At 73.6% G+C, this 41,964-nt stretch carries 37 protein-coding genes and 1 pseudogene (1 of these 38 running past the window's edge); 35 read left to right on the top strand and 3 right to left on the bottom strand.

Features of this window, described 5'->3' with window-relative positions:
- The 5 genes from ACPC54_RS32330 to ftsY form a co-directional block, all read left to right on the top strand.
- Nucleotides 1-101, top strand: the final stretch of a protein-coding gene (locus tag ACPC54_RS32330) for a winged helix-turn-helix transcriptional regulator (RefSeq protein ID WP_498969951.1). 403 nt of this gene lie to the left of the window's left edge; the window shows 101 of its 504 coding nt (coding positions 404-504); its start codon lies beyond the left edge, outside the window; its stop codon occupies nt 99-101.
- 37 nt (nt 102-138) lie between these two features.
- On the top strand, nt 139-438 hold the full coding sequence (locus ACPC54_RS32335; RefSeq protein ID WP_498969952.1) for an acylphosphatase: 300 nt from the start codon (nt 139-141) through the stop codon (nt 436-438).
- Between the two features lie 454 nt (nt 439-892).
- Nucleotides 893-1,096: a hypothetical protein gene (locus tag ACPC54_RS32340; RefSeq protein ID WP_360262049.1), complete on the top strand. Its 204-nt coding sequence runs from the start codon at nt 893-895 to the stop codon at nt 1,094-1,096.
- Between the two features lie 176 nt (nt 1,097-1,272).
- A complete protein-coding gene (gene smc / locus ACPC54_RS32345) occupies nt 1,273-4,857 on the top strand; it encodes a chromosome segregation protein SMC (RefSeq protein ID WP_498969954.1) in 3,585 nt (1,194 codons plus the stop codon).
- A gap of 48 nt (nt 4,858-4,905) precedes the next feature.
- Nucleotides 4,906-6,123: a signal recognition particle-docking protein FtsY gene (gene ftsY, locus ACPC54_RS32350; RefSeq protein WP_498969955.1), complete on the top strand. Its 1,218-nt coding sequence runs from the start codon at nt 4,906-4,908 to the stop codon at nt 6,121-6,123.
- A 100-nt stretch (nt 6,124-6,223) separates the two neighbouring features.
- Here ftsY and ACPC54_RS32355 read toward each other — a convergent pair whose 3' ends face one another.
- A complete protein-coding gene (locus ACPC54_RS32355) occupies nt 6,224-6,901 on the bottom strand; it encodes a bifunctional DNA primase/polymerase (protein ID WP_498969957.1) in 678 nt (225 codons plus the stop codon).
- Nucleotides 6,902-7,513: 612 nt separating this feature from the next.
- On the opposite strand from ACPC54_RS32355, the gene nsdA reads away from it, so the two are divergent.
- The 7 genes from nsdA (at nt 7,514) to ftsH (ending at nt 17,794) form a co-directional block, all read left to right on the top strand.
- Nucleotides 7,514-8,968: a transcriptional repressor NsdA gene (gene nsdA, locus ACPC54_RS32360; protein ID WP_498969958.1), complete on the top strand. Its 1,455-nt coding sequence runs from the start codon at nt 7,514-7,516 to the stop codon at nt 8,966-8,968.
- A gap of 277 nt (nt 8,969-9,245) precedes the next feature.
- Nucleotides 9,246-10,589: an ammonium transporter gene (locus ACPC54_RS32365; RefSeq protein ID WP_498969960.1), complete on the top strand. Its 1,344-nt coding sequence runs from the start codon at nt 9,246-9,248 to the stop codon at nt 10,587-10,589.
- A complete protein-coding gene (locus ACPC54_RS32370) occupies nt 10,589-10,927 on the top strand; it encodes a P-II family nitrogen regulator (protein WP_097236101.1) in 339 nt (112 codons plus the stop codon). The genes ACPC54_RS32365 and ACPC54_RS32370 overlap by 1 nt, the downstream gene beginning before the upstream one ends.
- A gap of 111 nt (nt 10,928-11,038) precedes the next feature.
- Nucleotides 11,039-13,522 (top strand): [protein-PII] uridylyltransferase, encoded by a 2,484-nt coding sequence (locus ACPC54_RS32375; protein ID WP_498969961.1) that lies wholly within the window; start codon nt 11,039-11,041, stop codon nt 13,520-13,522.
- 112 nt (nt 13,523-13,634) lie between these two features.
- Nucleotides 13,635-15,200, top strand: coding sequence for a signal recognition particle protein (gene ffh / locus ACPC54_RS32380; RefSeq protein WP_498970003.1), 1,566 nt, complete (start codon nt 13,635-13,637; stop codon nt 15,198-15,200).
- Between the two features lie 59 nt (nt 15,201-15,259).
- Nucleotides 15,260-15,802 (top strand): GNAT family N-acetyltransferase, encoded by a 543-nt coding sequence (locus ACPC54_RS32385; RefSeq protein WP_498969963.1) that lies wholly within the window; start codon nt 15,260-15,262, stop codon nt 15,800-15,802.
- Between the two features lie 72 nt (nt 15,803-15,874).
- Nucleotides 15,875-17,794: an ATP-dependent zinc metalloprotease FtsH gene (gene ftsH, locus ACPC54_RS32390; protein ID WP_498969965.1), complete on the top strand. Its 1,920-nt coding sequence runs from the start codon at nt 15,875-15,877 to the stop codon at nt 17,792-17,794.
- 81 nt (nt 17,795-17,875) lie between these two features.
- Here ftsH and ACPC54_RS32395 read toward each other — a convergent pair whose 3' ends face one another.
- A complete protein-coding gene (locus ACPC54_RS32395; RefSeq protein WP_498969966.1) occupies nt 17,876-18,763 on the bottom strand; it encodes a class I SAM-dependent methyltransferase in 888 nt (295 codons plus the stop codon).
- A 210-nt stretch (nt 18,764-18,973) separates the two neighbouring features.
- Here ACPC54_RS32395 and proS point away from each other — a divergent pair, with 210 nt between their 5' ends.
- From proS to ACPC54_RS32485, 18 genes are all read left to right on the top strand, one after another.
- A complete protein-coding gene (gene proS / locus ACPC54_RS32400) occupies nt 18,974-20,386 on the top strand; it encodes a proline--tRNA ligase (protein ID WP_498969967.1) in 1,413 nt (470 codons plus the stop codon).
- A 461-nt stretch (nt 20,387-20,847) separates the two neighbouring features.
- Nucleotides 20,848-21,426 (top strand): hypothetical protein, encoded by a 579-nt coding sequence (locus ACPC54_RS32405; RefSeq protein ID WP_498969969.1) that lies wholly within the window; start codon nt 20,848-20,850, stop codon nt 21,424-21,426.
- A 347-nt stretch (nt 21,427-21,773) separates the two neighbouring features.
- On the top strand, nt 21,774-22,202 hold the full coding sequence (gene rpsP / locus ACPC54_RS32410) for a 30S ribosomal protein S16 (protein ID WP_380453371.1): 429 nt from the start codon (nt 21,774-21,776) through the stop codon (nt 22,200-22,202).
- Nucleotides 22,203-22,204: 2 nt separating this feature from the next.
- Nucleotides 22,205-22,444 (top strand): RNA-binding protein, encoded by a 240-nt coding sequence (locus tag ACPC54_RS32415; protein ID WP_030056773.1) that lies wholly within the window; start codon nt 22,205-22,207, stop codon nt 22,442-22,444.
- Nucleotides 22,445-22,583: 139 nt separating this feature from the next.
- Complete coding sequence (gene rimM, locus ACPC54_RS32420) at nt 22,584-23,213, top strand: ribosome maturation factor RimM (protein ID WP_498969970.1); 630 nt, start codon at nt 22,584-22,586, stop codon at nt 23,211-23,213.
- Nucleotides 23,214-23,272: 59 nt separating this feature from the next.
- A complete protein-coding gene (gene trmD / locus ACPC54_RS32425; RefSeq protein WP_498970005.1) occupies nt 23,273-24,091 on the top strand; it encodes a tRNA (guanosine(37)-N1)-methyltransferase TrmD in 819 nt (272 codons plus the stop codon).
- 154 nt (nt 24,092-24,245) lie between these two features.
- On the top strand, nt 24,246-24,596 hold the full coding sequence (gene rplS / locus ACPC54_RS32430; RefSeq protein ID WP_498969971.1) for a 50S ribosomal protein L19: 351 nt from the start codon (nt 24,246-24,248) through the stop codon (nt 24,594-24,596).
- Between the two features lie 75 nt (nt 24,597-24,671).
- Nucleotides 24,672-25,601 carry a signal peptidase I gene (lepB, locus tag ACPC54_RS32435; protein WP_498969972.1) on the top strand — a complete coding sequence of 310 codons (930 nt, stop codon included), beginning with the start codon at nt 24,672-24,674 and terminating at the stop codon, nt 25,599-25,601.
- Nucleotides 25,585-26,559: a signal peptidase I gene (gene lepB, locus ACPC54_RS32440; RefSeq protein WP_498969974.1), complete on the top strand. Its 975-nt coding sequence runs from the start codon at nt 25,585-25,587 to the stop codon at nt 26,557-26,559. The genes lepB (ACPC54_RS32435) and lepB (ACPC54_RS32440) overlap by 17 nt, the downstream gene beginning before the upstream one ends.
- Nucleotides 26,560-26,799: 240 nt before the next feature.
- Nucleotides 26,800-27,843, top strand: a complete 1,044-nt coding sequence (gene lepB / locus ACPC54_RS32445) for a signal peptidase I (protein ID WP_498969976.1) — start codon at nt 26,800-26,802, stop codon at nt 27,841-27,843.
- Nucleotides 27,844-27,988: 145 nt separating this feature from the next.
- Nucleotides 27,989-28,750: a signal peptidase I gene (gene lepB, locus ACPC54_RS32450; protein ID WP_498969977.1), complete on the top strand. Its 762-nt coding sequence runs from the start codon at nt 27,989-27,991 to the stop codon at nt 28,748-28,750.
- 112 nt (nt 28,751-28,862) lie between these two features.
- Entirely contained in the window at nt 28,863-29,336 is a 474-nt protein-coding gene (locus ACPC54_RS32455) for an NUDIX hydrolase (protein ID WP_498969978.1), read from the top strand.
- A gap of 55 nt (nt 29,337-29,391) precedes the next feature.
- Nucleotides 29,392-29,718: a DUF2469 domain-containing protein gene (locus ACPC54_RS32460; protein ID WP_030056781.1), complete on the top strand. Its 327-nt coding sequence runs from the start codon at nt 29,392-29,394 to the stop codon at nt 29,716-29,718.
- 183 nt (nt 29,719-29,901) lie between these two features.
- Complete coding sequence (locus ACPC54_RS32465) at nt 29,902-30,444, top strand: YraN family protein (protein ID WP_498970006.1); 543 nt, start codon at nt 29,902-29,904, stop codon at nt 30,442-30,444.
- Nucleotide 30,445: 1 nt separating this feature from the next.
- Complete coding sequence (locus tag ACPC54_RS32470) at nt 30,446-32,161, top strand: YifB family Mg chelatase-like AAA ATPase (RefSeq protein ID WP_498969979.1); 1,716 nt, start codon at nt 30,446-30,448, stop codon at nt 32,159-32,161.
- Nucleotides 32,158-33,336, top strand: a complete 1,179-nt coding sequence (gene dprA / locus ACPC54_RS32475; RefSeq protein ID WP_498969980.1) for a DNA-processing protein DprA — start codon at nt 32,158-32,160, stop codon at nt 33,334-33,336. The genes ACPC54_RS32470 and dprA overlap by 4 nt, the downstream gene beginning before the upstream one ends.
- Before the next feature lie 724 nt (nt 33,337-34,060).
- Nucleotides 34,061-34,897 carry an RNA polymerase sigma factor WhiG gene (gene whiG, locus ACPC54_RS32480; RefSeq protein WP_498970007.1) on the top strand — a complete coding sequence of 279 codons (837 nt, stop codon included), beginning with the start codon at nt 34,061-34,063 and terminating at the stop codon, nt 34,895-34,897.
- A gap of 178 nt (nt 34,898-35,075) precedes the next feature.
- Nucleotides 35,076-35,660 (top strand): TetR/AcrR family transcriptional regulator, encoded by a 585-nt coding sequence (locus tag ACPC54_RS32485; RefSeq protein WP_498970009.1) that lies wholly within the window; start codon nt 35,076-35,078, stop codon nt 35,658-35,660.
- A gap of 168 nt (nt 35,661-35,828) precedes the next feature.
- Here the strand turns inward: ACPC54_RS32485 and ACPC54_RS32490 are convergent.
- Nucleotides 35,829-36,458, bottom strand: a pseudogene (locus ACPC54_RS32490) (peptidoglycan DD-metalloendopeptidase family protein); the annotation flags it as partial.
- A 421-nt stretch (nt 36,459-36,879) separates the two neighbouring features.
- Here ACPC54_RS32490 and rpsB point away from each other — a divergent pair.
- The 5 genes from rpsB to ACPC54_RS32515 all read left to right on the top strand — a co-directional run bounded on the left by rpsB (nt 36,880) and on the right by ACPC54_RS32515 (nt 41,830).
- Nucleotides 36,880-37,737: a 30S ribosomal protein S2 gene (gene rpsB / locus ACPC54_RS32495; RefSeq protein WP_363575374.1), complete on the top strand. Its 858-nt coding sequence runs from the start codon at nt 36,880-36,882 to the stop codon at nt 37,735-37,737.
- Nucleotides 37,738-37,866: 129 nt separating this feature from the next.
- Nucleotides 37,867-38,706: a translation elongation factor Ts gene (gene tsf, locus ACPC54_RS32500; RefSeq protein WP_498969982.1), complete on the top strand. Its 840-nt coding sequence runs from the start codon at nt 37,867-37,869 to the stop codon at nt 38,704-38,706.
- A 261-nt stretch (nt 38,707-38,967) separates the two neighbouring features.
- On the top strand, nt 38,968-39,732 hold the full coding sequence (pyrH, locus tag ACPC54_RS32505; RefSeq protein WP_030056790.1) for a UMP kinase: 765 nt from the start codon (nt 38,968-38,970) through the stop codon (nt 39,730-39,732).
- 98 nt (nt 39,733-39,830) lie between these two features.
- Complete coding sequence (gene frr, locus ACPC54_RS32510) at nt 39,831-40,388, top strand: ribosome recycling factor (RefSeq protein ID WP_498969983.1); 558 nt, start codon at nt 39,831-39,833, stop codon at nt 40,386-40,388.
- Nucleotides 40,388-41,830, top strand: coding sequence for a phosphatidate cytidylyltransferase (locus tag ACPC54_RS32515; protein ID WP_498969985.1), 1,443 nt, complete (start codon nt 40,388-40,390; stop codon nt 41,828-41,830). The genes frr and ACPC54_RS32515 overlap by 1 nt, the downstream gene beginning before the upstream one ends.
- Nucleotides 41,831-41,964: the final 134 nt, after the last annotated feature.

The raw sequence follows: 41,964 nt of genomic DNA on the forward strand, positions 1-41,964 counted from the left end.
TCTTCGTCTGCCGCACCTGCGGGCAGCGGGCCCGGCGCGGCGAACTGCACACCGAGGTCCACACCCCGGGCTGGGCGGTCGAGGGGCCGGTCGAGCCCTGACCGGGTCGCCGGGCCCGGGCCGGGTTAGGGTCGGGCCATGCACGGTCGCGAAGCCCACAGTGAGGAACCGGTCCGGGTCACCGCCTGGGTCCGGGGGAAGGTCCAGCAGGTCGGCTTCCGCTGGTGGACCAGGGCGCGGGCGCTGGAGATCGGCCTGACCGGTTACGCGAGCAACCTCGGCGACGGCCGGGTGCAGGTGGTGGCCGAGGGACAGGCCGCCGACTGCGAGCAACTGCTGGCGCTGCTGCGCGGCCCGGGCACCCCCGGGAACGTCAGCGGCGTGACGGAGATCTGGACGGCGGTCGGCGACGGCTACCCCGGCTTCGAGATCCGCTGACCGGCCCGGGGCCGGCCCGCCCGACCGGCCGCTGACCTGCGGGGGAGCGGTGCGGGGGCGGCCCGGGAGGGGCGCCGGTCGAATCCGTCCACAACTGCCGGTGTCATGAGGTTGCCATCCGGGCAGACTCGTGGTTGACTCCGCATCGACGATGATCCACGAGCACGAAGTGGACCGGCCCGAGACCGCCAGGCGTGACCACACCGCCAGGCAGGTGACAGGGGCGCGGTAGCGTGCGGTGATCGTGTTGACCCGTACCGTCTTTGGTGAGACGCTGGAAGCCCGCGCACACGACCGCGTTGTCCCGGTCGGCGCACGCCCCCGTGAGCCCAGCTCACGGTGGTTGCGCCGGGTGCCCAGACGGCACTTCCGGTGGCGGATCGCGCGTGCGTCCCCCTTCCCCCTAGACCTGTACCGTTCCGGTTCGGTCACTCAGCGTGGAGGACCATTCATCATGGCAAAGGCGCTTCTCGGGTACGTCGGCGGCCCCGACCCGCGAATGCTCTCCGAGATGCGACGGCTTCAGCAGCGCGTCCAGGACCTGGAGGCCGAGCTCCTTCGGATTCAGGCCGAGAACGACGCTCTCACCGCTGTCGCTGACGAGCACTCGCTGCTCAACAGCATCGATCTGGACCAGCGGGAGCCGGCTCTCACCTGAGCCCCGCCCCGGTCCACGCAGGTCGACGCCGCTGTGCACTGAGCCGCCCCGAAAGGGACGCAGCTTTGCAAGGGACGCCCGGATACGGCGTCCCTTCGTCGTGTCCGGGGGACGGGCGGGCCTCCCGCCGGGGATACAGTCGGTCCCTGTCGTGAGCGAACGAGGAGACCGGCCGCGTGCACCTGAAGAGTCTGACGCTGCGCGGGTTCAAGTCCTTCGCCTCCAGCACCACCCTGCGCTTCGAGCCGGGCATCACCTGCGTGGTCGGCCCGAACGGCTCCGGCAAGTCGAACGTCGTGGACGCGCTGTCCTGGGTGATGGGTGAGCAGGGCGCCAAGTCCCTGCGCGGCGGCAAGATGGAGGACGTCATCTTCGCCGGCACGAGCGGGCGCCCCCCGCTCGGCCGCGCCGAGGTCAGCCTCACCATCGACAACACCGACGGCGCCCTGCCGATCGAGTACGCCGAGGTGACCATCACCCGGACGATGTTCCGCAACGGCGGCAGCGAGTACGCGCTCAACGGCGAGACCTGTCGCCTGCTGGACATCCAGGAACTGCTCTCCGACTCCGGCATCGGCCGCGAGATGCACGTCATCGTCGGCCAGGGCCAGCTCGACTCCGTCCTGCACGCCGACCCGATGGGCCGGCGCGCCTTCATCGAGGAGGCCGCCGGCGTCCTCAAGCACCGCAGGCGCAAGGAGAAGGCGCTGCGGAAACTGGACGCGATGCAGGCCAACCTCAACCGGGTCCAGGACCTCGTCGGCGAACTGCGCCGCCAGCTCGGACCGCTCGGCCGGCAGGCCCGGATCGCCCGCCGGGCCGCCGGCATCCAGGCCGACCTGCGCGACGCCCGCCTGCGGCTGCTCGCCGACGACCTGCTGACCCTGCGCCGGGCCGTCGAGGCGGAGGTCGCCGACGAGCTGGCGCTGCGGCTGCGCCGCACCACCGTCGAACAGGAGCTGGCCCGCGCGGTGCAGCGGGAGTCGGTGCTGGAGGCGCAGGTCCAGCGGCTCGGCCCGAGCCTGGAGAGCGCCCGGCAGACCTGGTACCGGCTCTCCGCGCTCGCCGAACGCACCCGCGGCACCATCGGGCTGGCCGAGGCCCGGGCCCGGCACGCCGCCGCCGGAGGCGGGGCCGAGGAGCGGCGCGGCCGCGACCCCGAGGAACTGGAACGGGAGGCCGCCCGGGTCCGCGAGGAGGAGGCCGCGCTCGCCGAGGCACTGGAGGAGGCGCAGTACGCGCTGGCCGAGGCGGTCGAGCGCAGGAGCGAGCTGGAACGCGAACTGGCCGCCGAGGACCGCCGGTTGCGGGACGCCGCCCGGGCCATCGCGGACCGCCGCGAGGGCCTGGCCCGGCTCCAGGGGCAGGCCGCCGCCGCCCGGTCCAAGGCCGCCGCCGCCGAGGCCGAGATCGGCCGGCTCGCCGAGGCCCGGGACGAGGCGCTGCAGCGCGCCGAGGCCGCCCGGAACGAGTACGAGGAGCTGGACGCGCGGGTCGACGCCGGCTCCGGTACGAGCCTGGCCGAGACCGAGGCCGAGCATCGGACGGCCCGCGAACGGCTGGCCGGGCTGGAACGCGAACTGGCCGCCGCCCGCGAGGCGGCCGGCGCCGCCGAACGGGACCGGGCCGGGCTGACCGCCCGGCACGAGGCGCTGTCGCTCGGCCTGCGCCGCAAGGACGGCACCGGCGCCCTGCTGGACGCCGGGGAGCGGCTGACCGGCCTGCTCGGGCCGGCCGCCGCGCTGCTGCGGATCGAGGCCGGGCACGAGGTGCCGGTCGCCGCGGCGCTCGGCGCGGCCGCCGACGCGGTGGCCGTCGCCTCGCCCGCCGCGGCCGCCGAGGCGCTGCGGCTGCTGCGCGCCGAGGACGCCGGCCGGGCCGCGCTGCTGGTCGCCGGGGGACCGCCGGGCGGGGAGCTGCCGGGCGGGGAGCTGCCGGACGGGGCCCGGTGGGCGGCCGAACTGGTCGACGGGCCGGTCGAGTTGACCGCCGCGCTGCGGGGCCTGCTGGCCGGCGTCGCCGTCGTCGGCACGCTGGACGAGGCGCTGGCACTGGTCACCGGACACCCCGGGCTCGCCGCCGTCACCGCGGACGGCGACCGGCTGGGCGCCGGCTTCGCGCACGGTGGCTCCGGCGGCGCGCCGAGCCTGCTGGAGACCCGGGCGGCGGTGGACGAGGCGGCCCGGGCGATCGACGAACTCGCCGTCCGCTGCGCCGAGTCGGCCGACCGGCTGGCCGAACTCACCGAACGGCGAAGGGAGTCGGCCGCCGAGGTGGAGCGGCTCGCCGAACAGCGACGGCAGGCCGAGCGGGCGCGCGCCGAGTCCGCGGGCGCGCTCGGCCGGCTCGGCGGGCAGGCCCGCGCCGCCGCCGGCGAGGCCGAGCGGCTGTCCGCCGCCGCCGCGCGCGCCGAACAGGGCCTCGCCGAACTGCTCGCCACCGCCGAGGAACTGGCCGAACGGCTGGCCGTCGCCGAGGAGTCGGCCGAGGCGGGCGAGGACGAGCCGGACCGGGCCGAGCAGCAGCGCCTCGCCGAGGCCGCGAGCGCCGCCCGGCAGGCCGAGCTGGAAGCCCGGCTCGCCGTCCGCACCCACGAGGAGCGGGTCCGCGCGCTGGCCGGCCGGGCCGACCAGCTGGACCGGGCCGCCCGCGCCGAGCGCGAGGCCCGCGCCCGGGCGGCCGAGCGCCGCCGGCGGGCCGAGCACGACGCCGCGGTGGCGCACGCCGTCGCGGCCGGCGCCCGGCAGCTGCTGGCCTGCCTGGAGGTGTCGCTGTCCCGCGCGGACGCCGGGCGCGCGGCCGTCGAACAGGCCCGCACCGAGCGCGAGCAGGAGCTCAGGGAGCACCGCGAGCACGGGCGCGGCCTGAAGGAGGAGCTGGACAAGCTGGTTGACGCCGGGCACCGGGACGAGGTGCTGCGGGCCGAGAAGCGGTTGCGGATCGAGCAGCTGGAGGCCCGCGCGCTGGAGGAGTTCGGCATCGACGGCGGCGAGCTGCTGGCCTCGTACGGGCCGGAGCAGCCCGTGCCGCCCTCGACCCCGGGGGAGGGGGAGGGGCCCGGGGAGCCGTACCCGTACGTCCGGGCCGAGCAGGAGAAGCGGCTCAGGGCCGCCGAGAAGGCGTACCAGCAGCTCGGCAAGGTGAACCCGCTGGCGCTGGAGGAGTTCGCCGCGCTGGAGGAACGCCACAAGTTCCTCGCCGAGCAGCTGGACGACCTCAAGCGCAGCCGGCGCGACCTGTTGGACATCGTCCGGGACGTGGACGTGCGGGTCGAGCAGCTGTTCACCTCGGCCTACCACGACACCGCCGCCCAGTTCGAGGGCGTGTTCGCCCGGCTGTTCCCGGGCGGGGAGGGCCGGCTGGTGCTCACCGACCCGGACAACATGCTCACCACCGGGGTCGAGGTGGAGGCCCGGCCGCCGGGCAAGAAGGTCAAGCGGCTGTCGCTGCTCTCCGGCGGCGAGCGCTCGCTGACCGCGGTGGCGCTGCTGGTGGCGATCTTCAAGGCCCGGCCCAGCCCGTTCTACGTGATGGACGAGGTGGAGGCGGCGCTGGACGAGACCAACCTGCGCCGGCTGGTCGGGATCATGGAGGAGCTGCGGGAGAGCTCCCAGCTGATCGTGATCACCCACCAGAAGCTGACCATGGAGTCCGCCGACGCGCTGTACGGCGTGACCATGAAGGGCGACGGTATCTCGCAGGTGATCAGCCAGCGGCTTCGGGACGGGCGCCGGGAGCGGCCCCGAACGGTATCGGTGTAGAGCGGCGGCGGTCCATCCGGCGCTCGGTCACGGATACTGGTTGGCGTTATGGAATACGTGATCCTTGCCGTAGTCATCGCCGTGGTCGCCATCGGTGCGATCGCCGGCCTCGTCGTTTCCGGCAGACGACGCCAGCAACTGCCCCCGAAGTCGCAGGCGCCGGTCATCACGGCGCCCGGGACCACCCCGGCCGAGACCCGGGAGCCGCAGGTCGGCGAGGAGGCCGCGCCGCCGCGCGAGGAGCCCCGCCGCACCGTCGAGGAGGTCGAGCTCCCGGCGCCCGAGGCCGTCGAGGTCGAGGCCCCCGAGGAGGCCGAGGCCGCTCCCGCCGTCGAGGTCCCCGAGCCCACCGCCGGCCGGCTCGTCCGGCTGCGCTCCCGGCTCTCCCGTTCGCAGAACTCGCTCGGCAAGGGCCTGCTCTCGCTGCTCTCCCGCGAGCACCTCGACGAGGACACCTGGGAGGAGATCGAGGAGACCCTGCTCACCGCCGACGTCGGCGTCGCCCCGACCCAGGAGCTGGTCGAGCGGCTGCGCACCCGGGTCAAGGTGCTCGGCACCCGGACGCCGGACGGGCTGCGCGGCCTGCTGCGCGAGGAGCTGGTCGCGCTGGTCGGCACGGACGCCGACCGCACCGTCCACTCCACCAAGCACGAGGAGGGCCCGGCGGTGGTCCTGGTCGTCGGCGTCAACGGCGTCGGCAAGACCACCACCACCGGCAAGCTGGCCCGCGTCCTGGTCGCGGACGGCCGCACGGTGGTGCTCGGCGCGGCCGACACCTTCCGTGCCGCCGCCGCCGACCAGCTGCAGACCTGGGGCGAGCGGGTCGGCGCCCGGACCGTCCGAGGTCCGGAGGGCGGCGACCCGGCGTCGATCGCGTTCGACGCGGTCAAGGAGGGCATCGCCGAGGGCGCGGACACCGTGCTGATCGACACCGCCGGCCGACTGCACACCAAGACCGGCCTGATGGACGAGCTGGGCAAGGTCAAGCGGGTCGTCGAGAAGCACGGACCGGTGGACGAGGTGCTGCTGGTGCTGGACGCCACCACCGGCCAGAACGGGCTGATCCAGGCCCGGGTGTTCGCCGAGGTGGTCGACATCACCGGCATCGTGCTGACCAAGCTGGACGGCACCGCCAAGGGCGGCATCGTGATCGCGGTCCAGCGCGAGCTGGGCGTGCCGGTCAAGCTGGTCGGCCTGGGCGAGGGCGCGGACGACCTGGCGCCGTTCGAGCCGGGTGCGTTCGTGGACGCGCTGATCGGGGACTGAGGCTCCCCGTCGCTCGAAGGGTCCGCTCCCCGGGGGGCGGGCCCTTCGGCGTTTCAGGACACTGCCGCGCCGGAGGCGAGCGGGCGGGTCGCGAGGCTGGTCACGAGGCGATCCAGGCCGGCTCGGCGGTGCGCTCGCGGCTGCGGTGGCAGGCGTAGGCGAGGGTGCCCAGCAGCAGCCGGGCCTCGGGCGGGCAGCCGGCGTTGTCCCGGGTGGGGCGGCGCAGCCAGCGGACCGGGCCGAGGCCGCCGAGGACGGTGGGCGGGGCGGCGACGTAGCTGCCCTCGCCGTGGCAGGTGAGGTCGAGGGCGGCGTCGTCCCAGCCCATCCGGTACAGCAGGTCGGGCAGCCGGCGGGCGGTGCCGGCGGCGACCAGGAACTGCAGCCGGCCGGCGGGGGAGGCCAGCACCGGGCCGACCTGGGTGCCCATCCGCTCCAGCCGGACCAGCGCCTGCAGGCCGGCCTGCTCGGGGACGTCGAGGACGTCGAAGGCGCGGCCGGTGGGGAACAGCACCGAGCACTCGGCGCCGGTGGTGCGGGCCCGGCCCTCGGTGCCCGGGACGGGGTGCAGGCCGGGGGCGGCGCAGCGGGCGGCGCCGCAGGGACAGCGGGTCGGGGCGGTGGCGCCCGCGGCCGGCTCGCCGGTGGCGACGGCCCAGCCCCAGCGGCCGGTGTACTCCGCGGCGGCCTGGGACGCGGTGACCTTGGTGCGGCGGCGCACGCCCAGCGGTGCCAGGCGCAGGTGCCCCAGCCGAAGTTCGCCGAACAGGTTGTCCATGCCTCCCCCAACAGGTTCTCGTTGCCGGTGGTTACGGGATGGTGACTGTGTGTTGATTGTCCGTTGCGTGGTGCGTGGTGCGGCGGCGGCGCGCGCCACGCGGCGTGCGCCTGTTGCGGTGGTGTGCCTCGGGCGCCGCCTTGTGGGGGCGGCGCGGATGCCGGATCGTCGGGTGCGCGAGTCGGTCGCCGACCCGAGTGGTCGGTGAACTCGCCTGTGGCTGCGGTGGATTGCCGGGTCTGATCGGAGCTGCCGGGGTGCACCGGAGGACTTGGCGGCCCGCATATGCCGGACCGCTCGGAACTCCCAGTCAAGCGTGTGCCCCTTCGCTTCGGTTCACTCCCGGGGGTGGCGAAAGGTGGCGTTTCGCCAGGGCCGCTCCCGTCGGTGCCGCGCCGGGCGTTACGTTCAGCGTGCGGGTGTTCTCTCAGCGTCGACTCCGGCCCCACGGGGCACGGGAGTTGGGGTTCTGACGGACCGTCCGCGAGGATGGCACACCAGTGCGAAGAAGCGCTATCCACCACAGGCACGGCACGTCTGGCAAGAGCCCGCAACCGTCGGGCGGTCACGATCGGGGGCCCCGCAGGGGCCGGGCGGGATGGGGACGTTCCCATGGCAGAGAAGCAACCCAACGAGAAGCTGACCACGTGGTTCGCCCGCAGCGGTTGGTCCAAGGGGGAGTTGGCCCGCCAGGTCAACCGCCGGGCCCGGCAGATCGGCGCCCACCACGTGTCCACCGACACCTCCCGGGTGCGCCGCTGGCTGGACGGCGAGCAGCCGCGCGAGCCGATCCCGAAGATCATGTCGGAGCTGTTCTCGGAGCGCTTCGGCTCGGTCGTCTCGATCGAGGACCTCGGGCTGCGCGCCGCGATCCCGGTGTCCACCGTGGGCGGCGGCGTCGACCTGCCGTGGAGCGGTCCGCAGACCGTCCAGCTGATCAGCGACTACTCCCGCAGCGACCTGATGCTCAACCGCCGCGGCTTCCTCGGCACCTCGCTCGCGCTGACCGCCGGCGCCGCCCTGATCGAGCCGATGCAGCGCTGGCTGGCCCCCGGCCCGACCGGCGTCCCCACCCCGATCCTCACCGCGGCCAACGGCGGCGAGCCGTTCACCGGCCGGCTCTCCGAGCCCGAGCTGGAACTGCTGGAGCAGACCACGGTCATGTTCCGCCAGTGGGACGCGCAGAACGGCGGCGGCCTGCGCCGCAAGGCCGTCGTCGGCCAGCTGCACGAGGTCACCGACCTGCTCCAGGAGACGTACCCGGAGCTGACCACCAAGCGGCTGTTCCGGCTCACCGCCGAGCTCGCCCACCTGGCCGGGTGGATGTCCTACGACGTCGGCATGCACCCCAGCGCGCAGAAGTACTACGTGCTCGCCCTGCACGCGGCCAAGGAGGCCGGCGACCGCCCGTTCGGCGCGCTGATCCTCACCGACATGAGCCGCCAGATGATCCACCTCAACCGGGGCGAGGACGCCCTGGAGCTGATCCACCTGGCCCAGTACGGCAGCCGCGACACCGCCACCCCGCGCCAGCAGTCCCTGCTGTACGCGATGGAGGCGCGCGCCTACGCCACCATCGGCGAGGTGAACCGCTGCGCCCGGGCGATCCGGCTGTCCGAGGACACCTTCACCGACATCCGGGAGGGGGACGGGGAGCCGGACTGGCTGAAGTTCTTCTCGCCGGCCGAGCTGAACGCGGAGAACGCGCACTCCTTCCGCGACCTCGCGTACCACTCGGACAACTCCGAGCTGTACGCCTCGCTGTCCGCGCCGGTGATGGAGCGTGCCGTCGACCTGTTCCGGCAGGACGACGACCACGTGCGCTCGTACGCCTTCAACCTGATCGGCATGGCCAGCGTGCACCTGCTGCAGAAGGAGGCCGAGCAGGCCGTGGTGATGGCCGAGCAGGCCGTCGAGATCGCCACCAAGGTGCGCTCGGAGCGGCTGAACTCGCGGGTCCGCAAGACCACCGAGGCCGCGGCCGACCGGTTCAGGGGCGTGGACGCGGTGTCGCGGCTCAAGGAGCGCGTCGTCCAGGACATCCCCGAGTACGTCTCCGTGGTCTGAGCCCGGCCCCACCGTCGGGAAGGCCACCGGCCGCCGTCACGGTCGGTGGCCTTCCGTGCGCCCGCCGGGCGGTGCGGCCGAACAGTAGCCGCTCCGGCCGGGCGCCACGTCCGCGTTCACGCGGCCGTAACCCGTGCGTCGCACGCTTCACGGCCGCGAAACAACCGGCCGCACCAGCCGAAACCAGCCTTCGGCACGCTCCTCCTCATCGCCGACACCCCGGGTAGCACGGGACAGGACCCGGGTGTGGATCGGTTTTCACGCAGAGGAGACGCCGATGCCGGACGGCTTCAGCGCGGGCGACACCGCCTTCGTGCTCATCAGTGCGGCCCTGGTCATGGTGATGACCCCGGGCCTGGCCTTCTTCTACGGGGGCATGGTCAGGGCCAAGAGCACCTTGAACATGCTGGCGATGAGCTTCCTCTCGCTCGGCATCGTCACCGTGCTCTGGGTCCTCTACGGGTACTCGCTCAGCTTCGGGCCCGACTCATTCGCCGGCCTGATCGGCAACCTGGACTTCCTCGGGATGCGCGGCATCGGGCTGAACGACCTCAACGGGACCATCCCGGTCACCGCCTTCGCGATGTTCCAGCTGATGTTCGCGATCATCACCCCGGCGCTGATCAGCGGCGCCATCGCGGACCGGGCCAAGTTCGCCGCCTGGGGCCTGTTCATCGCGCTCTGGGTGAGCATCGTCTACTTCCCCGTCGCGCACTGGGTGTTCTTCACCGACAACGGCAACGGCGGCTGGCTGGGCGACCGCAACGGCGTGATCGACTTCGCCGGCGGGACGGCCGTGCACATCAACGCCGGCGTCGCGGGCCTCGCGCTCTGCCTGGTGCTGGGCAAGCGGGTCGGTTTCAAGAAGGACCCGATGCGCCCGCACAGCCTGCCGCTGGTGATGCTCGGCTCCGGCCTGCTGTGGTTCGGCTGGTTCGGCTTCAACGCCGGCTCGGCGCTGGCCGCCAACGGCGTCGCCGCGATGGCCTTCGTCAACACCCAGGTCGCCACCGGCGCGGCCCTGATCGGCTGGCTGGCCTTCGAGAAGCTCAAGCACGGCTCGTTCACCACGCTGGGCGCCGCCTCCGGCGCGGTCGCCGGCCTGGTCGCGATCACCCCGGCCTGCGGCTCGGTCAGCCCGCTCGGCGCGGTGGCGATCGGCCTGATCGCGGGCGCCGTCTGCGCCGCCGCCGTCTCGCTCAAGTACCGCTGGGGCTTCGACGACTCGCTCGACGTGGTCGGCGTGCACGCGGTCGGCGGTGCGATCGGCTCGCTGCTGATCGGCCTGTTCGCCACCGGCGGGGTCGGCCAGACCGCCAAGGGCCTGTTCTACGGCGGCGGGCTCGGCCAGCTCGGCAAGCAGGCGATGGGCGTGGCCGTGGTCGCCGCGTACTCCTTCGTCGTCTCCTGGCTGCTGGCCAAGGCGGTCGACAAGACGGTCGGCTTCCGGGTCTCCGAGGAGGTCGAGGTGGCCGGCATCGACCAGGCCGAACACGCCGAATCCGCCTACGATTTCAGCGCCGTGGGTGCCGGACTGGCCCGGGCCGTGACCGGCCTGACCGGTGCCGCCGCCGAGAGGACCGCCGTGAAGCCCGCCGAGAAGACCGAGGTCGACGCCTGATGAAGCTCATCACCGCCGTGATCAAGCCCTACCGCCTGGACGAGGTGAAGGCCGCCCTGCAGGCTTTCGGAGTCCACGGCCTGACCGTCACCGAGGCCAGCGGCTACGGCCGCCAGCGCGGCCACACCGAGGTCTACCGGGGCGCCGAGTACACCGTCGACCTCGTCCCGAAGGTCCGGATCGAGGTCCTGGTCGAGGACGAGGACGCCGACGACCTGATCGAGGTCCTGGTCAAGGCCGCCAGGACCGGCAAGATCGGCGACGGCAAGGTCTGGAGCATCCCGGTCGACACCGCCGTCCGGGTCCGCACCGGCGAACGCGGTCCCGACGCGCTCTAGTCGCAAGGCCCGGGCGGGCCCGTCACCCCTTCGGGGGAGCGGGCCCGCCGGTGGCGTTTCCCCCTCGGGCTTGCCCCACAAGCCCCGGCACGACGGACGGGACCCACGCGCATGACCACCCCCAGCAGTCCTTCCGCCCCGCACGGCTACCCCGCCGCCCGGACCGCGCTGCTCGACGGCCCCGGCCCGGCGGGACGCCCGCGCCGCACCGCGCTCGCCGGGCTCACCGACGACTGGCTGGCCGGACTGCTCGCCGCCGCCGGCCCCCCCGCCTCCGGCGTCGCCCTGGTCGCGGTCGGCGGCTACGGGCGCGGCGAACTGTCCCCGCGCAGCGACCTCGACGTCCTGCTGCTGCACGACGGCCCGATCGCCCGCGAGCTGCCCGAGCGGATCTGGTACCCGGTCTGGGACTCCGGCGCCAAGCTCGACCACTCGGTGCGCACCGTCGCCGAGGCCCGTGCCGTCGCCGCCGCCGACCTCAAGGCCCAGCTCGGCCTGCTGGACGCCCGCCACCTCGCCGGGGACCGGTCGCTCACCGCCGCGCTGCGCTCCACCGTCCTCACCGACTGGCGCGCGAGCGCCCCCGCCCGCCTGCCCGAGCTGCGCGAGCTGGGCCGGGAGCGGGCCGAGCGGCACGGCGAGCTGTCCTTCCTGCTGGAGCCCGACCTCAAGGAGGCCCGCGGCGGCCTGCGCGACCTGGTCGCGCTCGACGCGATCGCCGCCACCTGGCTCGCCGACGCGCCCCGGGACGGCCTGGACGCCGCCGCGCTGCGCCTGGCCGACGTCCGGGACGCGCTGCACCTGGCCACCGGCCGGGCCACCGACCGGCTCAGCCTCCAGGACCAGGACCAGGTCGCCGAGCGGCTCGGCGTGCTGGACGCCGACACCCTGCTGCGCCAGGTCTACGAGGCCGCCCGCACCGTCGCCTACGCGAGCGACGTCACCTGGCGGGCCGTCGACCGGATACTGGCCGCCCGCTCCGGCCGGGGCCGCCGGGTGGGCCGGCTGGCCATCCCGTTCACCGGCGCCGGCCGCGGCACCGGCGCGGTGGCCCGCGGCGCCGTCCAGCGCAGACCGCTCGCCGAGGGCGTGGTCGAGCAGGACGGCGAGGCGGTGCTCGCCCAGGGCGCCCGCCCGGCCGCCGACCCGGTGCTGCCGCTGCGCGCCGCGGCGGCGGCCGCCCAGAACGGGCTGACCGTCTCGGACGCGACGGTGCGCCGGCTGGCCGCCGAGTGCCGCCCGCTGCCGGTGCCCTGGCCGGACGAGGCGCGCGAGCAGCTGGTCACCCTGCTCGGCGCGGGAGAGGCGGCCGTCCCGGTGTGGGAGGCGCTGGAGGCGGAGGGGCTGGTCACCCGGCTGCTGCCGGACTGGGAGCGGGTCCGCTGCCGCCCGCAGCGCAACGCGGTGCACCGCTGGACGGTGGACCGGCACCTGGTCGAGACGGCGGCGCGGGCCGCCGCGATGACCCGCCGGGTGGCCCGGCCCGACCTGCTGCTGGTCGCCGCGCTGCTGCACGACATCGGCAAGGGCTGGCCCGGCGACCACAGCGAGGCCGGCGAGGTGATCGTCCGCGACCTCGCCGCCCGGATGGGCTTCCCGCCGGAGGACGTGCAGACCCTGGCGGTGCTGGTCCGCCGGCACCTGACCCTGGTCGACACCGCGACCCGGCGCGACCCGGACGACCCGGCCACCGTGGAGGCGATCACCAAGGTGATCGGCACGCTGCCCGAACTGGAGCTGCTGCACGCGCTCACCGAGGCCGACGCGCTGGCCACCGGCCCGGCCGCGTGGAGCGGCTGGCGGGCCTCGCTGGTCGACGGCCTGGTGGCCCGGGTCGCCGACCGGCTGGCCGGGGCCGGCAGCCCGGTCGTCGAGGCCGCGCCCACCGCCGAGCAGGAGCGGCTGGCCGTCGAGGCCGCCCGCACCGGCGGGCCGGCGCTCGCGCTGCGGGCCCAGGCGCCGCGGGCGCCGGAGCTCCGGGCCGGGGCCGAGGGCACCGAGCCGTCGGGTGCCGGACCGATGGGCGTCGAGCCGATGGGCGTCGAGCTGAGCCTGGCCGTCCCGGACCGGCCGGGGCTGCTCGGCACCGTCGCCGGGGTGCTCGCGCTGCACCGGCTGACCGTCCGCTCGGCGAGCCTGCGCGAGCTGGACCCGATCGGCGCCGGACCGGTGCTGCTGCTCGCCTGGCGGGTGGCCGCCGAGTTCGGCGAGCTGCCGGAGGCCGCCCGGCTGCGGGCCGACCTGCGCCGGGCGCTGGACGGCTCGCTGGACGTCGCCCGGCGCCTCGCCGAGCGGGACGCCGCCGCCCCGCGCCGCAAGGGCATCCCCACCCCGCCGCCGCTGGTCGTGGTGGCGCCCGCGATGGCCTCGGCGACCGCGACCGTGCTGGAGGTGCGCGCGCACGACGCCCCCGGGCTGCTGCACCGGATCGGCCGGGCGCTCGACGGAGCGGGCGTGCGGGTGCGCACCGCGCACGTCTCCACGCTCGGCGCGGAGGCCGTCGACTCCTTCTACCTGACCGACCCGGCGGGCCGCCCGCTCGCCGCCCAGCGGGCCGGGGAGGTGGCGGCGGCGGTCCGGGCGGCGCTGGGCTGAACGGCCGCGTCCGGCCGGGTTGCGCAGGGGTGGAGACCGTTGCCGGGGCGGCCGGATACCCTTGTGGGCGACGACCGTACCGATACCGATGCCGCAGAGGACCCGCGCCGACGTGTTCGACACCCTTTCCGATCGCCTCGCAGCGACGTTCAAGAACCTCCGGGGCAAGGGCCGCCTGAGCGAGGCGGACATCGACGCCACCGCCCGCGAGATCCGCATCGCGCTGCTGGAGGCGGACGTCGCGCTGCCGGTGGTCCGGGCCTTCATCAAGCAGGTCAAGGAGCGGGCGCTCGGCGTCGAGGTCTCGGGCGCGCTGAACCCCGCGCAGCAGATCATCAAGATCGTCAACGAGGAGCTCATCGCGATCCTCGGCGGCGAGACCCGCCGGGTGCGGTTCGCCAAGAACGGCCCGACGGTCATCATGCTCGCCGGTCTGCAGGGTGCCGGTAAGACCACCCTCGCGGGCAAGCTCGGCCACTGGCTGAAGAACCAGAAGCACACCCCGCTGCTGGTCGCCTGCGACCTCCAGCGCCCGAACGCCGTCACCCAGCTGCAGGTGATGGCCGAGCGGTCCGGCGTGGCGTTCTACGGCCCGCAGCCGGGCAACGGCGTCGGCGACCCGGTGCAGGTCGCCCGGGACTCGATCGAGTACGCCAAGCAGAAGCAGTACGACGTCGTCATCGTCGACACCGCCGGCCGCCTCGGCATCGACGCCGAACTGATGCAGCAGGCCGCGGACATCCGCGCCGCCGTCAACCCGGACGAGGTCCTGTTCGTCGTCGACGCGATGGTCGGCCAGGACGCGGTCACCACCGCGCAGGCCTTCCTCGACGGCGTCGACTTCACCGGTGTCGTGCTCTCCAAGCTCGACGGCGACGCCCGCGGCGGTGCCGCCCTGTCGGTCGCGCACGTCACCGGCCGGCAGATCATGTTCGCCTCCAACGGCGAGAAGGTCGACGACTTCGACGCCTTCCACCCGGACCGGATGGCCTCGCGCATCCTCGGCATGGGTGACGTCCTCTCGCTGATCGAGAAGGCCGAGCAGACCTTCTCGCAGGCCGAGGCCGAGAAGATCGCCGCCAAGCTGCGCGGCGGCCCGAAGCAGTTCACGCTGGACGACTTCCTGTCGCAGCTGGAGCAGGTCCAGAAGATGGGCTCGATCTCCAAGCTGCTCGGCATGCTGCCCGGCATGGGCCAGATCCGCGAGCAGATCAACAACATCGACGACAAGGACGTCAACCGGGTCGGCGCGATCATCAAGTCGATGACCCCCGCCGAGCGCGCCGAGCCGGAGCTGGTCAACGGCTCCCGCCGGGCCCGCATCGCCAAGGGCTCGGGCGTCCAGGTCGGCGAGGTGAAGAACCTGATCGAGCGGTTCTTCGAGGCCCGCAAGATGATGTCCGCGATGGCCTCCGGCAAGGGCATCCCCGGCATGCCGGGCATCCCGGGCATGGGCGGCGGCGCGAAGAAGTCCGGCAAGAAGGCCCCGCAGGCCAAGGGCAAGCGCAAGAGCGGCAACCCGCTGAAGCGCGCGCAGGAGGAGGCCGCGGCCGCCGAGCGCCGGGCGCTCGGCCCGGGCGCCGGCCAGGCCCCGGCCGACGGCGGCGCGTTCGGGCTCGGCGCGGGCAAGGGCCCGGCCGACTTCGAGCTGCCCAAGGAGTTCAAGGACCTGCTGTAGTCCTCGCCCCCGCGATCGCGCGGCCCGTTGCCCGGTATTCCGGGCGGCGGGCCGCGCGCATGTCCGATGATGTTGCCGTGCGAGTGATGATCAGGGCCCCGAGGCCCGAGGACAGGGTGCCGTACGCCGATGCGGTCCGCCGCTCCGCCGACCACATCGGGCGGTGGAACCCGGTCGAGCCGGACGGCCTGCCGGACCTGCTGAAGCGCCAGGGGCCGGGCCTGCGGACCTTCCTGATCTTCGACCGGGAGTCCGGCGGGATGGTCGGCAAGGTGAACGTCGCCAACATCGTGATGGGCCGTTTCTGCAACGCCACGCTCGGCTACGACGCCTACCTGCCGTTCGCCGGCACCGGGCGGATGACCGAGGGCCTGCGGCTGGTCCTGGACCGCTGCTTCGCCTCGGCCGCGGCCGGCGGGCTGGGCCTGCACCGGCTGGAGATCAACGTGCAGCCGGAGAACGAGCGTTCGATCGCGATGGCCAAGCGGCTGGGCTTCCGGCACGAGGGCTTCACCCCGCGGATGCTCTACCTGCAGGACGACTGGCGCGACCACGAGCGCTTCGCGCTGACCGCCGAGGAGTGGCCGGGCTCCGCCGGCTAGCCGTCGTCGGCGAGGTCAGGGGCGCGGCGTTGCGGTTGGCTCGTCCGAGCACCTGTCCGTATCGTCCGGTGGGTGACCGAACCAGTGCCGCCGCGCCAGACCCCCGACCAGCCCTGGCGGTCCGAGGGTGCCCCGCCCCCGCCGCCGCCCCGCCGCCGGATGCCCGGCGGCTGGACGGGTCTCGTCCTCACCGCCCTCGTGGTGTTCCTGATCTCCGACCTGCTGCTGTCGTTCTTCGGCAACGAGGGCGCCACCACGATCTCCTACACCGAGTTCAACAACCAGTTGAACAAGGGCAACATCACGAAGATCTACGCCAAGGGCGACGCGATCGAGGGCACGCTGAAGAGCGCCCAGCCCAAACCGGACGGCGGCAAGGGGGAGTACACCGAGTTCGACACCCAGCGGCCCTCCTTCGCGGGCGACAACCTGTGGGGCACCCTGCAGCAGCAGGGCGTCGAGGTGACCGCGACCTCGCCGGTCCAGCAGCGCAGCTTCCTCACCAACCTGCTGCTCTCGCTCGCCCCGATGCTGCTGCTGGTCTTCATCTGGGTGCTGCTCGCCCGCCGGATGGCCGGCGGACTGGGCGGCGGACCGCTCGGCCGCAAGGCCCCGCCCAAGCCGGTCACCGCCGAGCAGGGCAAGCGCACCACCTTCGCCGACGTGGCCGGCATCGACGAGGTCGAGGCCGAACTCACCGAGGTCGTCGACTACTTGAAGAACCCCGACCGGTACCGCAAGCTCGGCGCCAAGATGCCGCGCGGCGTGCTGCTGAGCGGCCCGCCCGGCACCGGCAAGACGCTGCTCGCCCGGGCCGTGGCCGGCGAGGCGGACGTGCCGTTCTTCTCCGCCTCCGCCTCCGAGTTCATCGAGATGATCGTCGGCGTCGGCGCCAGCCGGGTCCGCGAACTGTTCGCCGAGGCCCGCAAGGTCGCCCCGGCGATCATCTTCATCGACGAGATCGACACCATCGGCCGCCAGCGCGGCGCCGGCGGCGGCATGGGCGGGCACGACGAGCGCGAGCAGACGCTCAACCAGATCCTCACCGAGATGGACGGCTTCAGCGGCTCCGAGGGCGTCATCGTGATCGCCGCCACCAACCGCGCCGACGTGCTCGACCCGGCGCTGCTGCGCCCCGGCCGCTTCGACCGGCGGATCACCGTCAGCCCGCCCGACCGGGACGGCCGCGCCGCGATCCTGCGCATCCACACCCGGACCGTCCCGCTGGCCGGCGACACCGACCTCACCCAGCTGGCCAAGGTCACCCCCGGGATGACCGGCGCCGAACTCGCCAACCTGGTCAACGAGGCCGCCCTGCTGGCCGTCAAGCGGCAGCAGGACGCGGTCAACGAGCGGGACCTCTCGGACGCCCTGGAGAAGGTCCAACTCGGCGCCGTCCGGCCGCTGGTGATGCCGCAGGAGGAGCGCGAGCGGACGGCGTACCACGAGAGCGGGCACGCCCTGCTGGGCATGCTCCAGCCCGGCGCCGACCCGGTCCGCAAGATCACCATCGTGCCGCGCGGCCGCGCCCTCGGCGTCACCCTCTCGACCCCGGAGAACGACCGCTACTCGTACACCGAGCCCTACCTGCGCGGCCGGATCATCGGCGCGCTCGGCGGGATGGCGGCCGAGCAGGTGGTCTACGGCGTGATCACCACCGGCGCCGAGAGCGACCTGGAGCAGGTCACCAACATCGCCCGCGGGATGGCCGGGCGTTGGGGGATGAGCGAGCGGGTCGGCCGGCTCACCGCCGTGCCCAGCGACCCGCAGGGCGCGTACGGGCTGTCGGCCGCGCCGACCACGCTGGACGCGGTGGACGAGGAGGCCCGCCGGATCGTCGCCGAGTGCTACGACGAGGCGGTGCGGCTGCTGACCGAGCAGCGGCACCGGCTGGACGCGCTCGCGGCGGCGCTGCTGGAGGCGGAGACGCTGGACGAGGCACAGGCCTACCGGGCGGCCGGGGTCCCCCGGGAGGGCGCCGAGGAGGCGTGAGCCGCCGGGCCCGTCCGGGGACGGGCCAGGGGCCGGGGGGGCCCGCCGCCGCGGCGGGCACCCCCGGCCCCTCGTTCCCGCTCAGCGCGGGCGCTCGGCGACCAGGTAGCGGAACACGTTCTCCATCCGCACCGAGCCGTCTGGGCACAGGTACGGCTGCAGCGCCTCCTCCAGCTCCTTGGCGACCAGCGAGGCGCCGGAGAACTCCTCGGCCGCCTCGAACAGCCCGGTGGAGAGCAGGCCGCGCACCGCGCTGTCGACGTCCGGGTAGGCGAACGGGCAGCTCACCCGTCCGCTGCCGTCCGGGCGCAGGCCGGCCGGCGCGAGCAGGTCCTCCAGCGCGCCGGGCACGCTCAGCTCGAACGGGTCGCGCGCGGTGGTCCGGCCCGCCAGCCGGCGCGCCACGTCCAGCACCGGCGCGCTCTCGCAGCGCTCCGGCGGGCCCCAGACGGCCAGCACCACGTGCCCGCCCGGCAGCGTCAGCCCGGCCGCCTCGGCGACCACCGCGCCGGGATCGGCCGAGCCCGGCAGCTGCTCGAAAACCGTCACCAGCGAATGGGCCGAGCGGGGGACGGCGGCGGTCGGACGGGACCCGGCGCACACCCGCAGCCGGCGGCCGCGGGCCAGCTCGCGCAGCTCGTCCAGCGGCTCCTGCCCGGCCACCTGGGCGCCGCGCCCGGCCGCCAGCAGCAGCGCCAGCCCGGAGCGGCAGCCCAGCCCCAGCACGCTGGTCGCCGGGCCGACCTCCAGACGGTCGTGGACGGCCTCGTAGAGCGGCACCAGCATGCGCTCCTGGATCTCCGCCCAGTCGCGCGCCCGCGCGGGCCCTGCGGCCCCCGGCAGCGGGTGGTGCGGGCGTGCGTCCGCCGAGCGCGCGTCCGCTGGTCGTGCGCCCGTCTGGCGGGCGCCTGTCGGTCGTACGGCCGTGCCGCTCGTGCCGGTCCTGCCGGTCGCCCGAGCTGAAGCCATCGCGGCCTCCCATCCGGTCCTTCGGTGTGCTGCTACGGCTCCCCCAAAGTCCCGCCCCACTCCAGCGAACAGCGGGTCGGGCCCGGCGTCCAGAGGGGTGCGGGGTGGTGCGCGCGCGTCGCGGTCGTGCGCCCCCTGCGGGCGGTGATCCGCAGCCGCGGGTGTGAACCGATTCGAAGTCGGGCGGCCGCCCCCCGTACCATTCCGCCCATGGCTAAGGCACCCGTTCTCACCCCCCAGGCGGAAGACTTCCCGCGCTGGTACCAGGACCTCATCAACAAGGCCGAGCTGGCCGACAACGGTCCGGTGCGCGGCACCATGGTCATCCGACCGTACGGCTACGGCCTGTGGGAGCGGATGCAGCAGGAGATGGACGCGCGGATCAAGAAGGCCGGCGCGCAGAACGCCTACTTCCCGATGTTCATCCCGCAGTCCTACCTGACCAAGGAAGCCGAGCACGTCGAGGGCTTCGCGCCCGAGCTCGCGGTGGTCACCCACGGCGGCGGCAAGCAGCTGGAGGAGCCGGTCGTCGTCCGGCCCACCTCCGAGACGATCATCAACGAGTACTTCTCCAAGTGGGTGCAGAGCCACCGCGACCTGCCGCTGCTGATCAACCAGTGGGCCAACGTGGTCCGCTGGGAGCTGCGCCCGCGCGTCTTCCTGCGCACCACCGAGTTCCTCTGGCAGGAGGGCCACACCGCCCACGCCACCTACGAGGACGCCCGCGCGTACGCGTCGATGATCCACACCGACGTCTACGGCGACTTCATGACCAACGTGCTCGGCATCGACGTCGTGCTCGGCCGCAAGACCGCCAAGGAGCGCTTCGCCGGCGCCATCAACACCCTCACGCTCGAAGGCATGATGGGCGACGGCAAGGCGCTGCAGCTGGGCACCAGCCACGAGCTGGGCCAGAACTTCGCCAAGGCGTTCAACACCACCTACCAGCTGCAGGGCGCCGAGCGCGAGCACGTCTGGCAGACCTCCTGGGGCGTCTCGACCCGTATGGTCGGCGGCCTGATCATGTCCCACGGCGACGACAACGGCCTGCGGGTGCCCCCGCGTCTGGCCGCCGTCCAGGCCGTCGTACTCGCGATCAAGGGCGACGATGCCGTCATCGCCAAGGTCCGCGAGATCGGCGCCCAGCTGGAGGCCGCCGGCGTCCGGGTCGTGGTCGACGACCGCACCGACACCCCGTTCGGCCGCCGCGCCGTCGACTGGGAGCTCAAGGGCGTTCCGCTGCGCATCGAGGTCGGCCCGCGCGACCTGGAGAACGGCACCGCGATGCTGGCTCGCCGCATCCCGGGCGGCAAGGAGCCGGTCGCCATCGACGCGCTGGCCGCGCTGCTGCCGGGCGTCCTGGAGGAGGACCAGGCGCTGCTGCTGCGCCAGTCCCGCGAGCGCCGCGAGGCCCGTACGGTGGACGTCAAGACCCTCGACGAGGCCGTCGAGGCCGCCGCCACCGGCTGGGGCCGGATCGCCTGGGCCGACCTCGGCGCGGAGGGCGAGGCCAAGCTGGCCGAGCAGGGCGTCACGGTGCGCTGCATCGTCGCGGCGGACGGCTCGGTGCCGGCGTCCGACGACCAGGACGGCAACGTCGCGATCGTCGCGCGCGCGTACTGATCGCGCACGGCCGGCCGCACCGAACGGGTGGGCCGATCGGGCGTACGGGATCGTGTTCCGCGGCCGATCGGGTGAGGTTGTCGACCGGCTCGGGCGACATTTGCCCGGAATTGCGTTCGGGTAAGAAATCGGTAACTCTTCCCGACCGCACCGGCGGCCCGGATTGCTACTGGCCGGTCAACTCCCGGCATTAACGGAATAGCGGTACGGTGTACGGCCCGTGGCCCTGTCAACTCGGCGGGGCTCACGGGTCGTACGTCCTGTCGGCGACAGCCCGCCCCAGGACGGAATTCACCAGGCACGTCGACCTCGCGACGCGCCGAAACCGGCAGGGGGTTGGTCTTGCGTCAGATCCGGAACGCGCAATTCGCGCGCGGCCTTGCATTCCTGGGAGTTCCCTGGGAATTCCCGGAGAACGGGAACATGCGGAACATCGGCTCGCACTCCATCGTTGGTCTAGCGTGAGCACGACACAGCCCCTCGTTCTCGCGGCCGAACTGGCCGCCGCCTGGAGTGACATCCAGGCCTACCACCAGGACCTCCCCGACCTGGCCTCGCCCGAGGCCCTGATCGGCGAGTCCTCCTCGGCCTGTGGCACGCGGCTCGGTTTCGAGCGGCTCCTCCACGAGGCTGCCCACGGTCTGGCCGCGGCCCGGGACATCCGGGACACCTCGCGGGCCGGCCGCTACCACAACCGGCGCTTCCTGATGCTCGCCTCCGAGCTCGGCCTGGCGCACCCGGTCGAACCGCACGCCAGCAGCGGCTTCTCCCAGGTGACCATGCTCAAGGAGACCCAGGAGCGGTACGCGGAGACCATCGAACGCCTGGACCGCGCCCTCGGCGCGCACCAGGAGGCGGTGGCCGGCGAGGGCGGGACGCGGGCCTTCCGCGGTCCGGCCGCCCGGCACGGCTCCTCCGGGGGCGGCGTCCGGGTCAAGGCGGTGTGCGGCTGCGGGCGCAACGTCCGCGTCGTGCCGTCGGTGCTCGCGCAGGCGTCCATCGTCTGCGGTGCGTGCCAGCAGCCGTTCAAGATCGCGTAACCGGGCCGGGACCGCTCGAAACCGGGGGGAACCGGAGAACGGTCGACGACTGTGCGGGCAGTCGGCGGGCCGAGCGGTCGGACGGTGGGTCTCCAAGGGCTGGACCGGGAGCGGGGGCTCCCGGTCGAGCCCCGGACGGCCGGCAGCACAGGGGTCCGCACGCCGGAGGCGTGACGGCCGGGTGAAGGCGGTTCGCGCCGGTATGGCAGAATGGACAGCTGAGTACTCGGCAGCCGAGCAGGACCCCTCTCTCCTACGGCTGGCGTGTCCCTTGAACGCCCCGCCCCGCAACCCCACGCGGATGGCGCGGTCGCTCACCCACGTCAACACCAGGAGAATCCACTCCCGTGGCAGTCAAGATCAAGCTCAAGCGTCTCGGCAAGATTCGCTCCCCGCACTACCGCATCGTCGTCGCCGACGCCCGCACCAAGCGTGACGGTCGCGCGATCGAGGAGATCGGCATCTACCAGCCGACCTACAACCCCTCGAAGATCGAGGTCGACAGCGACCGCGCCCAGTACTGGCTGTCCGTCGGCGCCCAGCCGACCGAGCCGGTGCTCGCCATCCTCAAGCTGACCGGTGACTGGCAGAAGTTCAAGGGCCTGCCGGCTCCGGCCCCGCTGCTCGTCGCCGAGCCCAAGGTCGAGGACTTCTCGCACCTGTTCGCGAAGGCCGTCGCCGGCTTCGAGGACGCCACCACCGGTGTCGCCATCACCCCGAAGGCCAAGAAGTCGGACAAGGCCGAGGCCGAGGCCGACGCCGCCGTCGAGGCCTGATCGTGATCGAGGACGCCCTCGACCACCTGGTGAAGGGCATCGTCGAGCACCCCGACGAGGTGCAGGTGCGCTCGCGCAACCTGCGTCGGGGCAACACCATCGAGGTGCGGGTGCACCCCGATGACCTCGGCAAGGTGATCGGCCGGGGCGGCCGCACGGCGCGCGCTCTGCGCACCGTGGTCGGCGCCCTCGGCGGTCGCAACGTCCGGGTCGACCTGGTCGACGTGGACAACATTCGCTGACGTAGCTGCTCGTGCAGCCGTCAGGGGCTTGAGGCCGACCGGGACGCATGTCGTCCCGGTCGGCCTTTTTCGCATCCCGGTGCGTCGGGCGCCGGCGCGCTTTCCGAATCGGTACAGGAACTCCAGGAGAACGATCACCGTGCAGCTCGTCGTCGGCAGGATCGGCCGTGCCCACGGCATCAGGGGGGACGTCAGCGTCGAGGTCCGCACCGACGAGCCGGAGCTCCGGCTCGGCCCGGGCGCCGTCGTGCTGACCGACCCGGCGTCCGTCGGACCGCTGACCGTCGAGTCCGGTCGGGTGCACAGCGGCCGGCTGCTGCTGCGCTTCGCCGGCGTCAAGGACCGCAACGCGGCGGAGGCGCTGCGCGGCACCCTGCTCATCTCGGAGGTCGACCCCGACGAGAGCCCCGAGGACCCGGAGGAGTACTACGACCACCAGCTGATCGGGCTGGACGTGGTGCTGCTCGACGGCACCCCGGTCGGCGAGCTGACCGAGGTCGTCCATCTGCCGTACCAGGACCTGCTCACCGTGAAGAAGGCGGACGGGACGGAGGTGCTGGTGCCCTTCGTCAGCCAGATCGTGCCGACCATCGACCTGGAGAACCAGCGCGCCGTGATCACCCCGCCGGCCGGGCTGATCGACCCGGAGCGGGCCGAGGTCGCCGGCTCGCGCGACGAGGCCGGCGCGGACTCGGGCGCGGACTCGGGTGCGGATTCGGACGTCGACGCGGCTGCGGGCCCCGACGCGGGTGCGGAGGAGTCGGAGTGACCGCCGAGCAGTCCTCCCCGGAAGCGCCGCAGGCGGCCGCCCCGGCCGTCCAGAGTGGGATGCGGATCGACGTCGTCACGATCTTCCCGGAGTACCTGGAACCGCTGGACATCTCGCTGGTCGGCAAGGCCCGCGCCCGCGGCCAGCTGGACGTGCACGTCCACGACCTGCGCGCGTGGACGCACGACGTGCACCGCACGGTGGACGACAGCCCGTACGGCGGCGGCCCCGGCATGGTGATGAAGCCCGAGCCGTGGGGCGAGGCGCTGGACGCGGTGGTCGCCGCCGGCCCGGAGGGCGAGCTGCCCACCCTGGTCGTGCCCACCCCGAGCGGGCGCCCGTTCACCCAGGAGCTGGCCCAGGAACTGGCCGGGCGCCCCTGGCTCGCGTTCACCCCCGCCCGGTACGAGGGCATCGACCGGCGGGTGATCGAGGAGGCGGCCACCCGGATGCCGGTGGTCGAGGCCTCGATCGGCGACTACGTGCTGGCCGGCGGCGAGGTCGCGGTGCTGGTCATGGTCGAGGCGATCGCCCGGCTGCTGCCCGGCGTGCTCGGCAACGCCGAGTCCCACCGGGACGACTCCTTCGCGCCCGGCGCCATGGCCGACCTGCTGGAGGGCCCGGTCTACACCAAGCCCGCCGAGTGGCGCGGCCGCGAGGTGCCGGAGGTGCTGCTCAGCGGCAACCACGGCAAGATCGCCCGCTGGCGGCGCGAGCAGGCCTTCGCCCGCACCCTGGCCAACCGGCCCGACCTGGTCGCGCGCTGGCAGCACGGCGACTTCGACAAGAAGGAGCGCGAGGCGCTCAGCACCCTCGGTCTGGCCTGGGACGAGCGGCTCGGCCGATTTCGGTCCGTGGCCGGTGATGTGGAAGAATAGGCCGCTGCTGTCTGTCGCTGGGCTCCTTCCGTAGGAGTTACGTGGACCGGCGCCCCCGCCACGGGGGGATCGCCGCCAGCCGATGCGGCCCGCAGCAGACCCCATTGCGACGAACTTCCGTGGGCGGCCCGTGGCGCCTGCGATGGAGAGCATCATGAGCAACAAGCTCGCTGCTGTCGACGCGGCCTCGCTGCGCACCGACATCCCGGCCTTCCGCGCCGGTGACACCCTGAAGGTCCACGTCCGGGTCATCGAGGGCAACCGCTCCCGTGTCCAGGTCTTCCAGGGCGTCGTCATCCGCCGCCACGGCGCCGGTATCGGTGAGACCTTCACCGTCCGCAAGGTCAGCTTCAACGTCGGCGTGGAGCGCACCTTCCCGGTGCACACCCCGGTCGTCGAGAAGATCGAGGTCGTCACCCGCGGTGCCGTTCGCCGCGCCAAGCTGTACTACCTCCGTGACCTCCGCGGCAAGGCCGCGAAGATCAAGGAGAAGCGCGACAACTGAGCTTCGACCCCCGGCCCGGCCGGGGACCGGAGCGCTCAGGGGGCGGGGCCGACCACAAGGTAAGCTCAGCCCCCGATGAGCACGCACGAGCCACCCGCGGACCGCGACGGCAGTCCCGCACCCACCGGTGCGGAGCCGCTGTCGCGGTCCGCGGTCGTTTCCCGCGACGGCACCGGGGGCGCGGAACCCGAGGGTGCCGGAGCCGCCGGGGGCTTCGAGGGCTCCGAGGGCGCTGAGGGCTTCGAGGGCAGTGAGGATGCCGAAGCCGCCGGGGGCGGCGAGAGCACCGAAGGCGGCGAGGAGGCCGAGAAGGCCGAGGAGGAGCAGGGCCGGTCGCGGTCGTGGGACCTGCTGATGCTCGCGGGGATCTGCCTGCTCACCCTGCTGCTGGTGAACGCCTTCGTCGCGCGCCCGTACGCGGTGCCCTCCGGGTCGATGGAGGACAGCCTCCGCCCCGGCGACCGGCTGATCGCGAACCAGCTCGCCTACGCCTTCGGCGGCCACCCCCAGCGGGGCGACGTCGTGGTCTTCGACGGTACGGGCTCCTTCCTGCGGGAATCCGAGCAGCCGCCCGGGATCGGGGACGAGCTGCGCTCGGTGGGCCGGGACCTCGGACTCGTCCCGGCGGGGGACACGGTCTTCGTGAAGCGCGTCATCGGCGTCGGCGGGGACCGGGTGACCAGCACCGGCCCGGGCCGCCCGCTGACCGTCAACGGCGTGCCGCTGGACGAGACCTCCTACCTGGCCCCGGGCGACGACCCGTCGAGCGTGGCCTTCGACGTGGTCGTGCCCCCCGGTGAACTGTGGGTGATGGGCGACCACCGCAGCGCCTCCCGCGACTCGCGCGACCACCTCGGAGAGCCCGGCGGCGGCTTCGTGCCCGAGGACAAGGTGATCGGCCGGGCCGACTGGGTGGTCTACCCGTTCTCCCGCTGGACCAGCCTGGACCGCCCGGCCGCCTTCGCCGCCATCGCGGGGACGGGTGGTCATGGGGACCAGAGGTAGAGGACGGGTCGCCGACCGTCCGGCCGGGGAACCGGCCGAGCACCGCCCCGGAGGTGCCGGGCCCGAGGACGCCGGAACGGATGCGGGGCCCGGAGCCGGCGGCCCCGACACCGCCCCGCCGGCCCGGGGCCGGGCCGAGCGCCGCCGCAGCGCCCGGCGCGCCGCACGTCGGCGCAGGCGCTCGCTGCTGCGCGAGTTCCCGCTGATCATCCTGGTCGCCCTGGTGGTGGCGCTGGTGCTGAAGACCTGCCTGATCCAGGTGTTCGTGATCCCCTCGGGCTCGATGGAGCAGACCATCCAGGTCGGGGACCGGGTGCTCGTGGACAAGTTGACCCCCTGGTTCGGCAGTGAGCCGCAGCGCGGCGACGTGGTGGTGTTCAAGGACCCGGGCGGCTGGCTGGAGCAGGACCACAAGGCCTCGGACGACGGCCCGGTGCTGGGGGCGGCCAAGCAGGTCCTCACCTTCGTCGGGCTGCTGCCGTCCAATGACGAGCAGGATCTGATCAAGCGGGTCATCGGTGTCGGCGGGGACACCGTCGAGTGCTGCGACGCCCAGGGCCGGTTGAGCGTCAACGGCCGGCCGGTGAGCGAGCCCTACCTGGCGGCGGGCAACCCGCCGTCCCGGCAGCCGTTCAAGGTGAAGGTGCCGCCGGGGCGGCTCTGGGTCATGGGCGACCACCGGGACGTCTCCGCCGACTCCCGTTTCCACATGGGGAATCCGGGCCAGGGGACCATCCCGCTCAGCGGCGTGGTCGGCCGCGCGTTCGCGATCACCTGGCCGCTGGACCGCATGCATCAACTCGATGAGCCGAGTTCACTCTCCTCTCTCGCGCGGGCTGACGGAACTGCGCCGGATTCGGTGGCGGTTGGGCCGCTTCCCGTAGAACCCCCGCTCGTTATGGGTGTGTTGGGCATCCTTCCGCTCGCCGTTCGCCGGCGGAGGTGGCTCCCGGAGTGAGCCGCGTCCGCGGTCGACCGGCCGGGCCGCGCGTGTGGGATCGCGAGCCGGATGCCTCGGAGTGATAGAGAAGTGCAGGTGCGGCCGGAGGTTCCGGCCGCGTGCCGTGGCCGTGCTGGTGTCAGGGGAGCCCGCTGTGGGCAGCCCTGAGGCGTTCATGGCCATCGGTCGGCGTGGTGCCCGCTGTGCGGCACTGTGAGCGCGGGCGCGCGGGCGTCCGCACAGCAGGGAGGAGACGTTGTGGGGGATGTGGTGATCGGCGCCCGCTCAGGCGCCGGAGAGCCCGAGGGCTCCGGCCGCCGAGTGGCCCGGTCCGCGGAGTCCGCGGCGGCCTCGGCCTCGGTCGAGGACACGGCGGCCCAGACCGCGGACGAGCACGGTGACGGCATGGAGGGCTCGGCCGAGCCCCAGCGGCCGGAGTCCGAGCGACCGGGCTCCGAGCGACCGGACTCCGAGTCGGCGGAGAACGCGGAGGACGCGGGGCCGGAGGCGTCGGACAAGCCACGCAAGCAGCGCTCCTTCTGGAAGGAACTGCCGATCCTGGTCGGCATCGCACTGGTCCTCGCGCTCGTGATCAAGACCTTCTTCGTCCAGGCGTTCTCCATTCCTTCCGAGTCGATGCAGAACACGCTGCAGGTCGGCGACCGCGTCCTGGTGGACAAGCTGACCCCCTGGTTCGGGGCCGAGCCCGAGCGCGGCGAGGTCGTGGTGTTCCACGACCCGGGCGGCTGGCTGAACGACGAGCCGGCCCAGCAGAGCGACAACTCCTTCCTCCGCGGCGTCCAGGACGTGCTGAGCTTCGTCGGTCTGATGCCCTCCGCCAATGAGAAGGACCTGATCAAGCGGGTCGTCGCGGTCGGCGGGGACACCGTCGAGTGCGACGGCAACGGCCCGCTGAAGGTCAACGGCGTCGCCCTGAACGAGCCCTACGTGTTCCAGGGCAACCCCGCGTGCGGCACCCTGCCCTTCGGTCCGGTGAAGGTGGACAAGGGCCGGATCTGGGTGATGGGCGACCACCGTTCCAACTCGCTGGACTCCCGGTACCACCAGGACCAGCCTGGCGGCGGGTCCGTGCCGGTGGACAACGTGATCGGGCGCGCCTTCGTGGTGGCCTGGCCGGTCAGCCACTGGTCGACGCTCCCGGTGCCGGACACCTTCGACCAGAAGGGCCTGGCGGCGGGCGCGCCACTGGCGCCTCCCGTGGCCGGTGCGGTGGGTGCGGTCGCCCTGCTCCCGGTGGTGCGTCGGGTGCGGGCCCGGAAGGAGCGCCGGAAGGAGTCCTGAGGTCGACGGGGTCCTCCCCGACTCTTGCGCGGGCCGTGGTACCGACGAGTAATCTGCTCGGACGTGCCACGGCCCGCCGGCTTTCGCGTCCGTGACCCCGGCGCGTCGGTGGCGTTCTCCGGTCGGCCAGAGGTGGACGGTTGCTATGAGCGGTGTGGTGGAACAGACGGCCGACGACCGTGCGGCCGCGCCCGCCCGCCCGCGCCGGCGGGCCGCCGCGGTGCTGCAGGGCGTGGCGATCGCGCTCGGGCTGGTGCTGATGATCGGCGGCTTCGTGCTGATCGCCGTCGACTACCGGCCCTACGACATCCCCACCGCCTCGATGTCCCCCACGCTCCAGGTCGGGGACACCGTGCTGGCCCGCAAGGTCGGCGGCGGCTCGGTCGGCCGGGGCGACGTGGTGGTCTTCCGGGACCAGGCCTGGGGCGGCCAGCTCATGGTCAAGCGCGTGGTCGCGGTCGGCGGGGACACCGTCGCCACCACCCGGGAGGACCGCCGGCTGACCGTCAACGGTCAGCCCGTGGACGAGCCCTACCTGGCGGACCAGGGCCCGAAAGGCGGCGACTCCTTCAGCGTGACGGTGCCGCCGGGCCGCCTGTTCCTGCTCGGCGACAACCGGACGGGCTCGCTCGACTCCCGCACCCACCTGGAGGTCGACGGCGGGACCGTCCCGGCCGATGGGGTGGAGGCGAGGGTCGAGGCCACCCTCCTCCCGTCCGGCCGCACCGGTCTGCTGGACCGGACGACCGCCTTCGACGGCCTCGCCGGCCCGAAGGCCGGCTCGCCCGGCCCGCTCGCGCCGGCCGCGTACGCGACCGTTGGCGGCGCGGCGCTGATCATCGTGGTGTGTGCGGTGAGCGGGGTGGCGGGCCTGGCGCGCCGGTTCCGCCGGGTGGACGCGTCCTGACCGGGAGCGTCGCGGCGCGGCCCGCTCTGCCGAACATCGCCCCGGACGGCCGCGCCGGGTGGCAGGATCGGAAGCGCCACCGGCGCGGACGGAAGGAGCGTGGAGCGCGGCCATGACAGCACAGCGGCGGAAGGCCGCGCGGATCCTGCTGCTCGACGGGCTGGACCGCATCCTCCTGTTCCTGGGCGCCGACCCGGCCGAACCGCGCGAGACGTGGTGGTTCACGCCCGGCGGCGGCTTGGAGGCGGGGGAGGGCGTGCGGGAGGCCGCGGAGCGGGAGCTCGCGGAGGAGACGGGCTTGCGGGGTGTGGACCTGGGGCCCTTGGTGGCGTACGGCACGGTGTCGTTCTCCTTTCGGGGACAGCGCTACGAGCAGGAGCAGTGGTTCCACCTGGCCCGGACCGCCGAGACGGACCTGGACCTTTCGGGCATGGGCGAGGACGAACACGCCCAGCTGCTCGGGGCGCGCTGGTGGACGGTCGACGAGTTGAGGTCGACGGCCGAGACGGTCTATCCGGCCGGACTGGCGGACTTCCTGGAGCGACTGCTCAGGGATGGCCCGCCGGTCGATCCGGAACGGCTCTGAGCGTGGGTGCGGTGGTCCACAATGGGTGGACATGACGAGTTGAGGGGACGCCTGGATGAGTGCCGAAGATCTCGAGAAGTACGAGACCGAGATGGAGCTCAAGCTCTACCGGGAGTACCGGGACGTCGTCGGCCTGTTCAAGTACGTGATCGAGACCGAGCGACGGTTCTACCTCACCAACGACTACGAGCTGCAGGTGCACTCGGTCCAGGGCGAGGTGTTCTTCGAGGTGTCGATGGCGGATGCGTGGGTCTGGGACATGTACCGGCCGGCCCGGTTCGTCCGTAAGGTCCGGGTGCTGACCTTCAAGGACGTGAACATCGAGGAACTCGCGAAGAGCGACCTGGAGCTGCCCTCGGACGAGTCCGGCTTCGGGAACTGACGTTGAACGACTCGGGCCCGCGTTGTCCAGCCGAATTCCGCGTGAACGGGGCTTCTCACTCCTGAGGGTGACAGGAGTTGTCCACAGGCCCGAGTTATCCACAGGGGAGCGAAATTCCCCGGCCTGATCCTGCGCGACGGTGCAACCTCCTCGGCGGAGGTGGTCACCATGCAGCACACCGTCGTGCAGAACACGCGGAACACCGTCACTCAGGACGTCCGCGGGCCGGACCGGGCCGTACGGGCGCAGGCCGGACCGGACCGTGCCGAGACCGCGGGGAGCCCCCGAGGGGCCCCGGGCCGCGGCACCAACAACGGGCTCGGCCGCTACGGCGAGCGGGTCGCCGCCCGCCGCCTCACCGAGGCCGGGCTCCGCATCCTGGACCGCAACTGGCGCTGCGCCGAGGGCGAGCTGGACATCGTCGCCCTCGACGGCGACACCGTCGCGGTCTGCGAGGTGAAGACCCGCTCCGAGCGGGGCTTCCAACAGCCCAGCGAGGCCATCGACCAGGCCAAGGCGGCCCGGCTGCGGCGCCTCGCCGAGCGCTGGCTGGCCGAACGCTGGCCCGCCCACTTCGCCCGGCTCGCCGGGCCCGGGTACGAGCCCGGGCCGGCCGACCCGCAGTGGCCGCCCGCCCCGCCCGGGGGCGTGCGGATCGACCTGGTGGCGGTCATCAACCGGGCACGGGGTGCGGCCCTGGTCGACCACCTGCGGGGGGTGGTCTGACATGGCCTTCGCCCGCACCTGTTCGGTCGCCCTCGTCGGGGTCGACGGAGTGGTCGTCGAGGTCCAGGCCGATCTGGAGCCCGGGGTGGCCGCGTTCACCCTGGTCGGCCTGCCCGACAAGGCCCTCACCGAGGCCCGGGACAGGGTCCGTGCCGCCGTCTGCAACAGCGGAGAGGCGTGGCCGCAGCGCAAGCTGACGGTCGGTCTCAGCCCCGCCTCGGTGCCCAAGAGCGGCAGCGGCTTCGACCTCGCGGTGGCCTGCGCCGTGCTGGCCGCCGCCGAGCGGCTGGAGCCCGACTCCATCGCCGACCTGCTGCTCATCGGCGAGCTGGGGCTGGACGGCCGGGTTCGGCCGGTCCGCGGGGTGCTGCCCTCGGTGCTGGCCGCGGCCGACGCCGGGTACAAGAGGATCGTGGTCGCCGAGCAGACGGCGCCCGAGGCAGCACTCGTCCCCGGCGTGACGGTGATCGGCGTCCGCAGCCTGCGCGAACTGGTCGCGGTGCTCACCGGGATGCCCGTGCCGGAGGAGCCGCCCGACCCGATCGGCGGCCGGCCGGACCCGCTGATGGCCGGGCTGATGCTGCCCAGCGCGAGCGTCCGCGGCCTGCCCGCGGACCGGGCCCACCTCGACATGGCCGACGTGGCCGGCCAGTACGAGGCCAGGCGCGCCCTGGAGATCGCCGCCGCCGGCGGACACCACCTGTACCTGAAGGGCCCGCCGGGTGCGGGCAAGACGATGCTGGCGGAGCGGCTGCCCGCGCTGCTCCCGCCGCTGACCCAGAAGGAGGCACTGGAGGTCACCGCCGTGCACTCGGTGGCGGGCCTGCTCCCGGCCGGGCGACCGCTGATCGACACCGCGCCCTACTGCGCCCCGCACCACTCCACGACGATGCCCGCGATCGTCGGCGGCGGGAGCGGCCTGCCGAGACCGGGGGCGGTCTCGCTGGCCCACCGGGGCGTGCTCTTCCTGGACGAGGCACCAGAGTTCCCCGTCCGGGTGCTGGACGCGCTGCGCCAACCGCTGGAGTCCGGCGAGGTGCTGATCGCCCGCTCGGCCGGATCGCTCCGGCTGCCGGCGCGCTTCCTCCTCTGCCTGGCGGCCAACCCCTGCCCCTGCGGTCGGTACTCGCGGCGGGGCGAGGGCTGCGAGTGCACTCCCGTGATGGTCAGCCGCTACCAAGGGCGGCTGTCCGGGCCGCTGCTGGACCGGGTCGACCTCCAGGTCCAGGTCGCCCCGGTGACCAGGGCCGAACTCATGGAGCGCGACGCCTCGGCGGAGAGCACCGAGACCGTGGCGGCCCGGGTGCTGGCCGCCCGGGAGCGGGCGGCCGCCAGGCTGGCCAACACCCCGTGGCGGACCAACGCGGAGGTGCCGGGCCACGAGCTGCGCACCCGGTGGCAGCTCGCGCCGGACGCGCTCAACGACGCCGCCCGCCAGCTGGAGCGGGGGCTGCTCACCGCCCGGGGGCTGGACCGGGTGCTCCGGGTGGCCTGGACGGTCGCCGACCTCGCCGGCCGCGACCGTCCGGACCAGCGGGACGTGCGCACCGCCCTGGTCCTGCGCACCGGCGCGGAACAGGGCGGACTCCCGCTGACCGAGCGGGTCTTCGGCCGGCTCGGCGGCATCCCCGGCCAGCGCGGCGGCCCGAACGGCGGCCGGGCCGGTGCCCGCGACCGTGGACGAGCGGTCGACGACGACGAAAGCGGTGAGACGTGAACCAGTCGCTGAGGAACCCCCGGCCGCCCTTCGCGGACCGGACGGCGGTCGAACCCGAGCCGGAGCGCCTGGCCCGGGCCCTGCTCAACCGGGTCAGCGAGCCGGGGGACGCGGTGGTCGGCCGTTGGCTCGGCCGGCTCCCCGCGACCGAGGTCGTGCGGGCGATCCGGGACGGCACCGTCCCCGCGCACCCCGGACTGGACGCCGCCCGGCTCGCCGGCTACCAGGCACGACTCGCCGGTCCGGACCCGGCCGACGACCTGAAACGGGTACAGGACACGGGTGGGCGCTTCATCATTCCGGGGGACACGGAATGGCCCAGCCAACTGGACGACCTGGGCGACGGACGCCCGATCGGACTGTGGACGACCGGCACCGGATCGCTGCGGCTGCTGGCGCTCCGTTCGGTCGCGGTGGTGGGCTCCCGGGCCTGCACCGCGTACGGCGCCCACGTCGCGGGCGAACTGTCGGCCGAACTGGCCGAGCGCGGTTGGGTGGTGGTCTCCGGCGCCGCCTACGGGATCGACGCGGCGGCGCACCGCGGGGCGCTCGCGGTCGGCGGGACGACCGTCGCCGTGCTGGCCTGCGGGGTCGACGTGGCCTACCCCAAGGGGAATGCCGAACTGATCCGGCGGATCGGCGTCCAGGGCCTGCTGGTCAGCGAACTCCCGCCCGGCGAACACCCCAACCGGTTCCGCTTCGTCCTGCGCAACCGGGTCATCGCGGCGCTCACCCGGGGCACCGTGGTGGTGGAGGCGGCGATGCGCAGCGGCGCGCTGAGCACCGCGAGACGGGCGCGCGACCTCAACCGCCACACCATGGGCGTCGCCGGCCCGGTGACCTCCGAACTCTCGTCCGGGGTGCACGCCCTGATCCGCAGCGGGGCCGCCACCCTGGTCACCGACGCGGCCGAGGTCACCGAGCTGATCGGGGCGATCGGGGACGACCTGGCGCCGCAGCGGGCCGGTCCGGTGCTGCCCAGGGACCTGCTGGAGCCGGCGGTGGCCCGGGTCCTGGAGGCCGTCCCGGCGACGCCGGAGGGCGCGCCGATCGAGCGGTTGGCCCGGCAGTCCGGGCTGCCGCCGGACGAAGTGCTGCAGAAGCTCTACGAGTTGGGCTCGCTCGGCTTCGTGGAGCGGCACGGCGCGCACTGGCGCGTGGTGCGGAGGAGGTGAGCACGGGAACGGGGCGCGGCCCGGCACCGCGCACGACAGCGGAAACCGAGGGGAGAGGGGCGGAGGTGGACGGACGAGGGCGGAGGGCGGCGGAGGACCAACCGCGTCCGAGCGGTATCGCGCGGCTGACCTGCTGATCCGGTTCTTCCGATCGGGTGCCCGGTTCCGGCGGGCGAACGCCACCGGATCGGGGGACGACCGAGTGGCGGTAGCGCTTTGCATCGAGTCGGTCACGCTACGCTCCACCTGCCTTCCCTATCAGCACATGACTCGGCAGAACGGCGCAGACCTACGCATGCCCACACACATTCCCGGACACAGAGTGACCGGTGGCGCTCGGTCCTCGGGAGGGCCGAGGACCGAGCGGCGCCCCGTGAGCGAGTTCCCGTCGAAGCAGGCGGGGGCGATGGGAGGCCTGTCGCGCCAGGGCGGCCGGCCGGCGGCGGTGCCAGGCCAGCCTGCGGACGGCACGGCCGGCGAGGGTGCCACCGCCGACCAGGCGGCCGTGGAAGGCGCGGCCGCCACCGGTGCGCCCCGCTCGCCCGGCGACGCGCCGGCGCCCGACGCGACCGCCCCGCCGGTCTCCCCGCCCCGGCGGGAACGGGCGCCCGGAGCGCAGCGGGCCGGCGCACGCCCGGCCGCCGGGCGTGAGCCGGACGTCCGCGCGCCTGGCGGTGCCGCATCCGGCGGTGCCGCGCCCGATGGCGCCCCGCCGGCTGCCGCCGTGCCCCGGGCCGCCGCGCCCGAGGCGGCCGCACCCCGGGCCGCCGCGCCCGAGGCGGCCGAGCCCGAGGCCCAGGGCCGCAGCGCGCTCGAAGAGCTCTGGCGCGCCTACAAGGCCACCGGCGACGTCCGCCTGCGCGAGCAGCTGATCCTGCACTACTCACCGCTCGTCAAGTACGTGGCGGGCCGGGTCGGGGTCGGCCTGCCGGCCAACGTCGAGCAGGCCGACTTCGTCTCCTCCGGCGTCTTCGGACTCATCGACGCGATCGAGAAGTTCGACGTCGACCGGGCCATCAAGTTCGAGACCTACGCGATCAGCCGGATCCGCGGCGCGATCATCGACGAACTGCGGGCGCTGGACTGGATCCCGCGCTCCGTCCGGCAGAAGGCCAAGGCCGTCGAGCGGACGTACGCCACGCTGGAGGCCCGGCTGCGCCGGACGCCGCACGACCCCGAGGTCGCGGCCGAGATGGGCATCGCGATCGAGGACCTGCACGCCATCTTCAGCCAGCTGTCGCTGGCCAACGTGGTGGCACTGGACGAGCTGCTGCACCCGGTGGGGGAGGGCGGCGACCGGCTCAGCCTGATGGACACCCTGGAGGACCACGGCGCCGACAACCCGGTCGAGGTGGCGGAGGACCGCGAGCTGCGCCGTCTGCTGGCCCACGCGGTCAACACCCTCCCCGAGCGGGAGAAGACGGTGGTGACCCTCTATTACTACGAGGGCCTCACGCTCGCCGAGATCGGCCAGGTGCTCGGTGTGACGGAGAGCCGGGTGAGCCAGATCCACACCAAGTCCGTGCTCCAGCTGCGAGCCAAGCTGTCGGACGTCCGGTAGCGCCCGGGTCCGATGGCGCCCGGCTCCGGTGCGGGCCTGGTCCCGGCGGTGCCCGGCTCCCCTTCCAGCGGCCCGGGGCGGGCGGTCGGGCCCGTGCGTCCTTCGAACGCGCGGCACCGTATCGGCCGGACGTAGGGCTCCGTACAGTGGGTGCGTGCCCAAGATCCGAGCGGCCACGGTGGCCGAGCATCGCCAGCTGCAGCGGGCAGCCCTCCTCGACGCCGCCCGCACCCTGCTCACCGAGGGCGGCACGGAGGCCCTGACGTTCCCGGCTCTCGCGGCGCGCACCGGGCTGGCGCGCTCCTCGGTCTACGAGTACTTCCGTTCCCGCGCCGCCGTGGTCGAGGCGCTGTGCGAGGCGGACTTCCCGCTCTGGGCCGCCGAGATCGAGGCCGGCATGGGCAGCTGCGACACCGCGGCCGAGCGGATCGAGGCGTACGTCCGGGGCCAGTTGGCGCTGGCCACCGACCCGCGCCACCGGGCGGTCGTGGCGATCTCGGCGCTGGAACTCGACGAGGCGGCGCGCGAGCGGATCCGGACGGCGCACAAGAAGCTGGTCGGGCTGGTCGTCCAGGCGCTGGAGGACCTGGGCCACGAGCGCCCCCGGCTGGCCGCGGTCCTGTTGCAGGGGGTCGTGGAGGCCGCCGTCCGCCAGGTCGAGCAGGCGGCCGGCGGGGGCCGGGCGGGGTGTCTGACCGAACGCCCCGAGATGATCGCCGACGCGGCCGTCGCCCTGGCGCTGCACGGCCTCGACCGCTCCTGAGCCGCCCTGGCCCGTCGCACCCGGGCCGACCGCCGGGGCCGTGCCGCCCCTGACCCCCGCCCTGCCCAGCGGCAGCAGCCGTGCCGCACCCGTCCCGAACAGGGCCAGCGGGTCGAGGTAGCGGCGGCCGCGCAGCAGCCCCCAGTGCAGGCAGTCGCGCCCGGCGCAGTGCCGGCCGTCCGGGGCGAGCCGTCCGATCGGCTGACCGGCGGCCACGGTCGCGCCGACCGGTACGGCGCCCAGGACGGGCAGGTAGGTCGTCCGGAGCGGGGGACTGCCGGAGCCGGGGTGGGTGACGGTCACCACCGGGCGCCCCGCCACCAGTCCCGAGAACGTGACGACCCCTCCCGCGGCCGCGCGCACCTGCGCGCCCGGCGCGGCGGCGAGGTCCACCCCGCGGTGGCCGGCGGACCAGGGCTTCGGCGGCGGCTCGAAGCGCCCCAGCACGCCGCCGGGCCCGCCCACCGGCCAGGCCCGCCCGCCACCGCCACCACCGGCACCGCCGCCGCCTGCCGCCTCCGTGGCGAACCCCCGCGCGACGAAGCCCGCCACGGCATCGCCGCCCGGAACGGCCTCCGCCGCCCCGGCCGCCCCGGCCGCCGTCCCGGACGGCGCGAGCGGCAACAGCGACAGGACCATCACCGCCATCCCTGCACGAACAGTCATGCGCCCAGGCTCGACGCGCTCCCGCCGCTCGCACCACCCACTTCCGGATTCCTGTGGACAAACCGCCTCCCCGCCTCCCGTCCGTCCCCCCAACGGGTGTACGGATGCCGCCATCCGGTGTAGAAACGGCATGCGCGGGGAGTCCCGGCGGCATACCGCCGGGAGACGCCGGGCCCGATCGAGGCCCCTCCCGCCCACATGGGCGCGCCCGTCCCAGGCCCTCCGCCGGTCTCGGAGTCGCCCGCCCCTCGGCGCTTCCCGTACACTTCACACGCGACCCGGTCCGCCGGGTCGACTTCGCACGCCCCGCCACCGGTGGACGGACGTGGACGGACACGGTTCGACCGCAGCCCCCGCCTGGTGCGAGTGCCGCTCGGTCCGCCCGAGCCCGAATGGTCCCAGGACCGGGAGGGTGGGAGCGGCTCGGCACGTTCGGGGCGTCAGGCGTGGCTGTCACCTGGCTGCCACGGACAAACCGAGCCTGACCCGGCCGTGGGCGGCCACCCGATGCGGGAACGCCACAGCCGGGCCGTAACACCTGAGGAGCACGGCCATGGCCGTCGTCACGATGCGGGAGCTGCTGGAGAGCGGCGTCCACTTCGGTCACCAGACCCGCCGCTGGAACCCGAAGATGAAGCGCTTCATCATCACCGAGCGCAACGGCATCTACATCATCGACCTCCTGCAGTCGCTGAACTACATCGACCGCGCCTTCGAGTTCATCAAGGAGACCGTTGCCCACGGCGGCAGCGTCCTCTTCGTCGGCACGAAGAAGCAGGCCCAGGAGGCCATCGCCGAGCAGGCCACCCGCGTGGGCATGCCCTACGTGAACCAGCGCTGGCTCGGCGGCATGCTGACCAACTTCTCGACCGTCTACAAGCGTCTGCAGCGCCTCAAGGAGCTGGGCGAGCTGGACTTCTCGGACGTGGCCGGTTCCGGCCTCACCAAGAAGGAGCTCCTGGTCCTCCAGCGCGAGCACGACAAGCTGGAGAAGACCCTCGGCGGTATCCGCGACATGCAGCGCGTTCCCAGCGCCGTGTGGATCGTGGACACCAAGAAGGAGCACATCGCGGTCGGCGAGGCCCGGAAGCTCAACATCCCGGTCGTCGCCATCCTCGACACCAACTGTGACCCCGACGAGGTCGACTACAAGATCCCGGGCAACGACGACGCGATCCGCTCCGTCACCCTGCTGACCCGCGTGATCGCCGACGCCGTGGCCGAGGGTCTGAAGGCCCGCGCCGGTGTCGCCAAGGGCGACGCCAAGGCCGAGCCGGGCGCCGACCAGCCGCTGGCCGACTGGGAGAAGGACCTCATCGAGGGCGAGAAGAAGGCCGAGGAGGCCCCCGCCGCCGCCGAGGCCCCGGCCGCTGAGGCTCCGGCCGCCGAGGCTCCGGCCGAGCAGGCCTGACGTACCAAGGGTGAGGGGCACCGGCCGGTACGAAGCCGGCGGGTGCCCCTCTCTCCCGCGCCGGGACCGAACCACCGGTCCCGGCGCATCCCCACGCAGACACGCGAGACGCGAGAAGAGATTCACACCATGGCGAACTTCACCGCCGCGGACGTCAAGAAGCTCCGTGAGCTCACCGGCGCCGGCATGATGGACTGCAAGAAGGCCCTGGACGAGGCCGAGGGCAACGTCGAGAAGGCCGTCGAGCTCCTGCGCATCAAGGGCCAGAAGGGCGTTGCCAAGCGCGAGGGCCGTGACGCCTCCAACGGCGCCGTCTCCGCGCTGATCGCCGAGGACAAGAAGTCCGGCGTCCTGGTCGAGCTGAACTGCGAGACCGACTTCGTCGCCAAGGGTGACAACTTCGTCAAGGTCGCCGACGCGATCGCCGCCCACGTCGCCAAGACGGCCCCGGCCGACCTGGACGCCGCCCTGGCTTCCGAGATCGAGGCCGGCAAGACCGTCCAGCAGTTCGTGGACGAGGCCAACGCGACCCTGGGCGAGAAGATCGTCTTCCGTCGCTTCGCGCAGTTCGACGGTGACGGCTTCGTCGCGGTCTACCTGCACAAGACCAGCCCCGACCTGCCGCCGGCCGTCGGCGTCCTGGTCGAGCTGGACAAGGAGAACGCCGAGGTCGCCAAGGACGTCGCGCAGCACATCGCCGCCTTCGCTCCGAAGTACCTGTCCCGCGAGGAGATCCCGGCCGAGGCGCTGGAGAACGAGCGTCGCGTCGCCGAGGCCACCGCCCGCGAGGAGGGCAAGCCCGAGGCCGCCCTGCCGAAGATCGTCGAGGGTCGCGTCACCGGCTTCGTCAAGGAGAACTCCGTCCTGGAGCAGGCCTTCGCGAAGGACAACAAGAAGTCCGTCGCCAAGGTCCTCGAGGAGGCCGGCGTCTCCCTCAAGCGCTTCGCCCGCTTCCGCGTCGGCGCCTGAGCCACGTTCCCCCAGGTCCCCGGCCCCTCTAGGCTGGGAACCGCCCCCGCCCGCTGACCAGGGCGGGAGGAACGCCGAACGGGCTCACCCAGCGCCAACCGTCAACGGGCGGCCCGCGTCGGCACCATGAACGACGAGGAGGCCATTGCCGTGCAGGACACCGAACCGGTTCCCGCGGCAGTGGCCTCCTCGCGTGTACGCGCAGACCGGGGCCCCGCACGCCCGGGTCTGTGAGCCAGCAGGTGCAAAAAGGAGAAGTCCATGCAGGAGACGCAGGAGACCGCACAGGACCCCAAGGCCGGTTCGCGCCGCCGGGTGCTGCTGAAGCTGTCCGGTGAGGCCTTCGCCGGTGGCGGCGGGCTCGGCGTCGACCCGGACGTCGTGCACGCGATCGCCCGTGAGATCGCCACGGTCGTCCGCGCCGGTACCGAGGTCGCGGTGGTCATCGGCGGCGGGAACTTCTTCCGGGGCGCCGAGCTGCAGGTCCGCGGCATGGACCGGGCCCGCTCCGACTACATGGGCATGCTCGGCACCGTCATGAACTGCCTGGCGCTGCAGGACTTCCTGGTCAAGGAGGGCATCGAGACCCGGGTCCAGACCGCCATCACGATGGGCCAGGTCGCCGAGCCGTACCTCCCGCTGCGGGCCGTCCGGCACCTGGAGAAGGGCCGTGTGGTGATCTTCGGCGCCGGTATGGGCATGCCGTACTTCTCCACCGACACCACCGCCGTCCAGCGCGCCCTGGAGATCCACGCGGACGTCCTGCTGATGGGCAAGAACGGCGTGGACGGCGTCTACGACTCCGACCCCCGGACCAACCCGGACGCGGTCAAGTTCGACGCCCTGGAGTACTCCGAGGTCATCGCGCGCGACCTCAAGGTCGCCGACCTCACCGCGATCACGCTGTGCAAGGACAACAACCTCCCGATGCTGGTCTTCGAACTGCTGGCGGAGGGCAATATCGCGCGTGCGGTGAAGAGTGAGAAGATCGGCACACTCATCAGCCAGGATTCCGTCCGGGCCTGAGCAGCAATCAGCCGTACCGGACGGCGCCGACGCCGTGGCCGGCCTCGACGCCGGGGCCGGTCGGGACCACAGCAGATGAACCGGACAGGGAGACCACAGTGATCGAAGAGACCCTCCTCGAGGCCGAGGAGAAGATGGAGAAGGCCGTCCTCGTCGCCAAGGACGACCTCGCGGCCATCCGCACCGGCCGCGCGCACCCGGCGATGTTCGCCAAGATCGTCGCCGAGTACTACGGCGCCATCACGCCGATCAACCAGCTCGCCTCGTTCTCGGTGCCGGAGCCGCGGATGGCGGTCGTCTCGCCGTTCGACAAGACCGCGCTGAAGGCCATCGAGCAGGCGATCCGCGACTCCGACCTGGGCGTCAACCCGTCCAACGACGGCTCGATCATCCGGGTGGTGCTGCCCGAGCTGACCGAGGAGCGCCGCCGCGAGTTCATCAAGATCGCGCGGACCAAGGGCGAGGACGCCAAGGTCTCGATCCGCTCGGTGCGCCGCAAGGCCAAGGACGCCATCGACAAGCTGGTGAAGGACGGCGAGGTCGGCGAGGACGACGGCCGCCGCGCCGAGAAGGAGCTCGACGACACCACGGCCAAGTACGTGGCCCAGGTCGACGAGCTGCTGAAGCACAAGGAAGCCGAGCTGCTCGAGGTCTGATGAACGACGCCCCTGACGCCCCTGGCTACTGGGGCCCGTCCGACCAGCAGTTCCAGCCCTACCGGCCGGCGCCGCAGCCGCAGGCACCCCGTACCCCGGCCCATCCGGCGCCGGGGTACGGCGAGTACCCGGCTCCCGCGCCGGTCCCGGGCCGCCCCGGTGCCCCGGCCGCCCACCCGGGCGCGCCGGGCGGCGGCGGCCTCCGTTCGGATCACCCGCAGCAGCCTCCGGTGTACTGGGGCGGCGACGCGGAGGAGACTCAGGTCATGCCTCCCGTACCGGCCGACCCCGGCCCGTTCCCCGGTGCGCCCGATCCCGGCCCGCAGGCCGCGGACGGTGCCGGCCCGGCCCGGGCGGCCGGCCGGCTGAGCGGAGGCCCGCTGTTCCGCGACGAGCCGTCCGCTCCGGAGGCCCCCGGCGGGTCGGAGACCGTCGTGCTGCGCGCGATAACCGGCGACGCCACTCCCGCCCCCGGCCACGGCACCCCGCCGTACCCGGGGGCTCCGGTGCATCCCGCGCCGCCGCCGAGCCACCCGGCGGCCGGGCAGCCCCACTTCGTGCCGTCGTCCCATCCAGGGCAGGAGACACCCGTGGCCGCCCAGCCCGCCCCGCAACCGGAGCCGCGCAAGCAGCGCGGCGGCCGCAACCTCCAGGCCGCCATAGGCGTGGGGGTCGGCCTCGGCGCGGTGATCGTCGCCTCGCTGTTCGTGGTGAAGGCGCTGTTCCTGGTCGTCGTGATGGCTGCCGTGGCGGTCGGCGTCTGGGAGCTGACCAGCCGGCTCTCCGAGCGCAAGCAGATCAAGGCGCCGCTGGTGCCGCTGGTCGTGGGCGGCGTCGCCATGGTCGCCACCGGCTACTGGTCGGGCGTCCAGTGGGCGGCGGCCTCGCTCGCGCTGACCGGGCTGGCGGTGATGGTCTGGCGGATGGCCGAGCCGCCGGAGAACTACCTGCGCGACATAACGGCAGGTGTGTTCACCGCCTTCTACGTGCCGTTCCTGGCGACCTTCGTGGCGTTGATGCTGGCGGCGGACGACGGCCCCCAGCGGATCGTGCTGTTCCTGATCGTCACGATCTGCAGCGACACCGGCGCCTACGCGGTGGGCTACAAGTTCGGCAAGACCAAGCTGGCCCCGACGATCAGCCCGGGAAAGACCCGGGAGGGCCTGGCCGGCGGCATCGCGCTGTCGATGCTGGCGGGCGCCCTGCTGATGCAGCTGATCATCGACGACGGCAGCTGGTGGCAGGGCCTGATCCTGGGCGGCTGCGCGGCGGTCACCGCGACCCTGGGCGACCTGGGCGAGTCGATGATCAAGCGCGACCTCGGGATCAAGGACATGGGCACGCTGCTGCCCGGCCACGGCGGGATCATGGACCGGCTGGACTCGCTCCTGCCGACCGCCCCGGTGGTCTGGCTGCTGCTGGCGGCCTTCGTCGGCAGCTGACCCGCTGGTCGCGGGGGGGGGGCCGCGGCCCCGGGGGCGGGGGCCGGGGGGGGGGGGGGGGCGGGGCCCCCCCCCCCCCCGACCCCCGGGCCAGCCCAAGTGGGGGCGCGCGGCGCGCCCCCCCCCCCCCCCCC

It is taken from the genome of Kitasatospora sp. NPDC094028, assembly GCF_049543595.1.
In the GTDB taxonomy this organism is placed as follows: domain Bacteria; phylum Actinomycetota; class Actinomycetes; order Streptomycetales; family Streptomycetaceae; genus Kitasatospora.

Excerpts from the sequence above, each read along its gene's own strand:
- ACPC54_RS32335 (WP_498969952.1), top strand. The coding sequence starts at position 139 with ATGCACGGTCGCGAAGCCCACAGTGAGGAACCGGTCCGGGTCACCGCC.
- ACPC54_RS32340 (WP_360262049.1), top strand. The coding sequence starts at position 893 with ATGGCAAAGGCGCTTCTCGGGTACGTCGGCGGCCCCGACCCGCGAATG.
- ftsY (WP_498969955.1), top strand. The coding sequence starts at position 4,906 with ATGGAATACGTGATCCTTGCCGTAGTCATCGCCGTGGTCGCCATCGGT.
- ACPC54_RS32355 (WP_498969957.1), bottom strand. The coding sequence starts at position 6,901 with ATGGACAACCTGTTCGGCGAACTTCGGCTGGGGCACCTGCGCCTGGCA.
- nsdA (WP_498969958.1), top strand. The coding sequence starts at position 7,514 with ATGGCAGAGAAGCAACCCAACGAGAAGCTGACCACGTGGTTCGCCCGC.
- ACPC54_RS32365 (WP_498969960.1), top strand. The coding sequence starts at position 9,246 with ATGCCGGACGGCTTCAGCGCGGGCGACACCGCCTTCGTGCTCATCAGT.
- ACPC54_RS32370 (WP_097236101.1), top strand. The coding sequence starts at position 10,589 with ATGAAGCTCATCACCGCCGTGATCAAGCCCTACCGCCTGGACGAGGTG.
- ACPC54_RS32375 (WP_498969961.1), top strand. The coding sequence starts at position 11,039 with ATGACCACCCCCAGCAGTCCTTCCGCCCCGCACGGCTACCCCGCCGCC.
- ACPC54_RS32385 (WP_498969963.1), top strand. The coding sequence starts at position 15,260 with ATGTCCGATGATGTTGCCGTGCGAGTGATGATCAGGGCCCCGAGGCCC.
- ACPC54_RS32395 (WP_498969966.1), bottom strand. The coding sequence starts at position 18,763 with ATGGCTTCAGCTCGGGCGACCGGCAGGACCGGCACGAGCGGCACGGCC.
- proS (WP_498969967.1), top strand. The coding sequence starts at position 18,974 with ATGGCTAAGGCACCCGTTCTCACCCCCCAGGCGGAAGACTTCCCGCGC.
- trmD (WP_498970005.1), top strand. The coding sequence starts at position 23,273 with ATGCGGATCGACGTCGTCACGATCTTCCCGGAGTACCTGGAACCGCTG.
- rplS (WP_498969971.1), top strand. The coding sequence starts at position 24,246 with ATGAGCAACAAGCTCGCTGCTGTCGACGCGGCCTCGCTGCGCACCGAC.
- lepB (WP_498969972.1), top strand. The coding sequence starts at position 24,672 with ATGAGCACGCACGAGCCACCCGCGGACCGCGACGGCAGTCCCGCACCC.
- lepB (WP_498969974.1), top strand. The coding sequence starts at position 25,585 with ATGGGGACCAGAGGTAGAGGACGGGTCGCCGACCGTCCGGCCGGGGAA.
- lepB (WP_498969977.1), top strand. The coding sequence starts at position 27,989 with ATGAGCGGTGTGGTGGAACAGACGGCCGACGACCGTGCGGCCGCGCCC.
- ACPC54_RS32455 (WP_498969978.1), top strand. The coding sequence starts at position 28,863 with ATGACAGCACAGCGGCGGAAGGCCGCGCGGATCCTGCTGCTCGACGGG.
- ACPC54_RS32460 (WP_030056781.1), top strand. The coding sequence starts at position 29,392 with ATGAGTGCCGAAGATCTCGAGAAGTACGAGACCGAGATGGAGCTCAAG.
- ACPC54_RS32470 (WP_498969979.1), top strand. The coding sequence starts at position 30,446 with ATGGCCTTCGCCCGCACCTGTTCGGTCGCCCTCGTCGGGGTCGACGGA.
- rpsB (WP_363575374.1), top strand. The coding sequence starts at position 36,880 with ATGGCCGTCGTCACGATGCGGGAGCTGCTGGAGAGCGGCGTCCACTTC.
- tsf (WP_498969982.1), top strand. The coding sequence starts at position 37,867 with ATGGCGAACTTCACCGCCGCGGACGTCAAGAAGCTCCGTGAGCTCACC.
- pyrH (WP_030056790.1), top strand. The coding sequence starts at position 38,968 with ATGCAGGAGACGCAGGAGACCGCACAGGACCCCAAGGCCGGTTCGCGC.
- ACPC54_RS32515 (WP_498969985.1), top strand. The coding sequence starts at position 40,388 with ATGAACGACGCCCCTGACGCCCCTGGCTACTGGGGCCCGTCCGACCAG.